The organism is Methylobacterium sp. (assembly GCF_019745455.1).
In the GTDB taxonomy this organism is placed as follows: domain Bacteria; phylum Pseudomonadota; class Alphaproteobacteria; order Rhizobiales; family Beijerinckiaceae; genus Methylobacterium.
Genome location: NZ_JAIETD010000024.1, coordinates 1 through 54,836, shown reverse-complemented (window position 1 = coordinate 54,836; position 54,836 = coordinate 1). Strand labels below are relative to the sequence as shown.

Genomic DNA, 54,836 nt, shown 5'->3' with positions numbered 1-54,836 from the left:
CGCATTCGCCCGACGATCACGGCGCACCCCACCGAGGGCAAGCGCGTGACGGTGCTGGAGAAATTCCGGCGCATCTATCTCGTGCTACGCGAGCTCGAACTGCCGCGCTGGACCGAGCGCGAGCGCAACGGACTGATGAGCGAGCTGCGCGATCAGATCGAGCTCGTCTGGATGACCGGCGAGCTGCACCTGGAGAAGGCCACCGTCGAGCGCGAGGTCGCCTGGGGGCTGCACTTCTTCGACGAAACCTTGTTCGAGATGCTCCCCGAGGTGCTGTACTCGCTCGAGGAGTCGCTCGCCGAGTATTATCCCGACGAGAAGTTCGAGGTGCCGGCCTTCTTCCAGTTCGGGTCCTGGATCGGAGGCGACCGCGACGGCAATCCCTACGTCACCGCCTCCGTCACCCGCACGACCCTTCAGCGCAATGCGCTCGCCTCGCTGCGGCGCTACCGCGACGGCGTCACCGCCCTCGGCCGGACCCTGTCGCTCACGGAGCGTTCGCTGCCGGTGCCGGCCACGTTCAAGAGCGAGCTGGCGCATATGCTGGCGGAGAGCGGCGACGGCAAGGCCATCGCCAACCGCAATCCGGGCGAAGCCTATCGCCAGTACCTCACCTGCATCCTGCGCAAGCTCGAAGCGACGATCGCGCGCAACAAGGGCCTGCGCTCGACGGGTCCCGACTACCCGAGCGCCGACGGCCTGATCAACGATCTGCGCGTTCTCGAACAGGGGCTCATCGACGCGAAATGCCCCTCGCTCGCCCGCGACTTGGTAAGGCCGGTGCGGCGGATGGTGGAGATCTTCCGATTCTCGACCGTGCGACTGGATCTGCGCGAGAACACCACCCGCACGACGAAGACGCTCCACGCCCTCTGGCACCAGGCGCACGGCCAGAACCGGACGCCGCCTGAACTCGACTCGCCCGAGTGGAAAAAGTGGCTGCTCGCCGAGCTCGCCAAGCCGAGGACGGGCGAGCGCTCCTTCGAGGACCTGCCCGACGACGCCCGCGAGACGCTGGAGACCTTCGCGCTGGTGGGCGAGATGCGCGAGCAGCTCGACCGCGAGGCCTTCGGCTCGTTCATCCTGTCGATGACGCGCTCGGTTCCCGATATCCTCGGCGCGTACCTGCTCGCCAAGGAGGCCGGCAACTTCCTCGACGCCGCCGGCACCGAGATCTGCTGCCTGCCGATCGTGCCGCTCTTCGAGACCATTGACGACCTGCGCGCCGCACCGACGATCATGAAGGAGCTGTTCTCGATCCCGGTCGTGCGCCGTTCCACCCGCTGGCAGGGCGGCGTGCAGGAAGTGATGATCGGCTACTCGGATTCGAACAAGGATGGCGGCTTCGTCGCCTCCAACTGGGAGCTGTACAAGGCGCAGGACAAGCTGACCCAGCTCGGCAAGGCTTCGGGCGTGCCGATCGCGTTCTTTCACGGCCGCGGCGGCTCGGTGAGCCGGGGCGGGGCGCCGACCGCGAGGGCCATCGCAGCGCAGCCGCCGGGCTCGATCAACGGGCGCTTCCGCACCACCGAGCAGGGTGAGGTGGTCTCGTTCAAATACGCGAACCGGGGCACGGCCGCCTACCAGATGGAGCTTCTGGCCTCCAGCGTCTTCGCCCATGCCCTGAAGTCGGAGCGCGAGGCGGCCAAGCTCCCGCGCAACGAGTTCGACGACGCACTGGAGGCGCTCTCGGGCGCCTCGCGAGCGGCCTATGTCAACTTGATCCAGCACCCCGATCTCGTGACCTATTTCCAGGCGGCGAGCCCCCTTGACGAGATCGCGCTCCTCAATATCGGCTCGCGCCCGGCCCGGCGCTTCGGTGCGCGTTCCTTGAGCGATCTGCGCGCGATTCCGTGGGTCTTCGCCTGGTCGCAGAACCGCCACGTGATCACCGGCTGGTACGGCGTCGGCTCGGGCCTCAAGAGCTTCATCGACGTGCGCGGCGAGCAGGGCGAGGCGCTGCTGAAGCGGCTTTTTGCAGAGTCCCGCCTGTTCCGCCTCGTCCTCGACGAGGTCGAGAAGACCCTGCTCATGGTCGACCTCGATATCGCACGGGACTACGCGAGCCTCGTTTCCGACGAGAATGCGCGGAACACGATCTTCCCGCTCATCGAAGCGGAATACGCCCTGACCCGTGAGATGGCCCTTCGCGTGAGTGGCGGTACCGAGCTTGCCGAGCGTTTCCCGCTCTTCCGCGATCGCCTCAACGGGCGCCTGCCGACGATCAATCAGGTCAGCCGCGAGCAGGTCGAGTTGCTTCGCCGCTTCCGCAGCGAGGAGGACGAGGACAAGCGCGAGGCCGTCAAATCCGCTTTGCTCCTGTCGATCAATTGCATCGCCGTCGGCTTCGGTGCGACGGGCTGAACCCAGATTCCGGGGGCGGACAGCTCCCGGCCGAGTGCGGCGGGTGATGCGGCCAGTGTCGCGAACGCCCTCCGCGCGCTACACGATCGAGCACGGTCGAACTTTGAGAAGGACATTGCCATGAGCTTCACCCTGATCCAGCAGGCGACGCCCCGCCTTCACCGCTCGGAACTCGCCGTTCCCGGCTCGAACCCGACCTTCATGGAGAAGTCGGCGGCATCGAAGGCGGATGTCATCTTCCTAGACCTCGAGGACGCCGTCGCTCCCGACGACAAGGAGCAGGCCCGCAAGAACATCATCCAGGCGCTCAACGAGATCGACTGGGGCAACAAGACCATGATGATCCGCATCAACGGTCTCGACACCCACTACATGTACCGCGACGTCGTCGACATCGTCGAGGCCTGTCCGCGCCTCGACATGATCCTGATCCCGAAGGTCGGCGTGCCGGCCGACGTCTACGCCATCGACGTGATGGTCACGCAGATCGAGCAGGCCAAGAAGCGCGAGAAGAAGATCGGCTTCGAGGTGCTGATCGAGACCGCGCTCGGCATGGCCAATGTCGAGGCGATCGCGACCTCCTCGAAGCGTCTCGAAGCCATGTCCTTCGGCGTCGCCGACTACGCTGCCTCGACACGCGCACGCTCCACCGTCATCGGCGGCGTCAACCAGGATTACAGCGTCCTCACCGACAAGGACGAGGCCGGCAACCGGCAAACCCATTGGCAGGACCCGTGGCTGTTCGCCCAGGCCCGTATGATGGTCGCCTGCCGCGCCTACGGCCTGCGCCCCATCGACGGCCCCTTCGGCGACTTCTCCGATCCGGACGGCTACACCTCCGCCGCCCGCCGCTGCGCCGCCCTCGGCTTCGAGGGCAAGTGGGCGATTCATCCGAGCCAGATCGAGCTTGCCAACGAGGTGTTCACACCTTCGGAGGCCGAAGTCGGCAAGGCCCGCCGCATCCTGGCGGCGATGGAAGACGCCGCCAAGGCCGGAAAGGGCGCCGTATCGCTCGACGGCCGCCTCATCGACATCGCCTCGATCCGGATGGCAGAGGCGCTCATCGAGAAGGCCAACGCGATGGCGGCAAGCTGAGCCCATTCCGGCTCTTTGATAGTTGAGAACAGGGTGGCCGCTCCGGGAACGGGGCGGCTGCTTTCCTGCCGAAGGGACTGCCAGGTGCCGTGAGGCACCTGGTTCGGTATCCTGCAATCAACAGCTGAGCGCAAGCACCGAGGGCGCTTCGCCGGAGAGGAAAACACGACCATGCACGTCACCATCGAAGACGCTCACAAGGCCATCGAAGCCGCCCGCGCCAAGTCCGTGGAACTCGGCACGCAGATGTGCATCGCGGTCGTCGATTCCGGCGGCAACCTGAAGGCGTTCTACCGGATGGACGACGCCTGGGTCGGCTCCATCGACATCTCGCAGAAGAAGGCGAAGACGGCGGTGTTCTTCGGCATGATGACCGGACAGATCGGCCAGCTCTCGCAACCGGGCGGCCCGCTCTACGGCATCGAGCATTCGAATGACGGGCTCATCACCTTCCCGGGCGGCATTCCGATCGTCGACAAGGACGGCGTGATGTCGGGCGCCATCGGCGTCAGCGGGTCGACGGTGGAGAACGATCACGCGGTGGCGCTCGCCGGCGCGAGCGTGATCGGCGCGACGGAGCTTCCGGCCCATCCCTGGCGCACCTGAGCTTTCCATCGCGACCGACGACAATAAGAAGGCCCTGCTCCGTGAGGAGCAGGGCCTTTCTCGTGACGCCACGGGGTCGATTTAAGGATCAAAGGCCGCCGAATTTATAGTTGAAGCCGGCTCGGATGATGCTGCCCTCGGTGCTGAAGCGCGAGGTGTAGGAACCGGTCGCGGCGGTGAGGCCGGTCGCAGCGACCACGACGTTGCGGCTTCCGAGGTCATAGCGGAGATACTCGGCCTTCAGGGTGATGGCGCTGGCGCCGAGGAAGCTGCCGATGAAGTTGAAGCGGTTCAGGAAGCTGTCCGTCGGGATCGCGTACTCGATGCCGCCGCCATAGACGTAGCCGGTTTCGATGCCGTTGTAGCGGCCCGTATAGGCCGGAACGTTGGTGCCGCTGGCGAAAAAGGCGCCGTAGTCGACGTTGCCATAGGCGAAGCCGCCGGTGCCGTAGACCAAGAACCGATCGAACGCGTAGCCGAGGCGGCCCTGTACGGTCCCGAGGTAATCGAGGCGCTGGCGGAAAATGCTGGGATCGGGGACGAGGTTCACACCTGGGATCACCGGACCGAAATAGGCATATCTCTTATGGATGTCGGTCCACGTGACGTCGGTCTCGACGCCGACGACGAAGCCCGAGCCCGGCGTGAACTGGTAATTGTAGCCGATGCCGCCACCGATATTGCCGAATCCGTCCTGCTCCGAGCGCAGAGTCGGGGGACGCCGCAACTGCTGAACGTTCAAAACGGTATTGGTGATGCCGCCGGCGCCGTTATTGTTGCCGACCGTGCGGATCGTCTGGTTGTCGCTGAAGGCATAGGAGCTGTGGGTACCGAGATAGAAGCCGGTCCAGGTGAAGACCGGGACGGGCACAAATACCGGCGGCGGGGCCTCGCGACGCGGCAGATCCGCAGCAGAGGCCGCACCGGCCATGAGAATCGCCGTTCCGGCTAAGTAAATGTTTTTTAACATGCGCTTACATCCTCGAAAACGATGCCGCCTTGAGCGAACATTATTCTCTACTTCGCCACTACCCTATGCCTGATTAGCAACACTCCTCGCTCTACGTGCGAACGTCCGCGGGAGATGACCTGCGATAAGAGACCATTTCGCCCTAACCCCGGCGGCGGGTGGCGACGCGACAACACCCGGTTAAGCCTGTTGCCCTATCGAGATGAGCATTCCCCGCCATCCCGACAGGAGCGCCGATGACCCGTGATCAACTCGCCGCCGAGCTGAAGCGCATGGCCAGCGTCCATGTCAGCGACATCGAACGCGCCGTGAAAGACGGTCATAAAACGATTGCTCTCAACGAGCTGGCGGACCTGAACCGCCAGCTCAAGGCCCTCGCTGCGGCGGTGAGGGCAAAGCCCGTGGCGAAGGTTTAGCGGCGGCAAGCCGGACGGTCTTTCCCTCGTCGTTTGGAGGCGGATCGATCGAACATGCCCCGCCTCGCGGGTAGAGCCCTCATGAGCTCCGCAGAGCAGCCGGACTTCGCCGCGGACATTGTTCGAATCCAGAGACAATTCTTTCGGTCGATAGGACACGAACAAGCTGGTCCACACCGACGGCAAAGCAGCAAATGTTAACGGCAAAAGGAGACAGTCGCGACCTGCCCGTCGGAATAGACCATGCGACGGGTTTCATCGCCCTGGCGTTCCCTCGTCCCAAGAGTCGTCATGCTGTTCCTGACTCGCATCGTCGCGCTTCTCGTCGCGGTTACGGCATTTTTCGGATGCCGAGCCACGCACGCTCAGAATGGACCGGTGCGTGTCGCCTCGGGCGTGCAGTACGAGTCGATGGGGCGCTGGGACGTCGACAAGCTGAACCAAATCCTGTCCGTCGACACCCCTGCATTCGCGGGAATCGCGGTCGCCTACACGCCGGCCAGAAATGCCGTGCGGCTCTACAGGGTGACGTATCCTTCGGTGATCCCGGAGCAGGGCAATAGACCGACCGTCGCGAGCGGGCTGTTGGCGGTACCCGACACGACGGGGACCGCCTTTCCGATGGTCTCCTATCAGCACGGCACCGTCTACGGGAAACAGGAGGTGCCTTCCTTCCCGGATCAGTCGCCCGAAACGCAGCTCATGATCGCCCAATTCGCCGGACAGGGCTACCTAGTGATCGGCGCAGACTATTTCGGCCTCGGCTCGTCGCCGGAATCGGAAGGCTACATGGTCAAAGGCAGCCACCAGCAGGCGACCTACGACATGGTGCTCGCCAGCCGAGCCGTGCTCGACGACCTGAAGCTCTCGGCGAGCAAGCTCTTTTTGTCCGGTTGGTCGCAAGGCGGTTTCGTCACCCTCGCCATGCTCGAAAAACTGGAAGGCATCGGCATGCCCGTGACGGCGGCTGCTACCGCGAGCGCGCCGGCCGACGTCTTCGTCGCGCTTAACGGGTTCCTCAACTTCCCGCGCAAGATCGATGCGTCCTGGGTCGGGACGCTCTTCATCCTGTCGGCATTCTCGTTCGAGACGTATTATGGCATCCCGGGTTTGGCGCGATCGGTGCTGAACGACGCCTACTGCGAGACATCGCGAAAGGCCTATGCACGCGAGCCGATCGACCCGGCCAGTATCCCGACCGATCTGCGCAGATTGGTTCGCGCGAATTATTTCGACCCGCACTACTTTGCGAATTCGGCTTATGGCCGGCTGGTCGCAGAGACGCAGGCCTACCGGTGGGTTCTTCGGACGCCCGTGCGCACCTTCTACGGCGAGACCGACGAAGCGATCCGGACCGAACTGGGGCAACTTCCGATGACCTATCAGCTCGCGCTCGGCAACGATCGGGTCAAGGCGGTCTCGACGGGGCCGACCACGCATCGCGGGACGTTCGCGAAGGCCGTGCCGCAGTGGAAGGACTGGTTCGACACCGAGTGAGCGGATGACCTCGGGCTGAAGCGTCGCAACTGCTGTGTCCTCGGTTCAGGCCGATGGACAACCTCGCGACGGCTCATGTCGAGCGGCCTTTCACCGCCTTCTTCTCCTCCACCTGCGGTGCCACCTGACCGAAATTGAGCACCGCCACCAGGGCGGTTCCGCCGAAGACGTTGCCGACGAGCGTCGGGATGAAGAAGCGCCAGACATAATCGCTCATCGACGCTTCGCCGGTGAAGACGAGGTAGAAAGTATCGACCGACCCGGCGACGATGTGGGCAAGACCGCAGATCGAGACGAGGCCGGTCATTAGGATGACGATGAAGGGAGCCGCCGACCCGGTGGCGGGGAGCATCCAGACCATCAGGGCGATGAGCCAGCCCGCGAAGACCGCCTTCACGACCGTCGTGCCGAAGGATGACGCCACGGCGTGGCGGCTGATCTCGGCGAAGGCGCGGTGCACCTCCGGCTCGAAGGCGTCCGAATAGGCCAGAACAGCGGCGATGAGCGCGGTCGCGACGATGTTCCCGACGAGCACGATCCCCCAGAGCCGGCCGACTCGGGCCAGGGTCTTGGCGGTTCGGTCGTGCAGGAGCGGCAGGATCGGCGTCAGCGTGTTCTCGGTGAAGAGCTGCTGGCGGCCGAGCACGACGATGAGGAACCCGGTGGCGTAGCCCATCCCGACGATGAGCTGGACCCATTTCGCTTCCGGCAGATGCGCCTTGAGGACCCCTGGAACGATCAGCGAAAAGCCCATCGTCAGCCCCGCCGCCAGGGCCGAAAGGAACAGGGCGCCGCCGTGGCGCCGCAACTCCTCGTCGCCTTCCTTGCGGATCACCTCGTGAAGAACGAAGGCGTCGGGGCGGACGACCTCGGCCACCGACTCGTCGTGTTCCTGCTTCTTCTCCGGAGTGGGCCCGTCCTCGCTCATCGGCGTTTCCTCACGCCGGATCTATCGAGGCGCCGGCGGTCCCCTTCGCGGTGCTAGGCCGCTTCGGAGAGCAAGCGCGTTACCCTGTCGCGGTTCCGTCCCGCAGCCGCGCCACGAGGGTTCCGATGGCTTCCCGGGCGCTGGCGACGGCTTCTGCGTCCCGTCCGCGCACGACGATGCGGTTGGCAAAGCCGTTCGGCGTCATCGACGGATAGGAGCCGATCGAGACGGCTTCGTGCGCCTTGGCGATGATGCCGAGATCGGAGGCGTAGGTTCCCTCCGGGAGGTTCCCGACCTCGATCGTATCGGAAATGACCTTGGTGCCTGTCTCGAGGGTCGGTCCGATCTCGTCGAGCATCGCCTGCATGATCGCCGGCACGCCGGCCATGACGAAGACGTTGCCGATGCGAAAACCCGGCGCCTTGGAGATCGGGTTGCGCACGAGGTCGGCGCCCTGCGGGATGCGCGCCATGCGCAGGCGCGCCTCGTTGAGATCCTCCGGCTTGTGCCGTTCGAGCAGCATCGCCTTGGCGCGCGGATCGACGTCGATGGGCACGCCGAAGGCGGCGGCGACGCAGTCGGCGGTGATGTCGTCGTGGGTCGGGCCGATGCCGCCGGTGGTGAAGAGGTAGGTGTATCGGGCGCGCAGCGCATTCACCGCCTCGACGATCGCCTCCGCCTCGTCCGGCACGACGCGAACCTCGCGCAGGTCGACCCCGATCGCACCGAGATAGTCGGCGACCGTGCCGATGTTCTTGTCCTTGGTGCGCCCCGACAGGATCTCGTCGCCGATGACGAGGAGGGCGGCGGTGACGATGGGAGCGGTCTGATTGGTCATCGGTAGCCTTGCATTCACAATGATCGACCTAGCGCGCAGGGTGGACGCTGGCTATGGCCTCGCTCATCCCCGATCCTTTGCGGCCCGTTCCCGATGCGCCTGCCTGACACGATGATCGAAGGGCGGCTCGTGCGCCGCTACAAGCGCTTCCTCGTCGACATCATCCTCACGGACGGAAGCGAGGTAACCGCCCATTGCGCCAATCCCGGCGCGATGCTCGGGCTCGTCGCCCCGGGCAGCCGGGTGCTGCTGTCGGCCTCCACCAACCCCGCGCGCAAGCTCGGCTTCTCGTGGGAACTCGTCGAGGCGGATCTGCCGGGCGGGCCGCAATGGGTCGGCATCAACACGATGCGGCCGAACGCCCTGGTGGCGGAAGCGTTTCAGGCCGGGCTCCTCGCGCCTCTCTCGGGCTACGAGCGCTTGAGGCCGGAAGTCCGCTATGCAGCGGCGAGCCGGGTCGACTTCCTGGCGGAAGGCAACGGGCTCGGGCCCTGCCATGTCGAGGTCAAGAACTGTCACCTCATGCGGCGGCCAGGCCTCGCCGAGTTCCCGGATTGCGTCGCCGCCCGCAGTGCCCGCCATATGGACGACCTGGCGCAGGTGGTCGTCGAGGGAGGCCAGGCGGTGGTGATCATCGTCGTGCAGATGCAGGCCGATCGCTTCGACGTGGCCCGCGACCTCGACCCGGCCTTCGATCGGGCGTTCCAACGGGCGCGCGAGGCGGGCGTGGAGGTCCACGCCTATCGCTGCGATGTCTCGCCCGAGTCCATCGTCGTTGCGGAGGAGATCCCGGTCGAGGGATGATGTCCGCTTGTATGGGAACGCGATGGAGCCGATCTTTTCCTGAAACAGGAGGAGAGCGATGAGCGATTCCCGTCCCACCTGCCGCCTCGTGCGGCCTGGCGTTTCCTTCACCGGCAAGCAGGGCCTCGACTACGCCGTGGCGATCTCGGCCGAGACCGTCGGCGCCACGGGACTGCACATGCAACTCGTCACCCTTCCGCCGGGCGTGAAGGCGAAGGCGCACAAGCACGAGGCGCATGAGAGCGCGATCCACGTGCTCAGCGGCGAATCCGGATGCTGGTACGGGACACGTCTCGAACACCACGCGATGGTGAGGGCAGGGGACTTCTTCTACATCCCTGCCGGCGTGCCGCACCTGCCCTACAATCCGAGCGACAGCGTACCCTGCATCGCCGTCATCGCCCGCACCGATCCGAACGAGCAGGAGAGCGTCGTGCTGCTGCCCGAACTCGACGAGGCGATGGAGCGAAAGGCTTGAGCCTGTCGTGGCGACAGGAGCCGGCCGTCACTCGCCACGTTCGAAGATCAGGTTGAGGCGGGTCGTGGCGATACGGCGATAGCCGTGTCCTTCGAGCAGCGCGCTGAGATCGATCTGCCACTGGTCGGTCCCGTTCTCGACCAGGATCAGGACCGGATGGAGGCTCTTGGGCGCCTCGCGCAGGAAGGGTTCGAGGATCAGGTCTTCGGCGCCCTCGACGTCGAGCTTGATCGCATCGATGCGGGTGATGCCTTCGCTCTCCGCCAGGCCGAGCAGCGTCACCGCCGGCACACGGATCTGCGCGCTCTCGTTGGTCCCCACGATCTTGAGGCTCGATTCGCCGCGGTTGCGCGGATCGACGAACAGGGTGAGTTCGCCGGCCTTGTCGGCGATGGCGCAGGCGACCGCCTTGATCGTGCCGAACGGGTTCTGGGCGATGTTGTAGGTGAGGCGGTCGAAGACGTCCGGCTGCGGTTCGACGGCGAGAATGCGGGCCTTCGGCCCGGCGAGCGCGGCGACGAACAGAGCGTAGGCGCCGATATTCGCCCCGACATCGAGGAAGGTGCAGCCCTGGGGCAGCCGCTCCTTGAGCAACTCGCGCTCCTCGGGGTCGAAGAATTGCGGCGTGAACAGCACCTTCTTCTCGCAGTTGTTGTTGTAGGGGTGCAGCCGCATCCTGGCGCCGTAGCGCTCGACATCGGCGGGACGTCCGCGCAGCAGCGTGATGCCGATCCGGCGCAGGAAGAGGGCGAGGCGCCGGCCGCTCCAGCTCTCGCCGGAGATCCTGGCGGTTCTCGCCATCAGGCTGGCGACGAGGCCGGCGGGAGCGTAAGTCCCGAAGGGAGTGTCGTTCTTCATCGCGCCGGGTGATGCCAGCCGCGAAGGCCGCGGGCAAGCGCGGTGACCGGGACGATCTCGCAGGATGAACGCCTAGCCCGAGACGGGGATTGATCCGGACCATGCAGAGTTTCGATTCCGACGGCGTATCCATCGCCTTCGTCGACGTGCCGGCCACGGGCGGAAGCGGCGACCCGATCCTCCTCATCCACGGCTTCGCCTCGAACCACGCGGTCAACTGGGTCAACACGCTCTGGGTGAAGACCCTCACCCAAGCCGGTCATCGGGTCGTCGCCCTCGACAATCGCGGCCATGGCGAGAGCCAGAAGCTCTACGATCCGGATGCCTACGGCTCGGACATCATGGCCGGCGATGCCCGCCGGCTCCTCGACCATCTCAGCATCGAACGGGCCGACGTGATGGGCTACTCGATGGGCGCGCGTATCGCTGCCTATCTTGCCCTCGACGAGTCCAGCCGAGTCCGATCCCTGCTTCTCGGCGGCCTCGGTTTGCACTTGGTCGAGGGCAAGGGGTTGCCGAGCGGCATCTCGGAGGCGCTCGAGGCACCGCCCGGCACGCCGGCTCCCAACCCGACGGCGGCGGCCTTCCGCACCTTCGCCGAGCAGACGCGGAGCGATCTCAGGGCGCTCGCCGCCTGCATGCGCGGCTCGCGCCAGACCCTGTCGCGGGCGGAGGTCTCGCAGATCGAGGTGCCGACCCTGGTGACGGTCGGCAGCCTCGACACCGTCGCCGGCTCGGGCCTGGCCCTCGCCGCGCTGATGCCGAACGCGAAGACGCTCGATCTGCCCAATCGCGACCACAGCACGGCGGTCGGCGACAAGGGCCACCGCCAGGGCGTGCTGGCGTTCCTGGCGGAACGGCCGTGATGGAGCCGATCAGCTCTTCAGCCGATAGCCCGTCTTGAAGATCCAGGTCACAGCGGCGAGGCAGACCACCAGAAACAGGAGCGTCATGCCGAGGCTGACCGCGAGGCTGACGTCGCCCTTGCCGAAGAAGCTCCAGCGGAAGCCGCTGATCAGGTAGACGACCGGGTTGAACAGGCTCACCGTCCGCCAGAACGGCGGCAGCATGTCGATGGCGTAGAAGCTGCCCCCCAGAAAGGTCAGCGGCGTCACCACTAGGAGCGGAATGAGCTGCAGCCGCTCGAATCCGTCGGCCCAGAGGCCGATGACGAAGCCGAATAGGCTGAACGTGACGGCGGTGAGGAGCAGGAACACCACCATCATCACCGGGTGCTCGATATGCAGCGGCACGAACAGAGCGGCGGTGGCCAGGATGATGAGCCCGATCAGGATCGACTTCGAGGCGGCCGCGCCGACATAGCCGAACACGATCTCGACGGGCGAGACCGGCGCCGACAGGATCTCGTAGATCGTACCGGCAAAGCGCGGGAAGTAGATGCCGAAGGAGGCGTTGGCGATGCTCTGGGTCAGGAGCGAGAGCATCATCAGGCCCGGCACGATGAAGGCGCCGTAGGCGACGCCATCGACGGCCGTGACACGGGAGCCGATCGCCGCACCGAAGACGACGAAATAGAGCGAGGTCGCGACCACGGGGGCGACGATGCTCTGGAGAGCGGTGCGCCAGAAGCGCGCCATCTCGAACAGGTAGATCGCCCGGACCGCCGGCCAGTTCATTCCCGCCATCATGCGCTGGTCCTGACGAGGTCGACGAAAATGTCCTCGAGCGAGCTCTGCCGTGTCGAGAGGTCGCCGACCTCGATATCCGCAGCCGCGAAGTCGGCGAGCAGGTTCGCGATGCCCGTTCCTTCGGCCTGTGTATCGTAGGTGTAGGTGAGCTCCCGGCCGGAGGCGGCGAGTTCGAGGTGATGATGGGTGAGCGCCTCGGGCACGGCGGAGAGCGGCGCTTGGAGCTGGAGGATGAGCTGCTTCTTGCCGAGCTTGCGCATCAGCTCGACCTTCTCCTCGACGAGGATGATCCGGCCCTTGGCGATGACGCCGACGCGGTCGGCCATCTCCTCGGCCTCCTCGATGTAGTGGGTCGTGAGAATGACGGTCACGCCCTGGTCCCTGAGGCCGCGCACGAGGCGCCACATGTCCTGGCGCAGCTCGACATCGACGCCAGCGGTGGGCTCGTCGAGGAAGAGGATGCGCGGCTCGTGGCTGAGGGCCTTGGCGATGAGCACCCTGCGCTTCATGCCGCCCGAGAGCGTCATGATCCGGCTGTCCCGCTTGTCCCAGAGGGAGAGGTCGCGGAGCACGCGCTCGATATGGGCGGGGTTCGGTTTGAGCCCGAACAGGCCGCGGGTGAAGCTCGTCGTCGCCCAGACCGTCTCGAAGGCGTCGGTGGTCAGTTCCTGCGGTACGAGGCCGATCGCCTTGCGTGCCGCCCTGTAATCCGTCGCGATGTCGTGGCCGTCCACGAGGATGCGGCCCGAACTCGCCGTCACGATCCCGCAGACGATGTTGATCAGCGTCGTCTTGCCGGCGCCGTTGGGGCCGAGCAGCGCGAAGATCTCGCCGCGGCGGATCTCCAGGTCGACCTCGCTCAAGGCCTGGTGGCCGGTGCCGTAGACTTTGGAAAGTTTGGCGATCGAGATGACCGGCGGCATCGATTCTCCGGGGCGACGTGGCGCGGATCGATCTAGGCGCGTCCCGAGAGCGAGCAACAAAAAAGCCGCCCGAAGGCGGCTTTCACGTGCGCCCGGACACCTCAGGCGCGCAGCTGGTTCCTGACCTCGCCGAGGCTCAGGCGCACGAGATCCTGCGCGGCATCACCCTGCATGCGCTCCTTCAGGATCACCTCGGAGACCTTGACGGCGGTGTCGGCCGCAGCAGCGCGAACCTGCGCCGTGGCCTGGGCCTCTGCCTGGGCGATCTTGGCTTCCGCCGACTTCGTCCGGCGGGCGATGAAGTCGTTCAGGCGCTCATGGCTCTCGGCGGCGATGCGCTCGGCTTCCGCCCGCGCAGTCGCGATGATCGCCTCGGCCTCACGCTCGGCGTCCGAGCTGCGGCGCTTGTAGTCCGCGAGCACGCTGGCCGCTTCCTCGCGAAGACGCCGGGCCTCGTCGAGTTCGGCGCGGACGCGCTTGGCGCGGCTGTCGAGGGCTCCGGTCAGCTGCTTGAAGCCGCCGACCTTCCAGACCACGACCATGAACAGCACGAACGCGGCCGCGACCCAGAATTCCGCTTCCAACAGCATGTTCGTCGTCCCAGTTTACTCGGCATCCACTGACTCGAAGCAGATGCGGCGTGAAGCGATTTTAGTTCGGTCAGTGCGCCGTCGCGGCTTTGTCGAGGGCGCGGTCGAGGGACGCCTGGTCGGGCGTCTGGCCGGTCAGGCGCTCGACGATCGCAGCGGCAGTCTCGCTGGCGATGCCGCGGACGTTCCCCATGGCCTCGGCACTGCGGGAGCGAATGGTCGCCTCGGAATCCGCGATGCGGGCGTTGAGTTCGCCCTCCAGCGCCTTGCGCTTGGCATCCGTCTCCTGGGAGAGGGAATTGCGCGTCTCCTGAGCGATGGCGCGCGCCTTACCCTGCGCGTCGTTCAGGGACTTCTCATAGGCGGCACCCGCGGCCTCGGCCTCGGCCTTCATGCGGTGGGCCTCATCGAGGTCCTTGGAAAGGCGGTTGGCGCGGTCGTTCAGGATGCCCTGGATGCGGGGCAGAGCGACCTTGTCCATGAGGTAGTAGAGCAGCCCGAAGGCCAGGGCCAGCCAGATCAACTGAGCCAGGAACGTGTGGCTCTCGAAGGGCGGAAAGCCACCGCCGTGCTCGGACGGAGGAACCTGGACGATAGCATCGTTGGGGGCGGTATTCTGGGCCGGCTGAGCCATGTCGTCCTTCTCTCACGTCTTCAGCGCAGGGGTCTTGAAGTCGGCGGGCCGATCCATCCCGAAGGTGGACCGGCCCCGCCGGATATCGGCTGGATCGCCTTGATCTAGGATCAGACGGCGAACAGCAGCAGCAGCGCGACGAGCAGCGAGAAGATGCCGAGCGCTTCCGTCAAGGCGAAGCCGAGGAGCAGGTTGCCGCGCTGGCCGTCGGCAGCCGACGGGTTGCGCAGTGCACCGGCATAGAACTGGCCGAAGAGGTTGCCGAGGCCGATGGCGGCACCCGCCATTCCGAGACAGGCCAGGCCGGCGCCGATGTACTTGGCGGCTAAGGGATCCATCAAAGTGCTCCTGAGGTCGGTTCAGTTCGTTGCGTGGACAAAATCCGGCCGCGACGCGGACCGGGGACGGAGAGAAAACCCGGCCTTTAGTGGCCGGGATGGAGGGCGTCGCTCAGGTAGATCGAGGCGAGCGTCGCGAAGACGTAGGCCTGCAGACCGGCGACGAGGAATTCGAGAGCCGTGACCGCGACGCTGAGGGCCAGCGGCAGGGGCGAGATAACCCCCCAGGCGCCTGCGGCCAAGAGCGCCGGCACGAAGCCTGCGAAGATCTTCAAGGCGATGTGGCCGGCCAACACGTTGGCGAACAGACGGACTGCGAGGCTGATCGGGCGCGAGATGAACGAAACGATCTCGATCGCGACGATCATCGGCATCAGCCAGCCCGGCACGCCCGACGGCACGAAAACCTTCAGGAAGCCAGTGCCGTGAGCCATGAAACCATAGACGATCACGGTGGTGATCACGAGGAGCGCCAGCGCGAAGGTGACGATGATGTGGCTCGTCACAGCGAACGCATACGGCACCATGCCGAGCATGTTCAGCACGAGTACGAACATGAACAGCGAGAAGATCAACGGCATGAACCGCTCTGAGCCGTGTCCTGCGGACTGGCGCAGGGTCGAGCCGATGAACTCGTAGAACATCTCGGCCACCGACTGCATCCGGCCCGGCACCACCGATCGGTTCGCTGTGGCGACGATGGTGAGCAGCGCGATGATGCCGACGGCCGCGAACATATAGAGGGCCGACTGGGTGAAGGCGATCTCCTGGCCTCCGATATGACCGAACGAGACCAGCGGCTTAAGCTCGAACTGGTGGATCGGATCCATCTTTACGGCCATTGCCGCTCCCGTCCTTCTACAAACCCGGCGCGTAACGCGCCCGCCATGGTCGAGCCGCCATGCGGCGACGATCCGGTTCCCGTCAAGGATCCCGTTTCTTCGTCTGCGGCTTCGAGAGCGATCCCGAGACGCGCATGACATTGTAGATGCCGGTCGCGAAGCCCAGCATCAGCAAGAAGATCAAACCCCAGGGTTTCGTCCCCAGGTAATGATCGAACATCCAGCCGAGAATGCCTCCCGCCAGGACGCCCGCGATGAACTCCGTGGAGAGCCGCATCGCTTGGCCGAGGGGCGAAGGCCCGTTCGAAGAACCGGGACGCGACGAAAGGGCGGGATCAGCACGAGGCTGCTTCCGCTCGATCTGCGTCTCAAGACGTTTGAGCCTCTTGGCGAGGTCGTCGTCTCTTGCCGTATCCGGAGATGTCCCCCGCCCGTCGCTTGGTTCGTTGCCGCTCACGGCGATAACTCACGTTGACGAGAGCGAGGGGAACCAGCCGGTGCGCCCCCTCAAGCGCGGCGCAACATAGTTTCGCCCATCTTGAGTGTCAAGGCGCCGAACGATCGCCTTAAGCCACTGATCCAGTTCGAAAATATCCGACTTCCGGAGCCGGTAAGAGAAAGCCTTCCCGCTGTGGCCGCCCAACACCTTTGCGCGGCTAGGGCCACAGCCTCGCGACGAGGATCAGGCGCCTAGGATCGGCTTGATGACCTTTTCCATTCCCTCGATCGACATCTCGCCCTTGAAGCGCTCGCCGTTGATGAAGAAGGTCGGAGTCGAATCGATCTTGTAGGTGTCGAGGCCGCGCTGCTTCACTGCGTTCACGGCATTATAGAGCTTCTGGTCCTTGAGGCAGGCCTCGAACTTCTCCTTCGAGAAGCCGGCCTGACGCAGCAACTGCTCGAGCGCGTCGACCGGCGATTGCGGTTTCTGGACGAAAGCCCATGACGCCTGCTGGTCGAAGAGGAGGTCGGTGATCGGATAGTATTTCGCGTCGCCGTCGCATCGGGCAAGCATGAAGGCCGCGGTGGCGAGCGGGTCGAGCGGGAACTCGCGCAGGGTGAAGCGGACCTTGCCGGTGTCGATGTACCGCTCCTTGAGCGCCGGCCAGGTGACGCGGTGGAAAGCGGAGCAGTGCGAGCATGTCATCGATGCATACTCGATGATCGTCACCTTGGCGTCCTTCGGACCGAGCCAGACATCGCCGAGCGGACCTGGATCCATCAGGGTCGAGAGGTCGGCGGCAGGCGCCGATTGCGCCAGGGCCTCGAGGGTCAGGCGCGGAAGGATGGCCGCCGCTCCGACGGCGAGACCGGCATATTTGATGGCGTCGCGACGGGTGATCATGATTTCGACGGGCTCCGCTCGCAGATCCAGTTCATCGGCCTGCGGTAGAATCCCCAGCATGATCTGACAAGGCGTCAGGCGTGACGCCGCTTCGATGCGCCGCGCCGGTCCACGATCGATTTGGGAGTGATTTTGCTCCTCGATATTACCAGCCGAGCATGGCGGTCACTGCGGCGGCGCGGCGGGGATCATCCGGCGGCCGGCACTCGCAGAGATCGACGGAGTCGCCGCAATCGCTGCACCACTCGGCGTAGTCGGAGTCACGAAGCGCTCGAAAAGCAGCTGATTGTCGTGCGCTGTATAAAATATCCGATGCGTGGACGACTTGACCTTGAGACATGAAATCAATTCTTCCTGAGGACCGATTTCATTTCTACAGAACCGAAGAGGGCGAAGCGAATAATCGACTGCATTGAATTTGATGCATTTGGCGGCCAAAGATACATGCCTCCTATTCTCTGCGCGCATATGCGATCGGATCCATGCAGTCATGCGTCCGGCGAAAGTGGGAAAGCTGTAGCAAAACCTACGTATCGTCTCGACGCCGAGCCGTTGGCACCGGAGTGATCCGCATCGGTCTATTGTCATGTCGTCAAGCCGCTGATCAGGTCCTCAACGACGCGCCGTGTGCGGCGTCGCGACGGCCGCGACGCCGAGACGGTCGAGGGCGTCGCGCAAGGCCTCGTCCTCGATAAGTGAGACTGCGGCGCTGACTTGGCCGTGGAGAATGGGATCGACCGAGGCAGGCGCCGGCCGCCGTGCCGCGCGCTCGATTCGGCCTTGCCGCATGACGATCCTGCCGATGCAGGCCCATCCGTAATGGGCGTTCACCCGCTGGATCACCACCGGAACGAGGTGCTGAAGTTCGAGGGCAAAAGCTCCTTCGACACGCACGATCAGAGTCCCGGGCTCGGGCCGTCCCGCCTCGATCGTACGTTTGCCGCGCGGCCACTCGATTTTCAGCGGCTGACAGAAGCGCGCCAAGCGCTCGCCGACGATATCCGGCCAGACGGCGATAATGTCGGTTGATGCGAAGCCCTGCGCGGCGAAGGCCTTGCCGACACAGGCCTCGATCAACTCGGCGAGCGGCTTGACCCGCGCCATGCGCCCCCCTTCCGGCCTCGATCGATGTCGGACCCTATCATGACGAGGCCGGCGTGCCGACGCCTTCCTCTCCGTGTCTTCAGGTGCTGGCCATGACCTCGGCGGTCAGGCGGTCGCGGAGAGCGGCCTGCTTCTCTCGGACCATGCCCGGGATCAGGAAGGCGTCGATCAGCAGCCAGAGGAAGCCGATGAGGATGAAGAAGGACAGTATCTGCAGGATCGCCGAGACGGGGCGTCCGAGATAGAATCGGTGGCCGGACAGGAAGCCGAGAAAGAACCACAGAGCGTAGGCGAGCACGGTGTTCGGCGCCTCGTTCGTGATCCTCGCCTCAATCAGGATGCGATCCTGGGTGGTGATCATTGTGGCGGCCCTTGCTCTCGATCGGCCAAGCTCCGGTAGCACGTCGGTATCGCGGTGGTCGATAAGGTGTCCGAGAATGTCCGCGGCGCGCTTGGACACGTCCCCGGCTCGGCGTATGGACCGACCCGCATGACAGCGCCCGACGCGTCGACATCCCGGCCCCAGGCCCCCGATCTTCTCGCCTGGTACGACCGGCACCGCCGCGTGCTGCCGTGGCGGGCTCTCGCCGGAGAGACGCCCGACCCGTATAGGGTCTGGCTGTCCGAGGTGATGCTTCAGCAGACCACGATTGCTGCGGTGAAGCCCTACTTCGCGCGGTTTCTTGACCGCTTTCCGAACATCGAGGCCTTGGCGGAGGCACCCGAGGAGGCCGTCATGTCGGCCTGGGCCGGCCTCGGCTATTACTCCCGGGCGCGGAACCTTCATGCCTGCGCTAAGGCGGTGGCTGCGGCCGGGGCGTTCCCCGATACCCTCGACGGCTTGCGCAAGCTGCCCGGCATCGGCGCCTACACCGCGGGCGCCATCGCGGCAATCGCGTTCGACAGGCCCGAGGCGGCTGTCGATGGCAACGTCGAGCGGGTCGTCACCCGCCTCTTCGCCATCGAAACGCCGATCCCCGCGGCTCGGCCGGCGATCCGGTCCCTGACGCAGGAGATCGTCCCGGAGAAGCGTCCGGGCGACTTCGCGCAAGCGCTGATGGATCTCGGCTCCACCATCTGCACGCCCAAGCGCCCGGCCTGCGCCCTCTGCCCGTGGATGATTCCGTGCCGTGCCCGCGCCATCGGAATGCAGGAGACGTTTCCACGAAAGCTCAAGAAGGTACCGGGCGTCGCACGCTACGGGGCAGCCTTCGTGGCGATCCGAACCGGCGACGAGGCGATTCTATTACGGACCCGTCCCTCCGAGGGGTTGCTTGGCGCGATGGCCGAGACGCCGACGAGCGCGTGGACGCCTGATTATGATCCGGCCCAGGCGCTCCTCGATGCGCCCCTCGATGCGCGCTGGAAGCGTCTTCCGGGCCGGGTGCGCCACGTCTTCACGCATTTTCCGCTTGAACTGACCGTGTTTACCGCCCGTGTCGGGTTGTCGACGAGCGTCCCGGCCGGCATGCGATTCACGCCGAGGCGCGACCTCGAAAGCGAGCCGTTGCCCGGCGTGATGCTCAAGGTGATCGCCCACGCCTTCGATCCGAAACCCGAACCGATCAAGGCCGCGCGGAGCCGCCCGAGGCGCGAGCCCGGCGAGGCTCCGCTCCTCGTCATTGAGACGGCCGAGGCGGTGAGCCCAGTTCGCTCGGTGCCGAAGCCGAAGCCACGCGAGAGGCTCGCAGTCGCGGTCTCCGACGGCGATGAACCCGACGAGCGCAATGTCGAGTCGCCCTCGTCCATACCGGCCCGCAGGCGATCGAAGGCGAGGGGACGCCGTACCTGAGGCGCCCCGCATATGAAAGAGGCGGCTCAGGCGGCGGATCCCATCGCCGCCCGCATCTTGGACCGGAACACGTCGATCACGACCGGCTTGCCGTCTCGCTTGGCGTGCCAGAAGTCCCAGCCGTTGCAGGCCGGAAGACCTTGGACAAGTGCTCCGATCTTGTGGATCGAGCCGGTTGCCGGACCCGCCATCAAGGTTCCGTCCGGGCGAACCATGGCGCTGTGGCGGCCGCGAGCGTCCGTTAGCATCTCGCCGGGCCGGATATGCCCGGCTTCGAGAACGCTGAGAAAGGCGACGCGCGGCTCGGCGCGCTTGGTCGGCGCCACCAGCAGGGCGGCAGTGGAGAGCGGCTCGACGGCGTCGATCCGGGCGCGGGCGGCGTTCGCGTAGACCGTCTCGCGCTCGATGCCGATGAAGCGGCGACCGAGGCGCTTGGCGACGGCGCCGGTGGTGCCGGTGCCGAAGAACGGGTCGAGGATGACGTCGCCGGGATTGGTCGCCGATAGGATCGTCCGGGCGAGCAAAGCTTCCGGCTTCTGGGTCGGATGGACTTTCTGGCCGTCGTCACCTTTCAGGCGCTCGTCGCCGGTGCAGAGCGGAATGAACCAGTCCGAGCGCATCTGGACGTCGTCGTTGCCGCCCTTCAGCGCCTCGTAATGGAAGGTGTAGCCCTTCGAATCCGCCGAGCGCGAGGCCCAGATCAGGGTCTCGTGGGCATTGGTGAAGCGCTTGCCGCGGAAGTTCGGCATGGGGTTGGCCTTGCGCCAGACGATGTCGTTCAGGATCCAGAACCCGAGGTCCTGCAGTGTGCCGCCGACACGGAAGATGTTGTGGTACGAACCGATCACCCAGAGCGTCGCGTTCGGCTTCATCACACGGCGGGCGGCGGTGAGCCAGGCCCGGCTGAAGGCGTCGTATTGCGCAAAGCTCGAGAACTGGTCCCAGTGGTCGTCGACGGCGTCGACTTGGCTCTGATCGGGACGCAGCAGCGACCCTTCTCCGAGTTGGAGGTTATAGGGCGGGTCGGCGAAGACGCAGTCGACGCTGGCTGCCGGCAGCGCATTCATGGCGGCGATGCAATCGCCGACGAGGATTTCGTCGAGGGGAAGGCGAACGGCGGGTACGAGACCCATCCGTGGCGCCGACACGAGCCGCCCGGTACGCGAGACACTTTTCCGGGCGGCGGTGCCGGCAACCACGGTACGCGGGGAAGCCATGGCAAACACCGGTTACGCGACTGACAAAGCGACCTTGCGGCCGTTAAGGTAAAGGTCGAGTTTCCGGGTTGGGAAAAATATGTCTCGCTTTGGATCGGCAAAATTTGCCTACCGAAGGCTAATGGTCTGTTAATGATCGAGAACGCGCGATCGTGAGCTTTAAAATTGATGGTCGCCGCACTGATTTCAGTCTTTCTAAATCTTCGAAACATTTCAGCGCTTCTATTATGCGCCTCAGTGGCTATGTCGATTGGACCATCGGCGTCGTGAACTGAACCCGATTTTCAACCTGGCAGTTGGCGCTCGCACAAGGCGCCTCACTTCTCCGCCAGCCTCCGACGGTACGAGATGCCTTCGTTCGTATCTGGCCTGTTTGGATGCGCCTGACGTCTCGCCATGCTTGGTCACAGCCCCCCGGTTCCGACCCCCCGGCGCCTCAAGCGACAGGCCGAAGCGAACAGGGGGACCGGCTCGAACCAAAGTTCGGAGGAACAATCGCAAGCTCTGGGCAAGCCCCCCGATGCACGCCGACACCGTGCCGCCGATGACATTGGGCTCCGCTCTGGACGCAGGGCTCGGTTTCGCTCGACGCTGGCTGGGCCTCACGCAGCCTCGGCCCGGACCTACGATCAATACTGATGGCAGCTGTCATCGCCGTATGCGGGCGGCATGTCGTATAGAATAATGATTCCATCAATCTGAAGGAAAACTTATATTATATCCATGCCAGCGGGCGGCCAAGAATGTGTCGATCTGGGTCATAAATATGGCGTCTTATTTTGGCCGTCATCTGCTTCCTTTTGCGCCTTCTCCACAACAACGCAAGGTAATGCGTGTGAACAAGAAAGTTGCTGGCCGGACCACGGCCATGTCCGCGACGATCCTTGCCCTCGCTGCCATCGCGCAGCCTGCTGCAGCCCAGAGCGGCGCTGCCTCCTGGTATGGATCGGGGTCGCGCACCGCGAATGGCGAACGCTTCAATCCGAACGGCATGACGGCCGCGCATCGGACGCTTCCCTTCGGTACGCGAGTTCAGGTCAAGAACATCCGCAACGGACGCACCATCGTCGTTCGCATCAACGATCGTGGGCCGTTCGTGCGCGGTCGCATCATCGATCTCGCCCGCGGCTCCGCTCGTGCGATCGGGATGGGCGGCGTTACGCATGTCGCGCTCAGCGTCGTGAACTGATCCGATTGCGGCCGGCGGGCGTTGTCTCTGCGCCGGCCATCACCATGTCGTGGGCCGTAGCCGGAGTGTGGACCTGCGATGTCGAAACCGCTGATCGTTGAAATCCCGCATGAGCTCGGCTTGGCCGAGGCGCGCAGGCGCATCGCGGAGGGGCTCAGCGGTCTCGACTCGACCCTGAGGAAGGCCGGCATCGCCGTCGAGACGATGACCTGGACCGAGGACAGGCTCGACTTCGCAGTCGCAGCCATGGGGCAGAAGGTCGGCGGGCAGGTCGACGTCATGCCCCAAAGCGTCCGGGTCGAGGTCCGCCTGCCGCTCCTGCTCTCGCTCTTTGCCCAGAAAGTGCAGAAGGCCCTGAGTAATAAGGGGCAGCTCCTTCTGACCAAATCCTGACGTCTTGGAGAGCAGCAGTCTCCGGAACCCAGGTGATCGTTCGTCCGTTTCCGCCGTCCGCTCGTCGGCGGCAGACAAGGACAGCTCAGCGATGTCGAATCCAGGTCCGATCCCAGAGGCTCCGATCCCGGAGACACCGTACGAGCCGCCAGTTACCCCCGAGCCTGGACCTTCTCCAGAGATACCCGGATCCTCGCCGGTCGAGGCACCCGGAGAGCGGCCGGCCGAAATTCCCATCAACGATCCCGGTGTCGGACCTGCCATAACTCCGGATCCGTCGCCGACCGGGCCGGCCAATCCGACGATGTGATCCGACGATGTCAGACGTCGGCGCTGTGATTTGTTCACGGCGTCCGGCACTGCCATAAGCCGGCCCATGGCCGCTCCCCCGCTTCTCACCCTCCAGGACGTCGCGCTCACCTTCGGCGGCACGCCGCTGATCGAAGGAGCCGAACTCGCGATCTCGCCTGGCGAACGAACCTGTCTCGTCGGCCGCAACGGCTCGGGAAAATCGACCCTTCTCAAGATCGCGACTGGCCTACTCGAGCCCGATAAGGGTGTCCGGTTCCTGCAGCCGGGCACGACCATCCGGTACCTCGCCCAGGAGCCGGATTTCTCCAGCTTCGAGACGACTCTCGCGGTCGTCGAGGCGGGGTTGACGCAGGGCGACGACGCCTACCGCGCCCGCTACATGCTCGAGAGCCTCGGCATGACCGGCGCCGAGGACCCGCGCAGTCTCTCGGGAGGGGAGGGGCGCCGTGTCGCCCTCGCCCAGGCCCTGGCGCCCGAACCCGACATTCTGCTCCTCGACGAGCCCACCAACCATCTCGACCTGCCGGCCATCGAGTGGCTGGAGGCCGAGCTCAAGAGCGTGCGCGGCGCTCTTATCCTGATCAGCCATGATCGACGCTTCCTCTCCGCCCTGTCGCGCACGACGGTCTGGCTCGATCGCGGCGTGACCCGGCGGATCGAGAAAGGCTTTTCCGACTTCGAGGCCTGGCGTGACGCCTTCTTTGAAGAGGAGGAGCGCGACCGGCACAAGCTCGACCGCAAGATCGCCGACGAGGAGCATTGGCTGCGCTATGGCGTCACCGCCCGGCGCAAGCGCAATGTCCGCCGGCTCGGTAATCTTCATGCCCTGCGCAAGGAGCGTCGAGAGGACCGCCGTCCCGTCGGCACCGCGACCATGACCTCGACGGAGGCGGAGAGTTCGGGAGCCCTCGTGATCGAGGCGAAGGGTATCTCCAAGGCTTATGGGCCACGCACGATCGTCGACGACCTCTCGATTCGGGTCATGCGCGGCGACCGCCTGGGCATCGTCGGCGCCAACGGCGCGGGCAAGACCACGCTGATCAATTTGCTGACCGGCCAGCTCGCTCCAGATGCCGGAACCGTTCAGCTCGGCACCAACCTGAAGATGAACCTTCTCGACCAGGCCCGAGCGGTCCTCGACCCGTCCATGACCGTCACCGATGTTCTGACTGGCGGCAGCGGCGACACCGTCACGGTCGCGGGCGTCAACCGGCACGTGGTCGGCTACCTCAAGGACTTCCTGTTCGCTCCCGAGCAGGCGCGCACGCCGGTGCGCGTCCTCTCGGGCGGCGAGCGCAACCGGCTCCTCATCGCCCGCGCCCTGGCCCAGCCTGCCAATCTCCTCGTCCTCGACGAGCCGACCAACGATCTCGACCTTGAAACTCTGGATCTGCTGCAGGAGATGCTCGGCGAGTATTCCGGCACGCTGATCCTCGTCAGCCACGATCGCGACTTCCTCGACCGCGTCGTCGGCAGTGTTCTCGTGAGCGAAGGGGAGGGGGTCTGGGCCGAGTATGCGGGCGGTTATTCCGACATGATCGCCCAGCGCGGCCAGGGCGTCGAGGCACGCAAGGCAGCCACCGCTCGGGCCGAACCCAAAGCGAAGGCCGAACGCCCTGCTGAGGCGCCCAAGCCGGGCAAGGCAAAGCTCAACTTCAAGGACCAGCACGAACTCAAGACGCTGCCGGACCGGATCGCCAAGCTCGAATCCGATATCGCCAAATTGCGCGTCGTGCTGGCCGATGCGGAACTCTACGCCAGGGACCCGGCGCGCTTTGCAAAGGCCTCGGCCCTGATGGCGGAGGCCGAAGCGGCCCTCGTGGCAGCGGAGGACCGCTGGCTCGAACTGGAGATGGAGCGGGATGGGACGCCCGCTGCGGGGTCGGCTTGATTTTCCGGCCGAGATTGGCCTTCTAGGCAAATGACCGCGACCCCGGAACCGACAGCCGCCATCCTGCCCTTCGAGGGCCCGGCCATTCGCCACGATTGGACCGTGGCCGAGATCCAGGCGATCCACGATCTGCCGCTCCTCGACCTCGTGCATCGGGCGAGCGTCGTCCACCGGGCGCATAACGACCCGGCCGACATCCAGCGCGCGAGCCTCCTGTCGATCAAGACCGGCGGTTGCCCAGAGGATTGCGCCTATTGCCCGCAATCGGCGCACCACAAGGCGACGGGCCAGCCGCGCGAGCGCCTGATGCCGGTCGACGCCGTCCTGCGCGAGGCCGCCGCGGCCAAGGAGGCGGGCGCCCATCGTTTCTGCATGGGCGCCGCCTGGCGCCAGCCAAAGGACGGGCCGGAATTCGATGCGGTGCTCTCGATGGTGCGCGGCGTGCGCGCCATGGGCATGGAAGCCTGCGTCACCCTCGGCATGCTGACGCCGTCCCAGGCGCAGCGTCTCGCCGAGGCCGGTCTGACCTCGTACAACCACAACCTCGATACCGGCCCGGATTTCTACGGCGACATCATCTCGACGCGGACCTACGCGGATCGGCTCGACACGCTGGAGAACGTCCGTGAAGCCGGCATCGGCGTCTGCTGCGGCGGTATCGTCGGTATGGGCGAGGGCGTCCGCGACAGGGCTGCGATGCTGCAGGTCCTGGCCAACCACGCGCCGCATCCCGAAAGCGTGCCGATCAACGCCCTCGTCGCCGTGCCGGGCACGCCGCTAGAAGGCCGCGCGGCGGTCGATCCACTCGACATCGTCCGCATGTGCGCGACGGCCCGCATCGTGATGCCGCGTGCTCGCGTGCGGCTGAGCGCAGGACGCAAGGAGCTGTCGCGCGAGGCGCAGATCCTGTGTTTCATGGCCGGCGCGAACTCGATCTTCTACGGCGAACGGCTGCTGACCACGGCCAACAACGAGACGGATGCCGACGCCGAGTTGCTCAAGGACATCGGCATCACTGTTGCCGCCCCAGTCCTCGCCGCTGCGGAATAGATCACGAATTCAGGCCGTGTCGCCGTCGGGAACGACGATTCGGAAACAGGCGCCGGAGGTGCCGTCGTCGAGTTCCAGCGTTCCGCCGTTGAGGCTTACGAGCTCGGAAGCGATCGCGAGCCCGAGCCCCGTGCCGCCGGCCCGCATCGAGCCTTGAAACGGCGCGAACAGCGTCGCCCGTGCGTTCTGCGGCAAACCAGGCCCGTTATCGGCGAGCAGGACGACGACTCGACCGCCTTCACCGTCCCTCTTCTGCCGAAAGGCCGTGATCGTCACCAGGGGCTCCACGTCCTGGGCGCCGGCTGCGTCAAGCGCCTGGACAGCGTTGCGGACGATGTTGGTGAGCGCCCGCGAGAACTGCTCGGGATCGACATAAATCGACACATCCGGTTCGGCCCTGACCTCGACGCGCAACCGGGCATCAAGGCTGAGGCCGGCGAGGTCTTCCATCTCGCTGAGCAACGGTTCGACGAGGACGCGTCGGCGCTGCGGGTAGGGTTCCGTCGCCCGCCCATACGCGAGGGTCGCCTCGCAGAATCGGATCGCGCGGTCGAGCGTTGCGATCAGCCGGGGCGCGACGCGCTGAACGATGGGGTCTGCAACGCCCTCGAGGCGGTCGCCGAGAAGCTGAGCCGTCGTAAGCAGGTTTCTGAGCTCATGATTGATCTTGCTGACCGACAATCCGAGGCCGGCCAGTCGCCGCCGCTCGCGCAACTCGCCGGCGAGCGCCCATTGCATCTTCGTGAGAGCCGTCTCCGCCTCGCCGATGGCGTCGCGCCGTCCCGTTGCGAGTTCCAAATGCTCGATGCCTTCAGGATCGTTGGCAAACCGGCCGATATCCCCGGCCAGCTGCCGCATCGGCTGCAGGAAGCTGCGTTGGACGGCGAGCGAGACGAGCCCCGCTACCGCTGCCGCGATGGACAGGAGAGCGACGAGGATCTCCACGGAAAAGGTTTGCAGACTCTCCTGAAGCGGAGCCTCATCGACCAGCAATTCCGCTCGTGTGAACGGCGAGATGTTCGTCGCGATCAGGGCTGTCAGCCTGTGGTCCGTGCTCTCGATCGATAGACGCGTCATCTTAGGCGCAGCGATCCAGACCGGTCGCGACGCATCTGCGAAGAGTAGCGACATTGCCGCCGTAAGCGAGGTCGCGACGTTCTCGGCCGCGATATCGATCCGCTTGAAGTCGGCTGCCTCTCCCGCCGATCCGAGTACCCAGCGGCCGCCTTGACCCTCCAGTGCAATGGCTTTGGCGCCGCTTGCGTCCAGGAAGGCGCGGATACGTTCCTCCTGCGGTCCTGGCCGAACCGATGCCGCATCCATCAGCAGGGATGCCGTTCTCGCGACCGAGGCCCGCTCGAACAGCCATGTCCGCCGATGATTGGCGAGCATCGGGATCGCGACGAGGAGTTCGAGCAGGATGACAGCGGTGAAGACGAGGAGGAACCACCGTCCAGCCTGCGTGAGCCGCGGTCCCACTCCGAGCGACGCGGCAGCGTCCGATCCTTTCGAGAGCGGCTCGCCGACATCTGACACGGTGAGCCCTGAGTTCGAGCCCATCGACATAGTGGCTTGATCTGACTGGATCTGCTGTGTCATCGGCACAGTTCGAAATACCGCTCTATCGAAGGCCCTGACCGTATCAGCCGGAGCATGATCTGGCGCCCGGATTCTTTTCGCACTGCGGCATTATACGGAATCATCGCCATCCGACTTTGATGAGCCATTCTGACTATCGATGAAACCCTGACCTTGGGACGAATAGACTGGAGAACTGGCCCGCACCAGTGGACATAACGTCAGTCCGATCACACGCGTTCTATCGTATTTCGAGACCCGCTCATGCTGCACGCGGACGCCGGCGCCGGACGAACCAGTGGCGAAGGGCCACCGAAGCCAGTGCGAAGACCGCGAGTGCCCCGAGGCCGATCATCGTCCTCGGCGTCAAGAATGCCGTGAGGGCGAGCGCGTTCTCGCAGTCATTGACGGCGGCCTCGATGCAGGCTGCCTTCGCCGCCTGATGCGAAGCTACGACATCCTCGATGGCTGAGCCTGTGGCGGCATAGGCGAAGGCGCCAGGTATCAGTCCGACAAACGTCGCCAGGGCAAAGGTCGGAAGCCTCACCCCGAAGATGGCCGGGGCCAGATTGGTGATCCAGAACGGGAAGATCGGCAGCAGCCGAAGGACGATCACGTAGCCGAAGGCGTCGCGTCTGAAGCCTTCGGCCAGGCCGGCCAATCGCGGCCCGGCCTTACGGAGGAGGATGTCGGCTGCGGCCCAGCGCCCGATCGAGAAGACGATGACGGCGCCTGTCGTGGCCGCGGCGACGGCGACGGCTGCGCCTGCGCCGATGCCGAACAGAAATCCGCAGAGTATCGTCAGGAAAACCGAAGCCGGGATCGAAGCGACGACGCAGGCGACGTAGACGAGCCAAGCCGCCAGCATCGCCTTCGCCGGGTCGGCCTCCACCGCGGCGGCGAGGAAGGTCCGCGAGTCGAGCAGCCGGTCAAGCGTAAGGTATTGATAAGCCCCGGAAGCGACGGCTGCGATCGACAGCGAGACCAGCAGGACGAGAGGAAGCCAGCGAAGCCAATCACGCCGCCGGGCCGGGCCGGGATGGCTCCGCGTCATCGCCGCTCCTCCGACACCCGGCTCTCAGCGCACTTCCCGTCAGCCGCGCTTGCGCATCCGCAAGATCTTGAAGAACCCGCCGGGGAAAGTCGGCGAGACGCCGATGAACTCGACGCCGTTCTTGTGAGCCCAGGCCTCGACGCGGGTCGATTTGAACGCCGACGACCAGCCGATCTTGGTGCAGAGCGGCGCCACGATCTTCTCCACCTTGGCTACAGGCCCTTGTGTCTGCCCGAAATGGTTTGCGAGGACGATTTCTCCACCCGGCCGGACCACCCGCAGGAACTCCGACAACGCACCTTCCGGATCCGGGACCAGAGTGATGAGGAACTGCGCCACAACGGCATCGAAACTGTCATTCGCATAGCCGAGTCGGCACACGTCCATCACCTGCAGGCCGCGGACATGGGTGAGGCCTCGGCGCAGCACCTTTTGGCGGGCGCGCTTCAACATGTCCTCGGACAGATCGACTCCGCAGACGAAGCTGGTCCTTGGATAATAGCCCAGCGACAAGCCGGTGCCGACGCCGGCTTCGAGGATGCGAGGGCCGCAGGCTACGGCTGCCTCGACGGCATCGCGAGCCGCCGGCTCGGTCAGCTTGTCGTAGACCACGTCGTAGACCGGTGCCCATCGCGCATACGCCTTGCGCATCAGCGCCGTGCTCGGACCGGCCTGCGGCTCGCTCAGCATAAAGACCTCTTCGTCGGAGAATGATGGAAGGGATTCAGGCGGCGAATGCGGTTCCTGCCTGCAACGCGTCGATGCGTCGGATAGTGCCGCCGCCGAGCACGCGCGCACGCGGGCCGTCATCTTCGTAGATGACGCAGGCCTGGCCCGGAGAAACGCCGTCTTCCGGCGACGTCAGGACAATATCGGCCTGGCCCGTCACGGCGTTGCAGGAGAGCCTCGCGGGCCGTGGCTCGCGGGTGGAGCGCACGCGGACCGCGACGGCCAAGTCATGGATGGCGGCAAGTGGCGTTGCCCCAAGCCAGTTGACGTCGCCAAGGCGGATGCGGCTGGTTGCGAGGGCCGTTCGCGGCCCGACCACGACGCGCGCTGCTTCGGGTTCGAGCCTGATGACGTAGAGCGGCTCGCCTACCGCCAGACGCAGTCCGCGCCGCTGGCCGACAGTGTAGTGGATGATACCGTCATGGTGTCCGAGAACACGGCCGTCGAGGTCGACGACATCTCCGGGCTTGGCAGCATCCGGGCGAAGGCGCGCGATGACGTCGGCATAGCGTCCCTGCGGCACGAAGCAGATGTCCTGGCTATCGGCCTTGTCGGCGACGGACAGCCCGAACTCGCGCGCCAGGCGCCGGGTCTCGTCCTTGGGCATCTCGCCTAAGGGGAACCGCAGGAAATCGAGCTGCTCCGGCGTGGTCGCGTAGAGAAAGTAACTCTGGTCGCGTGCCGGATCGAGGGCACGGAAGAGCGCGCGGGACGAAGAGCCCGGCGCGACAGGCCGGCTGGCGACGTAGTGGCCGGTCGCCAAGGCATCGGCGTCGAGGTCGCGGGCGAGGCCGAGCAGGTCGCGGAACTTCACCGAGCGATTGCACTCGACGCAGGGGATCGGCGTCTCGCCCGCAAGGTAGCTCTCTGCGAAACGGTCGATGACGGATTCACGAAATCGGTCTTCGTAGTCGAGGACGTAATGGGGAATGCCCAGAGCCTCGGCCACACGGCGGGCGTCGGCGATATCCTGCCCGGCGCAGCATGCGCCCTTGCGATGGGTCGCGGCGCCGTGGTCGTAGAGCTGAAGCGTCACGCCGACGACGTCATAGCCCTGCTGCTTCAACAAGCCCGCCACGACGGACGAATCGACGCCGCCGGACATGGCGACGACGACACGAGTCTCGTGCGGGGCCTTCGGAAGGTCGAGGGAGTTCATCGGGTCTCGGTCGAAGCACGCTGACGAAACGGAGGTTTCGGTCGGTGCAAACCTATATCGATCCTCGCTTCCAAGTTCCAGGCTTGGTTCCGGCGGCGGACATGAGAAGCCAGAGCCACTTGGCTTTTGGATGAAAGGCCTGCGGGCTCGTTCGGCAAATCCTGCCGAGTAGCGGCAGCTTCTCACCTCCCTTGATTGCAGCCTCCCGATACGGCGGCCGATGACATCAATCTTTTCAAGACGTTAGCCGCGACCGTCGATGGCTCGCTCCTTGCTGATGTGATGGGAGATGCAGACCAGGACGACACGGCGATGCGGTTGGGAGAGGTCGAGAACGTCGTGAGCCAGTCGCTCCGCGCTTTGCCAAAAGGCGAGATCGCGATCCGCGCGACAGCTACCGAGCGTCCGCGATTCAGAATCGACGAAGAAGCCAAGGCCGCCCGAGACCGGCTCGACGATGCACGATCGGAGAAGAAGGCCGAGATCGTTCTCGCAGGTCGAAAACGCGAGGACATGATCGTCGAGCGCAAGGCTCAGGCGAGGGCCGTCGAGGCCCATCATAAAACGTCCAGCGTCGATCAGAGCCGTCCGGGCATCCCTTCCGTGACGGGGGCGTCACCATCTGCTGCCGCCGTCCCATCCGCCAAACCGCTCGGTGTGGTGAGGGAAGCTCCGAGTACAGGCGACACGTCGGCCACCGGATCGACGAACGAAGAAGACAAAGCGGGCTCGGAAACGAAGGCTGTCGCTTCGACGGCAGAGGCCGATGCGGCACGAGCCAATGACTACGTCGTGGGCCATTCAGGGCAGACTGTCCCCGGCACCGATCCGGTGGCGATCCCCGAAGCCGCCGGTGATGCCGATCAGGGTCGAAATCGCTCTGGCGATGGGTCTGCCGACTCCGATCACGAGCCAGGCGGCGAGGGCGAGCCGGGCGCACAAAGCGCGCGAGAGAACACGTTGTCGCCATCGGCTCACCCGGGGGCTGCTCCGGCAGCACCCGATCGTGCAGGCCTAATCGGGCCGGTCTCGGCCGGCGATGCCTCGACGGGTGTCGACGGTGTTGGTGGATCGGCGATCGACCGAGCGGCTTCAGTGGGTCGTTCCACGAACCTCAAGGCTGAAGCGATAGAGGACGGTAAGGAAGGGAAAGCCGAAGACTCAGGTGAGGTTGTCGCTTTCCAGAGCGGCGATGCGAAAGCAGCGGACCCGGCTGGAGCCTTGCCGACCGGTTCGAACCCAGCTCCCCAGACTCCGGCCGCCGCACTGTCGCCAGGCTCCGCCCCTGTCCCGCACCAGGGACTGCCTGTTCCCCTCGGCGCCGTACCGATGACAATCGGGCTGCGCTCCCTCTCGGGGTCGAACCATTTCGAGATCAGGCTCGATCCAGTCGATCTCGGGCGGATCGACGTTCGGCTGGAGATCGACAAGGAGCGGGGGACGGTCACGACCAAAGTCGTCGTCGAGCGTCCCGAGACTCTCGCTCTGCTCCGCCGCGACGCAGACAACCTGCAACAGGCACTCTCTCAGGCGGGTCTCGACCCAGGGGCCGGTATCAGCCTGTCCCTCAGCGGCGATGACGCTTCGAGGCAGGGAGCTTCCGGCGACCGGCCCTACGACGGACGCCACACCGACGGCGACGGCCGGCCTGCCGCTCAAACCTCGGCCATCCAGGCCATCGACCTTGCCGCCCCGCGGATGCTGCGCGGGATCGCCGGCATCGACATCAGGATCTGAAGGAGCTTCCCATGACCGCAGGCATCAGTTCCGCCATCGGCACAGCGTCGACGTCATCGACCGGTACGGCGGCCGACAAGCAGGAGATCGCCGGCAACTTTCAGCAGTTCCTCACCCTGCTGACGACGCAGCTGAAGAACCAGAATCCGCTCGATCCTCTCGACACCAATCAGTTTACGCAGCAGCTCGTGCAATATGCCGGCGTCGAGCAGCAGCTCAAATCGAATGACCGGCTCGATTCCATCCTGTCGAACGCGAAGTCGTCGAGCGCCGCCTCGGCCACCGGCTTCATCGGCCAGAACGTCACCGCTGACGGAAGGACGGCTCAGCTGAAGGACGGTTCAGCGACCTGGAGCCTGACGCCGTCGCGTGCCGCCAAACAGGCGACGATCACGATCAGCGACGCGAAGGGCAATGTGGTTGCCACGCAGACCAAGGCGCTCAGTGCCGGCGCACAGACCTTCGCCTGGGACGGACGCTCATCGTCGGGATTCACTTCGGCGAACGGGACCTACTCGATCAAGGTCGACGCTGTCGACGCTACCGGAAGCCGCGTGAGCGTCGACACGAAGCTGACCGGAAAGGTCGATTCCATCGACCTTTCCGGTACCGAACCCGTTCTCCTCGTGGGCAATTCCCGTCTTCCGGTATCGAGCGTGCGGAGCATCGGAACCGGGTTATCCACATGACCCGTTCGGGGATAATTCAGATGCAACCGGTCCGCTTCAAGATATTTTAAGCGGCTGCACTTAGCTTCAAAGCTCGACAGGTCAGTCGAGTTGTAGAGCGTATCATGACCGAACCGCACCGCCCGAGAGTGAAATACGTCATCGGGCCCGATGGAAGCCCCCTGACGATCGCAGATCTTCCGCCGACGACGACCCGTCGCTGGGTCATCCGCCGAAAGGCAGAGGTCGTCGCCGCCGTTCGCGGGGGACTCCTCAGCCTCGAAGAGGCCTGCCAGCGTTACACCTTGACCACCGAGGAGTTCCTGAGCTGGCAGTTTTCCATAGACCAGCATGGTCTTGCCGGCCTCCGGACGACGCGGATCCAGCACTACCGTCACTGACGGATCGACACCTCCAGACATCGTCCCCTTCGGCGGGGCCGGCATCGAAAGCCGCGTTCACGAAAGTGGGCGCGGCTTCTTGGTGTTCGACGCAGGAGGCTTCTGCAGTCTCAGTCCAAGGCCAGACCATGACGCAGCGCCGACCGCGGCCGCGGCGGGCACGTTACGCTGGACGAGGAAGTGGGGTAGTCTCTCCCCCGCGACTACGAGGAAATCCACCGTGCAAACCCGCCGTTCCGCATTCCTCGAAGCTGCGGATCGAACCACGTGACGATGGCGGGGGTCGAGGATCCTTCGGAACGCGGGCGCTCCCGTTGGCGGGCGGTGCTCCGGCGGCTGCCGCTGATCGGCACGTTGATCGGAGTCGTACTCGCGGTCTGGCTCGTCGCCATCAACGATCTGACGGCGATCGGAACCGCCTTCGCTCGCATCGGTCCTTTGGGGCTCATGGCCGTCGTCCTCGTCCGCCTCGTCATCGTCCTTCTCTGCGGCATTGCCTGGGCTCGCATCCTCGACCGTCTGAGCGAGGTTCCGGCATCCCCATTCGTTGTGCTGCGTTTCGTGCGGGAAGGCATCAACACGCTTCTTCCCGTCGCGTCGGTGGGCGGAGACGTAGTCGGCGGCCGCCTCCTGACATTCTGGAGAGTGCCCGGACCCTACGCTGCCGCATCGATCCTCGTGGACCTGCTCATCCAGGCAGTCACCCTCGTGATCTTCGCGCTGCTCGGGGTGGCCCTGCTCATGCAGGTCGAGGGCGAGGCTGCCGCCACGCTCGCGAGCTGGGTGCTCCAGGCGCTCCTCGTCATGGTGCTGGTCCTTGCACTCTTCTTCGGGTTCCAGCGTAGCGGGGTCGTTCGGCGGCTGGCACGAATCGCCAGCGATCTCGGACGCCGCTTCGTGCGCGACGAGGCTCGAGGGGAAGACATCGACGACGGCAAGGCGGCGCAGGGCGACCTGCAGGATGCTATCGACCTGGTCTGGGGCAAAAGCCGTCGCTGGCCCCTTGCCCAGTCGATTCTCATCCACTTCGCGGCATGGCTCCTTGGAGCGATCGAGATCTGGATTGCGCTCTCGTTCATCGGCGTCGAGGGCATCGGGTTGCCGGAAGCGATCGTCATCGAGGCGCTGACGCAGGCGATGAAGACGGCGGCCTTTCCGGTTCCGGGTGGGTTGGGAGTTCAGGAGGGCAGCTTCATCCTCGTGGGCGGCCTGTTCGGCGTCGATCCGGGCACCGCGCTTGCCCTGTCGCTGGTCAAGCGAGTTCCCGATGTGGTGATCGGCATACCCGCCCTGATGCTCTGGCAGAGCCTGGAGGCGCGCCGGGCATCGGTGATGAAACCGGGCTCGCCCTAAGTCTCGCCGATCTCGCTCAAAAGACCCTCGACGAAATCGTTCAGCCCGGTGCGGCGGCTCCGCTTGAGGCGTTCCGCCGTCAGAATGCCCTGAAGCGAACGGAAGGCCTCGTCGAGATCGTCGTTGACGAGGACATAATCATACTCATTCCAGCGCTGGATCTCCATGCGGGCGTTGGCCAGCCGCTTCTCGATCGTGGCGGGGGAGTCCTCGGCCCGGCGCTCCAGGCGACTGCGAAGCTCGGCCATGCTGGGCGGCAAGATGAAGATCGTGACGACGTCGTCGGAGAGCTTCGCCCGCACCTGCCGCGTGCCCTGGTAGTCGATATCGAAGATCATATCGCGGCCGGCGGCCAGCACCCGCTCCACCGGGCGCCGCGGCGTGCCGTAGAAGTTGCCATGGACCTCGGCCCATTCGAGCAGGTCGTCGCGAGAGCGCAGGGTCTCGAAGGCTTCCCGGTCGATGAAGGTGTAGTGCTTCCCGTCGATTTCCGAAGGGCGGCGCTGTCGCGTCGTCACCGAGATCGAGAGATCGAGACCCCAGCTCGGATCGCCGGCGACGGCGCGCGTGAGCGTCGTCTTGCCGGCTCCCGACGGCGAGGACAGGATGAGAATGAACCCGCGTCGCCCGATGGACTGAGCTGCCATTGCCGTTGCGACCCTATTCGACGTTCTGGACCTGCTCGCGGAATTGCTCCACGACGGCCTTCAAGTCGAGTCCGATCCGAGACAGAGCGACGTCACTCGCTTTGGCGCAGAGCGTATTGGCTTCGCGGCCGAATTCCTGCGCCAGGAAATCAAGCTTGCGCCCGATCGCTCCGCCTGTCGCCAGATGCTCACGTGCAGCCACCAAATGGGCGCGAAGGCGATCGAGCTCCTCCCGCACGTCGGCTTTCGCCGCCATCAGCACGGCTTCCTGGTGCAGGCGCTCGGGGTCGAGGCCGCCGGCACCCACCAGAGCGGCGACGTTCGCGGCGAGGCGCTCGCGAACTGCCTCGGGCTGGCGGCCAGGGCAGGTCTCCGCGGCCTCCGTCAAACGCTCTATGGTGGCGAGTTGACCCTCGACGATCTCGCGAAGCTGTCGGCCTTCCGCTCGGCGGGCTTCGATCAGGTCGGCAACCAGCCGGACAACTCCCTCGGAGAGGTCGCGCGCGAGGGCATCGGAATCCGTGATCTGCTCTTCGTCGGATTCGATGACGCCGCGGATCCCCAACAGCCCGTCGAGGCTGGCGGGCGTCACCCCCGCCGGGACAGGAACCTTCGCCACCGCTGCGGCGAGCGAGGCCAGAAGCGCCTCGTTGATCCGCACCCGCGCCGTCGTCTCGGGACGGGTGACGGTGAGGTTCACCTGGCACTGGCCCCGGCTTAGCGTCCGCTGAATGGCCGTGCGAGCCACTTCGCCGATCGCGTCAAAGCCGTTTGGAACCCGAAGCCGGACGTCGAGCCCTCGTCCGTTCACGCTGCGGACCTCCCAGGCCCATTGCACGGAACCCGAAGTGCCGGCGGCGCGGGCGAACCCCGTCATGCTCGACAGGATCATGGCTGCTTGAGAGCCGGCACGGACTTCGCCGAGTTGAGATCGAACGTCTTGTTGCGCAGCGGATCGAGCTTCGTCCCTTCGGACGCGTCGAAGGCCTTCGGCTTCTGTCCCGACGCATCGTTTCCACCGAGGGCGAAGTTCGCGCCGGCCGGCGCATAGGCGGAAGCCTTGTTGCTCACGGCCGATTCAACCGGTGGTTCGACCTTGTCGACTGGTGCGGCATCAGGGTTCGCCGGAGTCTGACGGCTTCGTTCGACCTGACGCCAGCGCGCGACGTTGCGGGCATGCGCTTCCAGCGTCTCGGCGAAGGCATGGCCGCCGGTGCCGTCGGCGACGAAGAACAGGTCCTTGGTCCGAGAAGGATTGGCGACGGCTTCGAGGGCGGCGCGGCCGGGATTTGCGATCGGGCCGGGCGGGAGTCCCTCGATGACATAGGTGTTGTAGGGCGTGGCTCGATCGATCTCGGAGCGCTGGATCCCCCGCCCGAGCGTGCCGCGGCCGCCGACTAGCCCGTACACGATGGTCGGATCGGATTGCAGCTTCATCCGCTTGTTGAGGCGGTTGACGAAGACGCCAGCGACGCGGGGGCGCTCGTCGGCGCGGCCGGTCTCCTTCTCGACGATGGAGGCGAGGGTCACCATCTCGGCCGGCGTCTTGACCGGGACCTCGGCATTGCGACGGGCCCAGATCTGGTTGAGCACCTCGCGCTGCTTGGTTCGCATCAGGTTCACGATCTGCTGCCGGGTCGCGCCACGCTCGAACTTATAGGTATCGGGCAGGAGCGACCCCTCCGGAGGGATCTCGTTGACATCGCCGGCCAGGACGTCGTCGTCGTTGAGGCGGGCGACGATCTGTTCGCTCGTCAAGCCCTCCGGAAAGGTGATCGCGTGCTGTACCTGTCGGCCGGCCGACAGGACGTCGATCACGTCGGACAGGCTCGAATGCGCTTTGAAAGGGTACTCTCCGGCCTTGAGCGCCTTCCCGCTCAGCCGGGCGGCGATCTCGAACATGCCGGTATGGGCGATCACGCCCTCGCGATTCAGGGCCTCGGCAATCTCGCTCGTACCGCTGCGGGAGGGAATGACGACGACCTTGTCGGTCGCTAGTGGCCCCGGCTCGCGCACCTGACGCTGGAACACCGACAGCACGATCATGCTGGCGATCGCGGCGACGACGAACAAAGTGAGAAAGCCGCTGATCGTCCCGACGAGACCGCTGCGGCGGCGCTCGGGGCGTGACGGCGGTGGCGGCGCAGCCGTCGGTTTGATCGCCTCGCTCGGGCTGCGCGGCGAGAGCCGATTAGGAAGGGCCCGCTCATCCGCTTGAGCAGGCGGTGCTGGCGGTTGGCGTCTGCGGAACATGGACATCCTGTGCGGATTTCGAAGGCGCTGCTGCCGCGACTTCGTGAAGTAACCGTACATTCCCGATAGGGTGAAGCACCCAACCCCAGCAAAGTCGACATGCATGGCGCCGGTGCGCCCTATCGGTCAAGCTGTGTCACACCGATAAGACCATGGGAGATTTTTATGGCCAAAAGGCGATGCCGCATGTGGCGGTCCACATGCTCGCGCCGTGTCGGGAGCCGCAACGACCGAACTACGTGATGTGCGGGGTGAGCGATCCGATCGTCGCTTCCGACCTCAAAAGGTCGCCTGTCGACCGCACTGTGACAGCTAAGGAACGTTTCGCCAACAACGACAAATTGGCGTCGCAAGCATCCGGAATGGTGATCCGCTCTCGAGAGCCAGTTCGTTAGGCCTCGACCCTACGCATGACGAGTGATGCGTTCGTCCCGCCAAACCCGAAAGAGTTCGACAGGACGGTGTCGATTCGCTTGCGCTTGGCCTCGTGCGGAACGAGATCGATCTGCGTATCCACTGATGGGTTGTCGAGATTGAGGGTCGGGGGGATCACTCCATCCCGGATGGTCAGGATCGAGAAGATCGCCTCCACTGAACCCGCCGCACCGAGAAGGTGGCCGATGGCCGACTTCGTCGAAGACATCGAGGCGCGTCGCGCCGCGGCTCCGAGCAGGCGCTCCACGGCCTTCAGTTCGAGCTCGTCCCCCATCGGCGTCGAGGTACCGTGGGCATTGATGTAGTCGATCTGCGATGGGTCGATGCCGGCGCGCTTGACTGCGGCGGTCATGCAGCGGAACGCGCCATCGCCATCTGGGGCAGGTGACGTGATGTGAAAGGCATCGCCGGTGAGACCATAACCGATGATCTCGGCGTAGATCTTGGCCCCACGAGCCGTAGCATGCTCGTATTCTTCGAGCACCACCACACCAGCGCCCTCGCCCATGACGAAACCGTCGCGCTCCTTGTCGTAGGGGCGCGATGCACGCCTCGGGTCTTCGTTGAAGCCGGTGGAGAGCGCACGGCACGCGGCGAAGCCCGCAAGAGCCAGACGGTTGACCGGAGATTCGGCACCGCCGGCAACCATCACGTCGGCATCGCCGAATTGGATCAGCCGCGCTGCGTCGCCGATGGCATGCGCACCGGTTGAGCAGGCCGTGACGACCGCATGGTTCGGGCCCTTGAGCCCGTGCGCGATGGATACCTGCCCCGAGGCAAGATTGATGATCCGGCCAGGAATGAAGAAGGGCGAGATCCGACGTGGGCCCTTGTCATGGAGCGTGACGGACGCATCGTAGATGCCGCCGATGCCACCGATGCCCGAGCCGATCATCACGCCGGTGGCGCATTGATCCTCATGGCTTGTGGGATGCCAGTTCGCATCGTTGAGGGCCTCGCCGGCGGCGGCCATGGCGTAGACGATGAACGGATCGACCTTGCGTTGCTCCTTCGGCTCCATCCAGGCATCCGGATCGAAGGTGCCGTCGCTGCCGTTCCCGAGGGGAACGGAGCACGCGATGCGGCAGGCGAGATCCTCGACGTCGAAGGCCGTGACCTTCGATGCTCCGCTATCTCCGGCGATCAACCGGCTCCAGGTGGTCTCGACTCCGCTGCCAAGCGGCGTCACCATCCCCAGACCCGTCACCACCACCCGCCGCATCGCGCTACCCTGAACCATTCCCATCATCGTGTAACGTTGGACGCACGGGGTCGTTCGACCCCGCTCTCGGCGTCTCACGCGTCATCAGGCGGAGTTCTTCTCCAGGAACTTCACGGCATCGCCGACCGTCTGGATCGTCTCGGCGGCGTCGTCGGGGATCTCGACGTTGAACTCTTCCTCGAACGCCATCACGAGCTCGACGGTGTCGAGGCTGTCGGCGCCGAGGTCGTCGATGAAGTTCGCCCCCTCGACCACCTTCTCCGGCTCCACGCCGAGGTGTTCGACAACGATCTTCTTCACGCGCTCAGCGATATCGCTCATCGTTCTTGGTCCTTAGCTATTCGGTCGTGATGATGAAGGCGCCGTGGCCGCTCGTCAGATCCAGAGTTTGTCCGAGGCGGCGTTTGCCCGATCGCGCGTGGTTCTGCAAACCCGCTCTACGCTGATCCGTCAACCCCCAAGCACGGCAGGCGGCGTGGTAGCATAGGGTTCCGGCGCTGGCGAGGGGCCGTTCAGAAGCCATTCAGTGTCGTAGCTTTTGCCGGCTAGTACGGGCCGATGTTCAGGGCGGCGAGTTGTCGGCTGTCGGGTCGCAGACCTAGTACATCGCCATGCCGCCGTTGACGTGGAGGGTCTGGCCGGTGACGTAGCCGGCTTCGTCAGAGGCGAGGTAGACTGTCGCCGACGCTACGTCTCCGCCGCTGCCGAGACGACCCATCGGAACCCGCGAGAGGATGCCTTCGCGCTGCTTGTCGTTGAGCCCGTCGGTCATCGGCGAGGTGATGAAGCCCGGCGCGATGCAGTTGACCGTGAGGTTTCGGGTCGCGACCTCGGCGGCGAGCGCCTTGGTCATGCCGACAAGCCCGGCCTTGGCCGCCGCATAGTTGACTTGGCCAGGATTGCCGGTCGCCCCGACGACGGAGCCGATGTTGATGATGCGGCCGTGGCGCCGCCGCATCATGCCCTTCACCGCCGCACGAGAGAGCCGGAAGGCGGCCGTCAAGTTGACGGCGATGACCGCGTCCCACTCCTCATCCTTCATGCGCAGGAAAAGGTTGTCGCGCGTGATGCCGGCGTTGTTAACGAGGATATCGAGGCCGCCCATGGCGGCTTCCGCAGCCGGTACCAGCGCCTCCACGGCGTCCTTGTCCGAGAGGTTGGTGACCAAGGGATGAACGCGTCCCTCACCCAACTCGGAGGCCAGGGCGTCCAGGGCTTCGGCGCGGGTGCCGGAAATCGACACGATGGCCCCCTGTTCGTGCAGCGCCCTGGCGATGGCACCGCCGAGGCCGCCGGTGGCGCCGGTGACGAGGGCCTTGCGGCCAGTCAGATCGAACATGGGCTGATCTCGCGTTTTGAAGACCGCTCGGAAGGTGCCGGTCAGCGTAGGTCGGGGAAGGCGGCAATGTCCTCGGGCGTGCCGATGGGGCCGGCATCGACTCCGGGGACGATCCGTTTGACGAGGCCGGTCAGCACCTTTCCGGCCCCCAGTTCATGGAAGCTGTCGACACCGGCTGCGGCCATGGCAAGGATGCACTCGCGCCAACGGACCGTGCCGGTCACTTGCGAAACCAGCGCTTCCCGAATCGTTTCCGGATCCGTCACCGGCGCGGCGAGCACGTTGGCGTAGACCGGTACGACAGGCGCCAGGAGCGTTACGGCGGAGAGGGCTTCGCGCATCGCTCCCGCGGCCGGCCCCATCATCGAGCAATGGAACGGCGCAGAGACGTTAAGCATCACCGCCCGCTTGATCCCGCGACCCTGCGCGATCGCCACCGCTCGTTCCACGGCGGCACGGGCGCCCGAGAGCACGACCTGCCCGGCGCCGTTGTCGTTCGCCACCTCGCAGACATCTTCGCCCGCCGCTTCCGCGGCGATGCTGCCCGCACTTTCTGCGTCGGGACCGAGCAGAGCCGCCATCGCGCCCTGTCCCGGCGAGACTGCCCGCTGCATGGCCTCGCCGCGAAGTCTCAGGAGACGCGCGGCATCGGCGATGGAGAACGTGCCTGCTGCCGCAAGGGCGGTGTATTCGCCGAGCGAATGGCCGGCGACGCAGGCGACGTCACGCTTGAGCTCGAGGCCGCGCTCGGCCTCGAGCACGCGCAGCACGGCGATGCTGGCGGCCATCAGTGCGGGCTGGGCATTCTGTGTCAGGGTCAGCTCGTCGCCCGGTCCCTCGAACATCAGACGCGACAGATTCTGTCCCAGTGCCGCATCGACCTCATCGAAGACATGCCGGGCCTGCGGGAAAGCTTCTGCCAAAGTGCGGCCCATGCCGACCGCCTGGCTACCCTGGCCCGGAAAGATGCATGCGCGCGCCATCGGTCCTCGTCGTCGTGCCGGCCCGCTCCTGGCTTGTCTCCTCGATGGCCGTTACTCCGGGGAGGGCGGCGCAGTCGCATCGCGTGCTACATGTGTCAACATGGCACCGCTAAACCGGTTGCGCGGGTACAGAGGTCGTTCGTCAGTTTGAGGTCCTTCTTGTTGCTGGGCGTCAAGCGGTGTATGAGCCCGCCTCAATCCCAGAACACCCGACTTCAGGAAGGAGCCGCCCGGCATGGCTCGCGTCACCGTTGAAGATTGCATCGACAAGGTCGAGAACCGGTTTGAGCTGGTCCTCCTCGCCAGCCACCGGGCCCGGCTCCTCGCCGCAGGCGCTCCGCTGACGATCGATCGCGACCGCGACAAGAACCCGGTCTGCGCGCTCCGCGAGATCGGCGATGCCACCATCACTGCCGACGATCTCAAGGAACAGCTCATCCACTCGATGCAGAAATACGTCGAGGTGGACGAGCCCGAGGCCGAGACCGTGCCGCTGCTGTCGAGCTCGCCGGCCGCCGCATCGGTCGCGCCCCAATCGTCCAGCGACGACAGCGCCGTGCAGTTCGACCGCATGAGCGAGGAAGATCTGCTGCGTGGCCTCGAGAATCTCGCACCACCGACCGAGACGGAGGAAGAGGCCGAATAGGTCTGCTTCCACCGCAATACGCGAACAACCCGGCCCTGGCGCCGGGTTTTTCGTATCCGGCATCGAGAAATCATCCCTCCGCGACGCAATCGTGGCTGGCGTGCCGAGCGCCGATGCGGGACACTTCGGTCGTAGGCGATCCCTAGCAGGGAAGGTGAACGCGGCGGATGATGCGCCAGTATGAGCTTGTCGAGAGGGTCAGGCGCTACAACCCGGCGACTGACGAGGCCCTGCTCAACCGCGCCTACGTCTATGCCATGCGGGCGCACGGGACTCAGAAGCGCGCGTCGGGCGATCCGTTCTTCGCCCATCCCCTCGAAGTCGCCGCGATCCTGACCGACCTCAGGCTCGACGACGCCACCATCGTGGCGGCGGTGCTGCACGACACCGTCGAAGATACCGCGGCCACTCTTGACGAGATCCGCTCCATCTTCAGTCCCGAGATCGGCGCTCTTGTGGACGGATTGACCAAGCTCAAGCGTCTCGATCTCGTCTCGAAGCGAGCGGCTCAGGGCGAGAATTTCCGCAAGCTGCTCCTCGCCGTCGCCGCCGATGTCCGCGTGCTGCTCGTGAAGCTCGCTGACCGTCTGCACAACATGCGCACCCTCCACCACATGCCGGCCGAGAAGCGGGTTCGTATCGCCGAGGAGACGCTCGACATCTACGCGCCGCTCTCCGGCCGGATGGGCATGCAGGAGCTCCGCGACGAACTCGAGGACTTGGCCTTCCGCAACCTCAAGCCGGACATCTACGCCACCATCACCCAGCGCCTTTCTGACCTCTCGGCACGATCGGAGCGCCTCGTCGACAGTATCGAGCGGGACTTAAGTGCGAAGCTCGAAGCGCGCGGCATCCGGGCAGAGGTGACCGGGCGGCAGAAGCGGCCATTCTCGATCTGGTCTAAGATGGAACGCAAGTCGATCGCCTTCGAGCAGCTCTCCGACATCTTCGGCTTCCGCATCGTCGTGGAGCGCCTGGAGGATTGCTACGCGGCCCTTGGTGTCGTCCATACGAGCTGGCCGATGGTCCCCGGACGCTACAAGGACTACGTCTCGACGCCGAAGCAGAACGACTACCGCTCCATTCACACCACGGTGATCGGCCCCAAGAGCCAGCGCGTCGAGCTTCAGATCCGCACCGCCGCCATGGACGAGATCGCCGAGTACGGCATCGCCGCCCACGCCCATTACAAGGAGGCGGGCGGGAAGGACGAGGTCGGCATCCATCCCCGCCTCGCCACGGAGAGCGGCGCCTATCAGTGGCTTCGACGGACGATCGAGCTGCTCGCCGAGGGCGATAGCCCGGAGGAGTTCCTGGAGCACACCAAGCTCGAACTCTTCCAGGACCAAGTCTTCTGCTTCACGCCCAAGGGCCGCCTGATCGCCCTGCCGCGGGGGGCGACGCCAATCGATTTCGCCTACGCGGTCCACACCGATGTCGGCAACTCGGCGGTTGGCGCAAAGATCAACGGTCGGATGGCGCCGTTGCTCTACGAACTCGCCAACGGCGACGAGGTCGAGATTGCGCGCTCCGACGGTCAGTCGCCGCCTGCAGCCTGGGAATCCCTCGTCGTTACCGGCAAGGCCCGCTCGGCGATCCGGCGGGCCACGCGCTCTGCGGTGCGTCGCCAATATGCCGGGCTCGGCCGACAGATCCTCGACCGAGCCTTCGAAAGGGCAGGTAGGAGCTTCACGGAAGACAAGCTGCGCGGCGCGCTGCCTCGCCTGGCACGGATCTCCACCGAGGACGTCTTCGCCGCCGTGGGGCGCGGCGAGATGTTCTCTGGCGACGTCGTCAAGGCGGTCTATCCGGACTTCAAGGAGGAGCGGCGGACGGGTGCGCCGTCGTTGCAGCAGCCCCCTGTCGAGGGCGCTGGGCGTCTCACTCTGGCCAAGGACCAGACGATGCGTCTCACCTTTCCGGACTCGGCGGCCGCGAACGTCACCCATTCCGAAGCGATCCCGATCCGGGGACTCGACAGCGATCTCGCTGTCACGTTCGCTCCGAACGGCGGCGCGGTGCCCGGCGACCGGATCGTCGGCATCCTTACGCCCGGCGTCGGCGTCACGATCTACCCGATCCAATCGGTGGCGCTGGCAGCCTTCGACAACGAGCCCGAGCGCTGGCTCGATGTCCGCTGGGACGTCGAGGCAGGGGGAGGGGAACGCTTTCCAGCCAAGATCGCCCTGCAATCGATCAACGAGCCTGGCGTGCTGGCGCAGATCGCCCAGGTCATCGCCGACCATGACGGCAACATCGACAACGTCTCGATGAAGCGCCGCACCCAGGATTTCACCGATATCATGATCGATTTGTCAGTGTGGGACCTGAAGCACCTCACCGCCATCATCGCCGAGTTGCGCGGTAAACGGGCGGTGAGCAAAGTCGACCGGATCAACGGCTGAGGGCTCTGCCTTGCCTGACGGTGCCCCCGCTGCCAAAAGCGACCGCCTGATGCCGCGGAGCCGCGACCCATGACACCCGAGGACGTTCTCGCCGAGTTCCGTGATGCCGGTGCGCTGCTTGAGGGGCATTTCATCCTCAGTTCCGGACTGCATTCGGGCGTGTTCCTGCAAAAAATGGCGATCTTTTCCGACCCGGTCCGCACCGAGCGTCTCTGCAGTGTTCTGGCCCGCACCATTACGGCAACCTTCGGTCCCGTCGACATCGTCGTCTCGCCGGCCATCGGCGGGATCGTGCCGGGATACGAGACCGCCCGTCATCTCGGAGCCAAGGCAATCTTCGTCGAGCGCGAGCCGGGCGGCCCGTTCGTCCTGAGGCGGGGCTTCAGCATTCCCCTCGGCAAGCGGGCCGTGATCGTCGAAGACATCGTCACCACAGGGCTTTCGGCTCGCGAATGCCTGGCGTCTCTCGCAGGCGAGGCGGGTGATGTGGTAGGAGCCGCCTGCCTCATCGACCGCTCCGGTGGCCGTGGGGATATCGGCCTGCCTTTGGCGAGCCTCGTGACACTCGACATCCCCGCCTATCCCGCCGACGCCCTGCCGCCTGAGCTCGCTGCGCTTCCGGCGGTGAAGCCGGGGAGCCGTACGACGGCGCGACTGTGATTGGCGAAAACCGCCATTCCCCTGCTACGGTAGTTCGATGTGGCGTCGACATGAAGCGACAGGCCGTCGATTAAGAACAACCTAAAGTGAAGAAGAGGATGGGCGGATTCAATACTTGTCTAACCATTGACAATTTCATATCAGCCTGATAGCTTATGCTAAGTCGTAATATTTCGAATTAAATGTTTGCTCAGGCGCAGGCCTCTGACCGGCCGCACGCAACACAGTACGATCCCAAGACCAAAACTGAGCGTTGGGCGCGTGGATATTTATCCAAAGCGTGACGCATTGATGAATGTTATTTCCTAGCAGCTCGAATGTTGCGTGAAAATCCCAGCAAAAGCAGGCCATTAATGTCAGCACAACAGCGTAGCGCGCTTTTTATTGACGGCGCCAATCTTTACGCAGCGTCAAAGACACTCGGTTTTGACATCGACTATAAGCGTCTGCTTAAAGAATTTCAGAGCCGTGATAACCTAATAAGGGCTTTCTACTACACCGCGATGATCGAGGATCAAGAATATTCTTCGATCCGGCCGCTGGTCGACTGGCTCGATTACAACGGCTATCGCGTGGTGACGAAACCTGCAAAGGAATTTACCGACTCGTCTGGTCGCCGCAAGATCAAGGGCAACATGGACATCGAGCTCGCGATCGATGCGCTCGAACTCGCGCCCTACATCGATCACATGGTTCTGTTCTCCGGCGACGGTGATTTCCGGTCCCTGGTCGAAGCCATGCAGCGGCGGGGCGTCAAGGTCACGGTGGTTTCGACCATCCAGACTCAGCCCGCCATGGTTTCCGACGAGTTGCGCCGCCAAGCCGATGAATTCGTCGATCTCGTCCAGCTTATTTCCAAGGTCGGTCGCGACCCCGGAGAACGAGGAATCCGCAACGACAATCGCGCGCGCGACCCGCAGGAGCGCGCGCCGGTGCGTCCTAGCCCGGCCCTCGAGAGCCGCTACGGCATCCGGCAGGGTGACGATCCTGCCGGCGATTGATGCCGTTCAGGCCTGCTCGAGCCAGCCGAGCACCTCGTCGGCGCTGCGATCCGGCGGGAAGACCGGATAGAACACCCTGGTCACGCGACCCTCGTCGATGACCAGGGTCAGCCGTCTGATGAGACGCTGACCCGCAGCCTCGAAGATCGGCAGCCGAATCGCCGTCGCCAGGGCAAGATGCGGGTCCGCCAAGAGCGTGAACGGCAGATGCAGCCGCGTCGCGGCCTCCTGCTGATAGGCGCTTGTCTGAGTGGACAACCCATGCACCTGCGCGACACCCTTGGCGATCAGTTCGGCATGGCGATCGCGGAACGCGCAGGATTGCGGCGTGCAACCGCGGGCACCCGGAATGACATCCCAGTCAGGCACGAGATTCGGCTGACCCGGCTCGCCGGTACGTGGAAAGGCATAGACGACGGTACGGCCCTTGAGTTTGGCGAGGGAGACGCGGCCGCCATCGGTGGAGGCAAGCGACACGTCCGGCAGAACCATGCCTTCGAGGTGGCGGGCTGCACCGTCGTCGAGGGGAGCAGGCAGGTCGTCGGGCAGGCTGCCGTAATCGGTTTTCATGGCCGTATCCTGATCGATCTGTGCTCGCGCGAGAATTGAGGAGAGGGCCGGAGTCCCGCTCTATCCCCGCTCGTGCGATATGCTGCCCCGCTGGACGAGTGCAGTCCACCCGAGGTTCTTCAGAATGCGTCGTCTCGTCCTCTCCTGTCTTCTGCTCGCAACTGCGACGGTCCCTGCCGCCGCCGATTTTCCGTGCGACGAGCTCTGGGCCGAGCGGAACGCGACGTACAAGGATGCCGGATACTGCTTCAAGACACAGCGGGCGATCCGCGCTTTCGGGAATGCCGGTTGCCGCTACGACGACATCGCGGACGTTCCGTTATCCGCCAAGCAGAGGTCCGACATCGCCGACATCCAGCGGCAGGAGCGGAGCCACAACTGCCCGAAGTAAAACGTCGGACTTCGGGGATTCCTATCCGCGGTCGCGCAGGATACGGGCGCGATCGCGGTCCCAATCGCGTTGCTTGGAGGTCTCACGCTTGTCGTGGAGCTTCTTACCTCGCCCGAGACCGAGCTCGATCTTTGCCCGGCCCTGGTCGTTGAAATAGATCTTCAACGGTACGACGGTGTAGCCCTCACGCTGCGTCGCGCCGATGAGCTTGTCGATCTGCCGGCGATGCAGCAACAGCCTGCGCGGACGCTTCGGCTCGTGATTGAAGCGGTTGGCTTCGAGATATTCGGGAATGTAGGCGTTGAACAGCATGAGGTCGTCGCCCGACGGCCCGGCATAGGCCTCGCCGATCGTCGCCTTGCCTTTGCGCAGGGATTTCACCTCGGTGCCGGTGAGAGCGATACCCGCCTCCAGCACGTCGGAGATCTCGTAATGGTAGCGCGCCGCGCGGTTGTCCGCGACGATGCGCCGGGAAAGTTCGGGTTTGGGAGTCATCTCGATGCCGGTTGGGCCGGGTGCGCGGTGCCACCGGTCGGTCTAATATGGTTTGCCGATGAAGATTCTGCGAGGCGGCTATGCCTTGGTCAGGCCCGCATGGCGCAGGGCCGCGTCGACGATCCGCTTCGTCGGCTCGCTCACCGTCAGGAGCGGCAACCGCACCTCGTCGCTCATCAGGCCGAGCCGCGACAGGGCGTACTTCACGGGAGACGGGTTCGATTCGGCGAACAGCCCCATGTGCAGCGGCAGCAATACGTCCTGGAGCTGAAGCGCTTTGGCGTAGTCGCCGGAGAGCGTCGCCTCCTGGAACGTCGCCGAGAGGCGCGGAGCCACGTTCGACACCACCGAAATGCAGCCGACGCCGCCGTGCGCATTGAATCCGAGCGCCGTCGCATCTTCGCCAGAAAGCTGGATGAAGTCTTCACCCATCGCCTGACGTTGGAGGCTGACCCGGTCTAGCTTGGCCGTCGCGTCCTTCACTCCGGCGATGTTCTTGAGCTCGTAGAGGCGCGCCATCGTCTCGACGCTCATGTCCACGACGGAACGAGCGGGAATATTGTAGATGATCACCGGAATGCCGATGGCATCGTTGACGGCCTTGAAATGCGCGTAGAGCCCGTCCTGCGTCGGCTTGTTGTAGTAGGGCGTCACGACGAGGACCGCGTCGGCGCCGACGGACTCCGCGTGTCGCGCCCGCGCGACCGCCTCCGCCGTCGAGTTCGAGCCGGCGCCCGCGATCACCGGAACCCGGCCAGCCGCCTCGGCGACGCAGGCCTCGACCACGCGGTCATGCTCGGCATGGCTGAGGGTCGGGCTCTCGCCTGTCGTGCCGGTAGGCACGAGACCGTGGATTCCCTGGTCGATCTGCCAGTTCACGAAGGCCCGGAACGTCGTCTCGTCGAAGGTCCCGTCCTTGAACGGCGTGGCGAGGGCCGTCATGGCGCCCTTCAGGCGTCGGCGTGCGGTGTCGGTCATCCTGGCGTTCCCAGCCGTCGATTGTCGTCGCAACCGGGATTGCGGCTGCGGCACCGCTGTCGCGGCCGGGCAGACATAGGCCGTCGGCCCTGCCTTCGCAAACGCTTCGGCAACGAGGTTGACGCTTCCTTAACGGGCCAGGCGTCAGCTTGTCTCTCGGTCGTTCTCAAGGCCCGTTTCCACAGGGGGTTCGACGCATCATGACGGTCTCGATCACCTCACGGCGCTGTCTTCCCGCCTTGGCCTTGGGCGCGACGCTGATCGCACCCCTCGGCCTGGCGCAAGGCAACGAGGCCGTTCCGGCCAGCGACGCCGCGGCTCCCTCCGCCCAGCTCGCCGATGCCATAGCGGTGACCGACCCCGTCTCGGCCGATGCCGTCAAGGTGGAGGTCGCGACGCCTGAGGTTCTGGCCAAGCCCGTCGCGGCCAAGGCGAACACCGCGACGGCCTACGCATCGGCGGATGCCGACGCCCCGATCGCGTTTCCCCTTCCGGATGCCGCCGTCACGCCAGCCGCACCCGTTCCGGAACTGCCCGACCCGTCACGACTCGCGCGCTCCGGCGACACCGATGTCGAGGCGCTTCGCCAAGCGATCGACGCTTACCGCAAGGGTCGCGTCGGCGACGGTGATCGCCTCAGAGACGGTTTCAGGGATCCTGCGGCGAAGGCTTTGCTCGAATGGGTCGCTATCCGCGCCGGCGCGGGAATCGGCTTCGAGCGCACCGTGGCTTTCACCCGCGCGAATCCCGATTGGCCGGCCGGCCCGCTGCTTCGCCGACGCGCCGAGGAGGCGCTGCTCACCGAGAAGAAGAGCCCAGCGGTGGTGCGTGCCTTCTTCGCCTCGGCAAAGCCGGCGAGCGCGCCCGGCAAGTTCGCGCTCGCCCTCGCCTTTCGAAACGACGCCCTGAACGATGACGCGGCGGCGCTGGTACGCGACCTCTGGCGCTCCGACAGCTTCGGCAAGACTCTTGAGGCCCGTATCCTCGACGCTTTTCCAGGGGTCTTGACCCGGATCGATCACCGTTTCCGGATGGAGCGCTCTCTCCTGAAGGAAGACTGGGAGCAGGCCGCGCGTGCCGCCGGCTATGCGGGATCGTCCTACGTTACGCTGGTGCGCGCACGTCGTGCGGTCGAGGATAAGAGCTCGGGTGCAGGAGGTGCGCTCGCTGCTGTTCCGCCCGCTCTGCGCAGCGATTCCTCATACCTGTTTTCGCGGGCGCAGTTCCTGCGCCGAGCCGACAAGGCGGCGGAGGCCGCGTCCGTGCTCGCTTCCGCTCCAACGAATCCGGACGTTCTGGCCGATGGCGACGAGTGGTGGGTCGAGCGCCGGATCGTCGCGCGCAAGCTCATGGACCTCGGCGATGCGACGACCGCCTATCAGGTCGCGAGCGGCCATAGCGCCCGCACCGTCGAGAAGCGGATCGAGGCCGAGTTCCACGCCGGATGGATCGCCCTGCGCTTCTCGAACGACGCGGCTAATGCTGCCAAACACTTCGCCGCAGCAGCGACGATCGCCGAAACGCCGATCTCACAGGCACGGGCCGCCTATTGGCAGGGTCGTGCGGCCGAAGCCCTTGGGGGTCTCGACGGCGCCAAGCCGTTCTATCAGCGCGCCGCCCTGCAGCCGATCGCCTATTACGGACAGCTCGCCCGTGCAAAGCTCGGCGAGGCGAGCCTGCCGCTTCGCAGCGTCGTGCCCCTCGACAGCGCCGCCCGCGCCGCCTTCGACGATCGCCTGTGCATCAGGGCGCTTCGGCTCCTGGAAGCCGCGTCTCTGAAAGACCTTGCGCTCCCGCTCTATATCGACGCCGCGAGCCGCCTCACCGATCCGGCGGAGCTCACCGCTTTGGGAGATCTCGCCGTCGAGACGCGAGACTCGCGGGCCCTGGTGGCGATCGGCAAGCTCGCGGTTCAGCGCGGCCTTCCGCTCGACGCCCATGCTTACCCGACGATCGGCATCCCGGCCTACGAGGCCTCGGCAGCAGTGCCCCTCGTCGAGAAGGCGATGGTCTTTGCCATCGCCCGGCAGGAAAGCCAGTTCGATCCGCGCGCGCAATCGAGCGTCGGCGCTCGTGGGCTGATGCAGATGATGCCGGCGACCGCTCAGCGGACGGCGAAGCGGGTCAGCGCACCCTACGATCAGGACCGCCTCACCAGCGATCCGGCCTACAACGCCCGCCTCGGACACGCCCATCTCGGCGAACTGATGGAGGATTGGCGCGGCTCCTACATCCTTGCCTTCGCTTCCTACAATGCGGGCGGCGGCAACGTGAAGAAGTGGATCGATGCCTATGGCGATCCGCGCAAGAGCGGCGTTGATCCGATCGACTGGGTCGAGCGCATCCCCTTCACCGAGACTCGAAACTACGTCCAGCGGGTGATGGAGAATCTGCAGGTCTATCGTAATCGTCTGGACGGGCGCAGCGCGCTCCTGATCGAAGGCGACTTCCAGCGCGGTGCCCGCTGAAGCCTCAGGCGCTTCGGTCCGACAGCCGGCGCAGCGAGGCCCCGATCAGACACCCGACGAGATAGCCGTCGAGGCAGATCGCGGCGATCTCGATCCAGAAGCCGGGCCGGCCCGCCACTGGCCCGCCGACGGCGAGCGCCGTGAGCGTAACGGCGAGTCCGACCGGAATGACGGCTGCGACGAGATATCGGCGCTCGGGCAAACCGCTCCAGGCTCCGACAAGGCCGCCGAGGCCTAGCGAGGCGGCAAACGCCGGCCAGAAGATGGCGAAGAGCAGGCTCATGGCGACCATCTTCCCATGCGGCGGCGTTCAAGACGCGGCCGCTTCGTACAAGCACTCACGACCCGAGACCCAGGCCGATACCCTGCGCTGTGGATCGGGGTGACCCGGAGGCGGTCACCGCGGTCTCGGAGACGCCTGCCGTGAGGAGATAGTCCACGATCGCTTGAGAGCGCTGGCGAGGCAAGTCAGGCTCGGGCGGAGCGGGCGTCGCCTGAGCCTGAGTCGGCGGATTCTTCGATTTGTCCGCAGGAGCTTTCCCTGTCGCTGCCTTCGCGGGAGGAGCCTTCACGGGAGGAGCCTTCATGGGAGGTGCCTTGGCCGCCGTGGACTTCTCATGGACCTCTTTCTCCTGAGCCGCCTTGTCGGGCGCCGGTGTCGCTGTCTCGGGCCTAGCCGCGCCGGTGTCGGGAGCGGTAGGCTTCGGGTTTGGTGGGTCGCCGTGGCCTGCAACGACGATCCTCAGATCCGGGCAGGTTTTCGCAAGTGCCGCGACGGCATCGAGCACAGGATAGAACTCGCCAGGCAAAGCCGCGCTGCCGGCCGTGAAGCGGAGCGCCCTGTCCTGGACGGTCTGGCCGAACAGGGTTCGGCAGCTCTGCGGATCGGTGAGGACCGGGCCGTCCGGCGCCTGAATCGCAGCTTCCGCCGACCAGCCGACCGGTACCTTTCGCGGCAGATCGCGGGCCAAACGGTTGGCGCTCTCACGGTAGAGGCTCTCGCCCGTGACTTGCAGGCTTCGATCCGTAACGGCGGCCTGGCCTTTGGCCAGAAGGGAGAGTGCGGTCACGCCGGCATCGACTGCAACCGGAAGGTCGGAGGGCGCTCCCTGAGCGAGGCGCAATTTGTCCACGATCCGCTCGCGGAAGAATCGTGGCCGAATGGCTGCGAGGATCCGATCGCGCATGGCGTCGTCCGGCACATGGCCGCTCACCGTCACGCTGTCCGCGTCGCGCCGGACCAGAACGCGGTAGGGACGCAGCGGCCGCGTCGTCAGAGCGACCGGCCCTCCCTCGATCCCGACAGGCCGCTTCGTCCGCATGAGCGTCTCGACCTCGCTGATCGCTTGCCCATCGATGGCAACACCCGCGACCGTCAGACGACCCTCGGCGAAACTCACCGAACCATCCTGCAGCAGGGCGGCAAGGTCGAAGGCGAAGCCCGTCAGCGCGGCCGGATCTATGGCAGCGGTCAGGCCCCGTGCGGTCTGCATCCGATCATCGACCGGCATCCCGTTGGCGACGTCGTTCGCTCGCGCCAACAGGGTCTGCCTCACGGCCTCGGATACGACGTTGCCCGTCAGGGCGATACCGGCGGCACCGCGCTCGACCGAGAAGCGAAAGTCGTCGGTGCGCGGCGGCAGAATGTCGACGGTGCCGAGACTGAAGCCCTCGGGCGGCTTCGCCAGAGCGAGGCGCAATGCGTCGTAGGAGGCGATGCTCGCCGCCTCGCCCCTGAATGACAGCATGGTATCGGTCAGCGTTACGACGCTGCCGGGCGTCAGAGCGCCGAGTTGTTCGACAGCATAGGCGGATGCAGCCGAGAATTCCGGCGGTGCCCCACGAGCAGAGACCGCCTCGTCCTTGAGGGTCGTCTCCGGCGGCAGGTCCGGGGCAAGGCGGGCGGCGAGCGCTAACGGCCCGAGCTCGGCGGGCCTGTTCCCCGAAAGGTCGATCCGGTCGGGCGCGGCGCGCGTGGCTTTCCAGACGAAGGGCGATGCTTCCTCGACGAGGCCCAGCGGGCCGACGACGTGTCGAAGCCCGGGCAGGCGCTGCAGGCGCGCCAAGGCCTCGTCGCGAAGCGCGGGATTCGGCGCTTCGCCCTTGACGACAACGTCGCGTCCCCGCGTCGCCGCCTGGAGCCAGGGCTCGGCCCCATCTTCGGTTGCTGTCGCAACGCGATCGACGTCGCCCCTCAGCCGCCTTTCGAGACTCGGCAGGCCGAACTGGCCAGCCGTGCCAACGATAGCTGCCAGGATGGGAAGTCCAGTAAGCCATCCGAAGCGTCGAAAGGCGGCTAGACGCGACGATGCGGAGGCCAAGCTCTTTCCTCGATAATCGTCAAGAGGCGGTACGGCATGCCGCCGCGAGAGTTCTCAACCGATCGAGACGGCAAGATGAAGGCCTGTCCTCACCAAAAGTTCCGATTAGGCAGCTAAATCGGCGATCGCGCGAGAAAACTGGTCAGTTGGTCGGCTCTCCGGCTGCGACCTTGGCTGTCCAATCGTCAAAGGCCACAACGCGCTGGCGCTGAAGTCCCAGACCCTCGATGCCAAGGCTGACGATATCGCCACTCTTCAGATACCGGGGTGGCTTTCTGGCAAGGCCGACACCCGGCGGGGTGCCAGTGGTGATGACGTCACCCGGCTCCAGTATCATGAAATGCGACAGGTAGGCGACGATCTGTGCGACGTCGAAGATCATCGTGCCGGTCGAGCCCGTCTGCATTCTCTCCCCGTTGACGTCGAGATGCATCGCGAGATCCTTGAGACCCGGCACCTCGTCGAGGGTGACCAGCCAGGGCCCTAGCGGGCCGAAGGTCGGGCACCCCTTGCCCTTCGTCCAGGTACCGCCTCTTTCCATCTGAAATTCGCGTTCCGACACATCGTTACAGACGCAGACGCCTGCCACGTAACCGAGAGCCTCGTTTGCGTGGACGTATGAGGCGGTTGTTCCGATCACGACGGCAAGTTCGACCTCCCAGTCGGTCTTGGCCGAGCCCTTGGGCAGGATGAGGTCGTCCTCCGGCCCACAGATGCAGGATGGCGCCTTGTTGAAGACGATCGGCTCCGGCGGGATCGCCGCCCCGGTTTCTGCCGCGTGATCGGCGAAGTTCAATCCGATCGCGACGAAATTGCGGGTCGCCCCGACACAGGGTCCGAGACGTGTGCCCGCGGGTATCACCGGGAGCGAAGCCGGATCCAGCGCCCGAAGTCGATCGAGGGACGCCTTTGCCAGTGCCGGTCCTGAAATATCGCGCACGATCGCAGACAGGTCGCGAATCGAACCGGCTGAATCGATTAGACCGGGCTTCTCCAGGCCCCTGTCTCCATGACGGACCAGCTTCATCCCGTTGTCCTCCGTTTACGCCCCGATAACCAAATCGTGCGTCGGCAGACGATGGCAAGTCCGGCGCCTGTCTACCGCAACGCAACCTGTTGCATGAAACACACGGCACTCCGACAAGGTGCCAAATAGGGCGGAAATCTGTCGGCAACATGCATCATCGTGCAGAATGTTCAGATGTGAACCAATCTTTAAA

General features: G+C 65.2%; 56 protein-coding genes (1 of these 56 running past the window's edge). 24 read left to right on the top strand and 32 right to left on the bottom strand.

Features of this window, described 5'->3' with window-relative positions:
• From K2Y56_RS04260 to K2Y56_RS04250, 3 genes are all read left to right on the top strand, one after another.
• Positions 1-2,364: the 3' portion of a phosphoenolpyruvate carboxylase gene (locus tag K2Y56_RS04260; RefSeq protein WP_292505472.1), read on the top strand. Its footprint begins 396 nt before the window's first position; only the last 2,364 of its 2,760 coding nucleotides appear in the window; the start codon falls outside the window, past its left edge; its stop codon occupies positions 2,362-2,364.
• A 120-nt stretch (positions 2,365-2,484) separates the two neighbouring features.
• Complete coding sequence (locus K2Y56_RS04255) at positions 2,485-3,459, top strand: CoA ester lyase (protein ID WP_292505470.1); 975 nt, start codon at positions 2,485-2,487, stop codon at positions 3,457-3,459.
• A 171-nt stretch (positions 3,460-3,630) separates the two neighbouring features.
• Positions 3,631-4,065, top strand: a complete 435-nt coding sequence (locus K2Y56_RS04250; protein WP_292505468.1) for a heme-binding protein — start codon at positions 3,631-3,633, stop codon at positions 4,063-4,065.
• An 88-nt stretch (positions 4,066-4,153) separates the two neighbouring features.
• On the opposite strand, the gene K2Y56_RS04245 is transcribed toward K2Y56_RS04250, so the two are convergent.
• Positions 4,154-5,035, bottom strand: a complete 882-nt coding sequence (locus K2Y56_RS04245; RefSeq protein WP_292505466.1) for a porin family protein — start codon at positions 5,033-5,035, stop codon at positions 4,154-4,156.
• A gap of 236 nt (positions 5,036-5,271) precedes the next feature.
• Here K2Y56_RS04245 and K2Y56_RS04240 point away from each other — a divergent pair, with 236 nt between their 5' ends.
• Positions 5,272-5,451 carry a hypothetical protein gene (locus K2Y56_RS04240; protein WP_292505464.1) on the top strand — a complete coding sequence of 60 codons (180 nt, stop codon included), beginning with the start codon at positions 5,272-5,274 and terminating at the stop codon, positions 5,449-5,451.
• Between the two features lie 291 nt (positions 5,452-5,742).
• The gene (locus K2Y56_RS04235) at positions 5,743-6,948 is read left to right on the top strand and encodes a prolyl oligopeptidase family serine peptidase (RefSeq protein ID WP_292505462.1); all 1,206 of its coding nucleotides are present in this window, start codon (positions 5,743-5,745) and stop codon (positions 6,946-6,948) included.
• Positions 6,949-7,021: 73 nt separating this feature from the next.
• Here K2Y56_RS04235 and K2Y56_RS04230 read toward each other — a convergent pair whose 3' ends face one another.
• Together K2Y56_RS04230 and K2Y56_RS04225 are read right to left on the bottom strand one after the other, a co-directional pair.
• Positions 7,022-7,876, bottom strand: coding sequence for a formate/nitrite transporter family protein (locus K2Y56_RS04230; protein ID WP_292505460.1), 855 nt, complete (start codon positions 7,874-7,876; stop codon positions 7,022-7,024).
• Between the two features lie 79 nt (positions 7,877-7,955).
• A complete protein-coding gene (locus K2Y56_RS04225) occupies positions 7,956-8,714 on the bottom strand; it encodes a molybdopterin-binding protein (protein WP_292505457.1) in 759 nt (252 codons plus the stop codon).
• Positions 8,715-8,807: 93 nt separating this feature from the next.
• Between K2Y56_RS04225 and sfsA the strand changes: the two genes are divergently transcribed.
• Together sfsA and K2Y56_RS04215 are read left to right on the top strand one after the other, a co-directional pair.
• A complete protein-coding gene (gene sfsA / locus K2Y56_RS04220) occupies positions 8,808-9,518 on the top strand; it encodes a DNA/RNA nuclease SfsA (RefSeq protein ID WP_292505455.1) in 711 nt (236 codons plus the stop codon).
• A 58-nt stretch (positions 9,519-9,576) separates the two neighbouring features.
• A complete protein-coding gene (locus K2Y56_RS04215) occupies positions 9,577-9,996 on the top strand; it encodes a cupin domain-containing protein (protein ID WP_292505452.1) in 420 nt (139 codons plus the stop codon).
• 27 nt (positions 9,997-10,023) lie between these two features.
• Here K2Y56_RS04215 and K2Y56_RS04210 read toward each other — a convergent pair whose 3' ends face one another.
• Positions 10,024-10,854, bottom strand: a complete 831-nt coding sequence (locus K2Y56_RS04210) for an FkbM family methyltransferase (protein WP_292505449.1) — start codon at positions 10,852-10,854, stop codon at positions 10,024-10,026.
• A 101-nt stretch (positions 10,855-10,955) separates the two neighbouring features.
• Here K2Y56_RS04210 and K2Y56_RS04205 point away from each other — a divergent pair, with 101 nt between their 5' ends.
• A complete protein-coding gene (locus tag K2Y56_RS04205; protein ID WP_292505447.1) occupies positions 10,956-11,720 on the top strand; it encodes an alpha/beta fold hydrolase in 765 nt (254 codons plus the stop codon).
• A gap of 9 nt (positions 11,721-11,729) precedes the next feature.
• On the opposite strand, the gene K2Y56_RS04200 is transcribed toward K2Y56_RS04205, so the two are convergent.
• The 10 genes from K2Y56_RS04200 to K2Y56_RS04155 form a co-directional block, all read right to left on the bottom strand.
• Positions 11,730-12,491, bottom strand: a complete 762-nt coding sequence (locus tag K2Y56_RS04200) for an ABC transporter permease (RefSeq protein WP_292505697.1) — start codon at positions 12,489-12,491, stop codon at positions 11,730-11,732.
• Between the two features lie 8 nt (positions 12,492-12,499).
• Entirely contained in the window at positions 12,500-13,426 is a 927-nt protein-coding gene (locus K2Y56_RS04195) for an ABC transporter ATP-binding protein (RefSeq protein ID WP_292505445.1), read from the bottom strand.
• A gap of 101 nt (positions 13,427-13,527) precedes the next feature.
• The gene (locus K2Y56_RS04190; RefSeq protein WP_292505695.1) at positions 13,528-14,013 is read right to left on the bottom strand and encodes an ATP F0F1 synthase subunit B; all 486 of its coding nucleotides are present in this window, start codon (positions 14,011-14,013) and stop codon (positions 13,528-13,530) included.
• A 73-nt stretch (positions 14,014-14,086) separates the two neighbouring features.
• Complete coding sequence (locus tag K2Y56_RS04185) at positions 14,087-14,650, bottom strand: F0F1 ATP synthase subunit B' (RefSeq protein ID WP_292505440.1); 564 nt, start codon at positions 14,648-14,650, stop codon at positions 14,087-14,089.
• A gap of 110 nt (positions 14,651-14,760) precedes the next feature.
• A complete protein-coding gene (locus K2Y56_RS04180) occupies positions 14,761-14,988 on the bottom strand; it encodes a F0F1 ATP synthase subunit C (RefSeq protein WP_018044493.1) in 228 nt (75 codons plus the stop codon).
• A gap of 86 nt (positions 14,989-15,074) precedes the next feature.
• Positions 15,075-15,830 carry a F0F1 ATP synthase subunit A gene (locus tag K2Y56_RS04175; protein ID WP_292505437.1) on the bottom strand — a complete coding sequence of 252 codons (756 nt, stop codon included), beginning with the start codon at positions 15,828-15,830 and terminating at the stop codon, positions 15,075-15,077.
• A gap of 82 nt (positions 15,831-15,912) precedes the next feature.
• Positions 15,913-16,287, bottom strand: coding sequence for an AtpZ/AtpI family protein (locus K2Y56_RS04170; RefSeq protein ID WP_292505432.1), 375 nt, complete (start codon positions 16,285-16,287; stop codon positions 15,913-15,915).
• 225 nt (positions 16,288-16,512) lie between these two features.
• Complete coding sequence (locus K2Y56_RS04165; protein WP_292505430.1) at positions 16,513-17,175, bottom strand: thioredoxin domain-containing protein; 663 nt, start codon at positions 17,173-17,175, stop codon at positions 16,513-16,515.
• Between the two features lie 612 nt (positions 17,176-17,787).
• The gene (locus K2Y56_RS04160; RefSeq protein ID WP_292505427.1) at positions 17,788-18,279 is read right to left on the bottom strand and encodes a DciA family protein; all 492 of its coding nucleotides are present in this window, start codon (positions 18,277-18,279) and stop codon (positions 17,788-17,790) included.
• Positions 18,280-18,358: 79 nt separating this feature from the next.
• Positions 18,359-18,739 (bottom strand): TM2 domain-containing protein, encoded by a 381-nt coding sequence (locus K2Y56_RS04155; RefSeq protein ID WP_366848225.1) that lies wholly within the window; start codon positions 18,737-18,739, stop codon positions 18,359-18,361.
• A gap of 30 nt (positions 18,740-18,769) precedes the next feature.
• Here K2Y56_RS04155 and mutY point away from each other — a divergent pair, with 30 nt between their 5' ends.
• A complete protein-coding gene (gene mutY / locus K2Y56_RS04150) occupies positions 18,770-20,071 on the top strand; it encodes an A/G-specific adenine glycosylase (protein ID WP_292505425.1) in 1,302 nt (433 codons plus the stop codon).
• Positions 20,072-20,097: 26 nt separating this feature from the next.
• Here mutY and K2Y56_RS04145 read toward each other — a convergent pair whose 3' ends face one another.
• On the bottom strand, positions 20,098-21,288 hold the full coding sequence (locus K2Y56_RS04145; RefSeq protein ID WP_292505423.1) for a site-specific DNA-methyltransferase: 1,191 nt from the start codon (positions 21,286-21,288) through the stop codon (positions 20,098-20,100).
• An 868-nt stretch (positions 21,289-22,156) separates the two neighbouring features.
• On the opposite strand from K2Y56_RS04145, the gene K2Y56_RS04140 reads away from it, so the two are divergent.
• The 5 genes from K2Y56_RS04140 to bioB all read left to right on the top strand — a co-directional run bounded on the left by K2Y56_RS04140 (position 22,157) and on the right by bioB (position 26,123).
• Positions 22,157-22,477, top strand: a complete 321-nt coding sequence (locus K2Y56_RS04140) for a septal ring lytic transglycosylase RlpA family protein (RefSeq protein ID WP_292505421.1) — start codon at positions 22,157-22,159, stop codon at positions 22,475-22,477.
• Between the two features lie 78 nt (positions 22,478-22,555).
• Positions 22,556-22,870 (top strand): polyhydroxyalkanoic acid system family protein, encoded by a 315-nt coding sequence (locus tag K2Y56_RS04135; RefSeq protein WP_292505418.1) that lies wholly within the window; start codon positions 22,556-22,558, stop codon positions 22,868-22,870.
• A gap of 91 nt (positions 22,871-22,961) precedes the next feature.
• The gene (locus tag K2Y56_RS04130; protein ID WP_292505415.1) at positions 22,962-23,180 is read left to right on the top strand and encodes a hypothetical protein; all 219 of its coding nucleotides are present in this window, start codon (positions 22,962-22,964) and stop codon (positions 23,178-23,180) included.
• A gap of 66 nt (positions 23,181-23,246) precedes the next feature.
• On the top strand, positions 23,247-25,073 hold the full coding sequence (locus K2Y56_RS04125; protein WP_292505412.1) for an ATP-binding cassette domain-containing protein: 1,827 nt from the start codon (positions 23,247-23,249) through the stop codon (positions 25,071-25,073).
• A 30-nt stretch (positions 25,074-25,103) separates the two neighbouring features.
• Positions 25,104-26,123, top strand: coding sequence for a biotin synthase BioB (bioB, locus tag K2Y56_RS04120; RefSeq protein ID WP_292505410.1), 1,020 nt, complete (start codon positions 25,104-25,106; stop codon positions 26,121-26,123).
• 9 nt (positions 26,124-26,132) lie between these two features.
• Here bioB and K2Y56_RS04115 read toward each other — a convergent pair whose 3' ends face one another.
• The 4 genes from K2Y56_RS04115 to mnmA all read right to left on the bottom strand — a co-directional run bounded on the left by K2Y56_RS04115 (position 26,133) and on the right by mnmA (position 30,643).
• A complete protein-coding gene (locus tag K2Y56_RS04115) occupies positions 26,133-27,722 on the bottom strand; it encodes a HAMP domain-containing sensor histidine kinase (protein WP_292505408.1) in 1,590 nt (529 codons plus the stop codon).
• Positions 27,723-27,963: 241 nt separating this feature from the next.
• On the bottom strand, positions 27,964-28,755 hold the full coding sequence (locus tag K2Y56_RS04110) for a VTT domain-containing protein (protein WP_292505406.1): 792 nt from the start codon (positions 28,753-28,755) through the stop codon (positions 27,964-27,966).
• A 39-nt stretch (positions 28,756-28,794) separates the two neighbouring features.
• A complete protein-coding gene (locus K2Y56_RS04105; protein WP_292505404.1) occupies positions 28,795-29,445 on the bottom strand; it encodes a class I SAM-dependent methyltransferase in 651 nt (216 codons plus the stop codon).
• A gap of 34 nt (positions 29,446-29,479) precedes the next feature.
• Positions 29,480-30,643 carry a tRNA 2-thiouridine(34) synthase MnmA gene (gene mnmA / locus K2Y56_RS04100; RefSeq protein WP_292505401.1) on the bottom strand — a complete coding sequence of 388 codons (1,164 nt, stop codon included), beginning with the start codon at positions 30,641-30,643 and terminating at the stop codon, positions 29,480-29,482.
• Positions 30,644-30,955: 312 nt separating this feature from the next.
• Between mnmA and K2Y56_RS04095 the strand changes: the two genes are divergently transcribed.
• From K2Y56_RS04095 to K2Y56_RS04080, 4 genes are all read left to right on the top strand, one after another.
• Complete coding sequence (locus tag K2Y56_RS04095) at positions 30,956-32,380, top strand: flagellar hook-length control protein FliK (protein WP_292505399.1); 1,425 nt, start codon at positions 30,956-30,958, stop codon at positions 32,378-32,380.
• 11 nt (positions 32,381-32,391) lie between these two features.
• A complete protein-coding gene (locus K2Y56_RS04090; protein WP_292505396.1) occupies positions 32,392-33,069 on the top strand; it encodes a flagellar hook capping FlgD N-terminal domain-containing protein in 678 nt (225 codons plus the stop codon).
• Between the two features lie 104 nt (positions 33,070-33,173).
• Positions 33,174-33,449: a DUF1153 domain-containing protein gene (locus K2Y56_RS04085; protein ID WP_055885701.1), complete on the top strand. Its 276-nt coding sequence runs from the start codon at positions 33,174-33,176 to the stop codon at positions 33,447-33,449.
• 273 nt (positions 33,450-33,722) lie between these two features.
• A complete protein-coding gene (locus tag K2Y56_RS04080; protein ID WP_292505691.1) occupies positions 33,723-34,802 on the top strand; it encodes a flippase-like domain-containing protein in 1,080 nt (359 codons plus the stop codon).
• Here the strand turns inward: K2Y56_RS04080 and gmk are convergent.
• From gmk to fabD, 7 genes are all read right to left on the bottom strand, one after another.
• The gene (gene gmk / locus K2Y56_RS04075; RefSeq protein ID WP_292505385.1) at positions 34,799-35,449 is read right to left on the bottom strand and encodes a guanylate kinase; all 651 of its coding nucleotides are present in this window, start codon (positions 35,447-35,449) and stop codon (positions 34,799-34,801) included. The genes K2Y56_RS04080 and gmk overlap by 4 nt on opposite strands.
• Before the next feature lie 13 nt (positions 35,450-35,462).
• On the bottom strand, positions 35,463-36,341 hold the full coding sequence (locus K2Y56_RS04070) for a YicC/YloC family endoribonuclease (RefSeq protein WP_292505382.1): 879 nt from the start codon (positions 36,339-36,341) through the stop codon (positions 35,463-35,465).
• Positions 36,338-37,702 carry an endolytic transglycosylase MltG gene (mltG, locus tag K2Y56_RS04065; RefSeq protein WP_292505379.1) on the bottom strand — a complete coding sequence of 455 codons (1,365 nt, stop codon included), beginning with the start codon at positions 37,700-37,702 and terminating at the stop codon, positions 36,338-36,340. The genes K2Y56_RS04070 and mltG overlap by 4 nt, the downstream gene beginning before the upstream one ends.
• A 391-nt stretch (positions 37,703-38,093) precedes the next feature.
• A complete protein-coding gene (gene fabF, locus K2Y56_RS04060; protein WP_292505689.1) occupies positions 38,094-39,359 on the bottom strand; it encodes a beta-ketoacyl-ACP synthase II in 1,266 nt (421 codons plus the stop codon).
• 84 nt (positions 39,360-39,443) lie between these two features.
• On the bottom strand, positions 39,444-39,680 hold the full coding sequence (locus K2Y56_RS04055; protein ID WP_018044468.1) for an acyl carrier protein: 237 nt from the start codon (positions 39,678-39,680) through the stop codon (positions 39,444-39,446).
• Between the two features lie 277 nt (positions 39,681-39,957).
• The gene (gene fabG, locus K2Y56_RS04050) at positions 39,958-40,698 is read right to left on the bottom strand and encodes a 3-oxoacyl-[acyl-carrier-protein] reductase (RefSeq protein ID WP_292505376.1); all 741 of its coding nucleotides are present in this window, start codon (positions 40,696-40,698) and stop codon (positions 39,958-39,960) included.
• 41 nt (positions 40,699-40,739) lie between these two features.
• Positions 40,740-41,681, bottom strand: coding sequence for an ACP S-malonyltransferase (gene fabD, locus K2Y56_RS04045; RefSeq protein WP_292505373.1), 942 nt, complete (start codon positions 41,679-41,681; stop codon positions 40,740-40,742).
• 235 nt (positions 41,682-41,916) lie between these two features.
• Here fabD and rpoZ point away from each other — a divergent pair, with 235 nt between their 5' ends.
• The 4 genes from rpoZ to K2Y56_RS04025 all read left to right on the top strand — a co-directional run bounded on the left by rpoZ (position 41,917) and on the right by K2Y56_RS04025 (position 46,393).
• Entirely contained in the window at positions 41,917-42,327 is a 411-nt protein-coding gene (gene rpoZ, locus K2Y56_RS04040; protein WP_292505370.1) for a DNA-directed RNA polymerase subunit omega, read from the top strand.
• Between the two features lie 167 nt (positions 42,328-42,494).
• On the top strand, positions 42,495-44,732 hold the full coding sequence (locus tag K2Y56_RS04035; RefSeq protein ID WP_292505367.1) for a bifunctional (p)ppGpp synthetase/guanosine-3',5'-bis(diphosphate) 3'-pyrophosphohydrolase: 2,238 nt from the start codon (positions 42,495-42,497) through the stop codon (positions 44,730-44,732).
• Positions 44,733-44,801: 69 nt separating this feature from the next.
• Entirely contained in the window at positions 44,802-45,392 is a 591-nt protein-coding gene (gene pyrE / locus K2Y56_RS04030) for an orotate phosphoribosyltransferase (protein WP_292505365.1), read from the top strand.
• Positions 45,393-45,745: 353 nt separating this feature from the next.
• Positions 45,746-46,393 carry an NYN domain-containing protein gene (locus K2Y56_RS04025; RefSeq protein WP_292505362.1) on the top strand — a complete coding sequence of 216 codons (648 nt, stop codon included), beginning with the start codon at positions 45,746-45,748 and terminating at the stop codon, positions 46,391-46,393.
• Between the two features lie 6 nt (positions 46,394-46,399).
• Here K2Y56_RS04025 and K2Y56_RS04020 read toward each other — a convergent pair whose 3' ends face one another.
• On the bottom strand, positions 46,400-46,963 hold the full coding sequence (locus K2Y56_RS04020; RefSeq protein WP_292505360.1) for a peroxiredoxin: 564 nt from the start codon (positions 46,961-46,963) through the stop codon (positions 46,400-46,402).
• Between the two features lie 124 nt (positions 46,964-47,087).
• Here K2Y56_RS04020 and K2Y56_RS04015 point away from each other — a divergent pair, with 124 nt between their 5' ends.
• Positions 47,088-47,354, top strand: coding sequence for a YARHG domain-containing protein (locus K2Y56_RS04015; protein ID WP_292505356.1), 267 nt, complete (start codon positions 47,088-47,090; stop codon positions 47,352-47,354).
• Between the two features lie 21 nt (positions 47,355-47,375).
• Here K2Y56_RS04015 and smpB read toward each other — a convergent pair whose 3' ends face one another.
• Positions 47,376-47,849, bottom strand: coding sequence for an SsrA-binding protein SmpB (gene smpB, locus K2Y56_RS04010; RefSeq protein WP_292505354.1), 474 nt, complete (start codon positions 47,847-47,849; stop codon positions 47,376-47,378).
• 78 nt (positions 47,850-47,927) lie between these two features.
• Positions 47,928-48,827, bottom strand: a complete 900-nt coding sequence (gene dapA / locus K2Y56_RS04005; protein ID WP_292505351.1) for a 4-hydroxy-tetrahydrodipicolinate synthase — start codon at positions 48,825-48,827, stop codon at positions 47,928-47,930.
• Positions 48,828-49,027: 200 nt separating this feature from the next.
• Between dapA and K2Y56_RS04000 the strand changes: the two genes are divergently transcribed.
• Complete coding sequence (locus tag K2Y56_RS04000; protein WP_292505348.1) at positions 49,028-51,295, top strand: lytic transglycosylase domain-containing protein; 2,268 nt, start codon at positions 49,028-49,030, stop codon at positions 51,293-51,295.
• Positions 51,296-51,299: 4 nt separating this feature from the next.
• On the opposite strand, the gene K2Y56_RS03995 is transcribed toward K2Y56_RS04000, so the two are convergent.
• From K2Y56_RS03995 to K2Y56_RS03985, 3 genes are all read right to left on the bottom strand, one after another.
• Positions 51,300-51,578 (bottom strand): hypothetical protein, encoded by a 279-nt coding sequence (locus K2Y56_RS03995; RefSeq protein WP_292505346.1) that lies wholly within the window; start codon positions 51,576-51,578, stop codon positions 51,300-51,302.
• A gap of 55 nt (positions 51,579-51,633) precedes the next feature.
• On the bottom strand, positions 51,634-53,616 hold the full coding sequence (locus tag K2Y56_RS03990; RefSeq protein WP_292505343.1) for a hypothetical protein: 1,983 nt from the start codon (positions 53,614-53,616) through the stop codon (positions 51,634-51,636).
• Between the two features lie 142 nt (positions 53,617-53,758).
• Positions 53,759-54,643 carry a fumarylacetoacetate hydrolase family protein gene (locus K2Y56_RS03985; protein ID WP_292505341.1) on the bottom strand — a complete coding sequence of 295 codons (885 nt, stop codon included), beginning with the start codon at positions 54,641-54,643 and terminating at the stop codon, positions 53,759-53,761.
• Positions 54,644-54,836: the final 193 nt, after the last annotated feature.

What these genes read in the sequence shown, in the direction of transcription:
- K2Y56_RS04255 (WP_292505470.1), top strand. Translation starts at nt 2,485, where the DNA reads ATGAGCTTCACCCTGATCCAGCAGGCGACGCCCCGCCTTCACCGCTCG.
- K2Y56_RS04250 (WP_292505468.1), top strand. Translation starts at nt 3,631, where the DNA reads ATGCACGTCACCATCGAAGACGCTCACAAGGCCATCGAAGCCGCCCGC.
- K2Y56_RS04245 (WP_292505466.1), bottom strand. Translation starts at nt 5,035, where the DNA reads ATGTTAAAAAACATTTACTTAGCCGGAACGGCGATTCTCATGGCCGGT.
- K2Y56_RS04240 (WP_292505464.1), top strand. Translation starts at nt 5,272, where the DNA reads ATGACCCGTGATCAACTCGCCGCCGAGCTGAAGCGCATGGCCAGCGTC.
- K2Y56_RS04235 (WP_292505462.1), top strand. Translation starts at nt 5,743, where the DNA reads ATGCTGTTCCTGACTCGCATCGTCGCGCTTCTCGTCGCGGTTACGGCA.
- K2Y56_RS04230 (WP_292505460.1), bottom strand. Translation starts at nt 7,876, where the DNA reads ATGAGCGAGGACGGGCCCACTCCGGAGAAGAAGCAGGAACACGACGAG.
- K2Y56_RS04225 (WP_292505457.1), bottom strand. Translation starts at nt 8,714, where the DNA reads ATGACCAATCAGACCGCTCCCATCGTCACCGCCGCCCTCCTCGTCATC.
- sfsA (WP_292505455.1), top strand. Translation starts at nt 8,808, where the DNA reads ATGCGCCTGCCTGACACGATGATCGAAGGGCGGCTCGTGCGCCGCTAC.
- K2Y56_RS04215 (WP_292505452.1), top strand. Translation starts at nt 9,577, where the DNA reads ATGAGCGATTCCCGTCCCACCTGCCGCCTCGTGCGGCCTGGCGTTTCC.
- K2Y56_RS04210 (WP_292505449.1), bottom strand. Translation starts at nt 10,854, where the DNA reads ATGAAGAACGACACTCCCTTCGGGACTTACGCTCCCGCCGGCCTCGTC.
- K2Y56_RS04205 (WP_292505447.1), top strand. Translation starts at nt 10,956, where the DNA reads ATGCAGAGTTTCGATTCCGACGGCGTATCCATCGCCTTCGTCGACGTG.
- K2Y56_RS04200 (WP_292505697.1), bottom strand. Translation starts at nt 12,491, where the DNA reads ATGAACTGGCCGGCGGTCCGGGCGATCTACCTGTTCGAGATGGCGCGC.
- K2Y56_RS04195 (WP_292505445.1), bottom strand. Translation starts at nt 13,426, where the DNA reads ATGCCGCCGGTCATCTCGATCGCCAAACTTTCCAAAGTCTACGGCACC.
- K2Y56_RS04185 (WP_292505440.1), bottom strand. Translation starts at nt 14,650, where the DNA reads ATGGCTCAGCCGGCCCAGAATACCGCCCCCAACGATGCTATCGTCCAG.
- K2Y56_RS04180 (WP_018044493.1), bottom strand. Translation starts at nt 14,988, where the DNA reads ATGGATCCCTTAGCCGCCAAGTACATCGGCGCCGGCCTGGCCTGTCTC.
- K2Y56_RS04175 (WP_292505437.1), bottom strand. Translation starts at nt 15,830, where the DNA reads ATGGCCGTAAAGATGGATCCGATCCACCAGTTCGAGCTTAAGCCGCTG.
- K2Y56_RS04165 (WP_292505430.1), bottom strand. Translation starts at nt 17,175, where the DNA reads ATGATCACCCGTCGCGACGCCATCAAATATGCCGGTCTCGCCGTCGGA.
- K2Y56_RS04160 (WP_292505427.1), bottom strand. Translation starts at nt 18,279, where the DNA reads ATGGCGCGGGTCAAGCCGCTCGCCGAGTTGATCGAGGCCTGTGTCGGC.
- mutY (WP_292505425.1), top strand. Translation starts at nt 18,770, where the DNA reads ATGACAGCGCCCGACGCGTCGACATCCCGGCCCCAGGCCCCCGATCTT.
- K2Y56_RS04145 (WP_292505423.1), bottom strand. Translation starts at nt 21,288, where the DNA reads ATGGCTTCCCCGCGTACCGTGGTTGCCGGCACCGCCGCCCGGAAAAGT.
- K2Y56_RS04140 (WP_292505421.1), top strand. Translation starts at nt 22,157, where the DNA reads ATGTCCGCGACGATCCTTGCCCTCGCTGCCATCGCGCAGCCTGCTGCA.
- K2Y56_RS04135 (WP_292505418.1), top strand. Translation starts at nt 22,556, where the DNA reads ATGTCGAAACCGCTGATCGTTGAAATCCCGCATGAGCTCGGCTTGGCC.
- K2Y56_RS04130 (WP_292505415.1), top strand. Translation starts at nt 22,962, where the DNA reads ATGTCGAATCCAGGTCCGATCCCAGAGGCTCCGATCCCGGAGACACCG.
- K2Y56_RS04125 (WP_292505412.1), top strand. Translation starts at nt 23,247, where the DNA reads ATGGCCGCTCCCCCGCTTCTCACCCTCCAGGACGTCGCGCTCACCTTC.
- bioB (WP_292505410.1), top strand. Translation starts at nt 25,104, where the DNA reads ATGACCGCGACCCCGGAACCGACAGCCGCCATCCTGCCCTTCGAGGGC.
- K2Y56_RS04115 (WP_292505408.1), bottom strand. Translation starts at nt 27,722, where the DNA reads ATGACACAGCAGATCCAGTCAGATCAAGCCACTATGTCGATGGGCTCG.
- K2Y56_RS04110 (WP_292505406.1), bottom strand. Translation starts at nt 28,755, where the DNA reads ATGACGCGGAGCCATCCCGGCCCGGCCCGGCGGCGTGATTGGCTTCGC.
- K2Y56_RS04105 (WP_292505404.1), bottom strand. Translation starts at nt 29,445, where the DNA reads ATGCTGAGCGAGCCGCAGGCCGGTCCGAGCACGGCGCTGATGCGCAAG.
- mnmA (WP_292505401.1), bottom strand. Translation starts at nt 30,643, where the DNA reads ATGAACTCCCTCGACCTTCCGAAGGCCCCGCACGAGACTCGTGTCGTC.
- K2Y56_RS04095 (WP_292505399.1), top strand. Translation starts at nt 30,956, where the DNA reads ATGCGGTTGGGAGAGGTCGAGAACGTCGTGAGCCAGTCGCTCCGCGCT.
- K2Y56_RS04090 (WP_292505396.1), top strand. Translation starts at nt 32,392, where the DNA reads ATGACCGCAGGCATCAGTTCCGCCATCGGCACAGCGTCGACGTCATCG.
- K2Y56_RS04085 (WP_055885701.1), top strand. Translation starts at nt 33,174, where the DNA reads ATGACCGAACCGCACCGCCCGAGAGTGAAATACGTCATCGGGCCCGAT.
- K2Y56_RS04080 (WP_292505691.1), top strand. Translation starts at nt 33,723, where the DNA reads ATGGCGGGGGTCGAGGATCCTTCGGAACGCGGGCGCTCCCGTTGGCGG.
- gmk (WP_292505385.1), bottom strand. Translation starts at nt 35,449, where the DNA reads ATGGCAGCTCAGTCCATCGGGCGACGCGGGTTCATTCTCATCCTGTCC.
- K2Y56_RS04070 (WP_292505382.1), bottom strand. Translation starts at nt 36,341, where the DNA reads ATGATCCTGTCGAGCATGACGGGGTTCGCCCGCGCCGCCGGCACTTCG.
- mltG (WP_292505379.1), bottom strand. Translation starts at nt 37,702, where the DNA reads ATGTTCCGCAGACGCCAACCGCCAGCACCGCCTGCTCAAGCGGATGAG.
- fabF (WP_292505689.1), bottom strand. Translation starts at nt 39,359, where the DNA reads ATGCGGCGGGTGGTGGTGACGGGTCTGGGGATGGTGACGCCGCTTGGC.
- K2Y56_RS04055 (WP_018044468.1), bottom strand. Translation starts at nt 39,680, where the DNA reads ATGAGCGATATCGCTGAGCGCGTGAAGAAGATCGTTGTCGAACACCTC.
- fabG (WP_292505376.1), bottom strand. Translation starts at nt 40,698, where the DNA reads ATGTTCGATCTGACTGGCCGCAAGGCCCTCGTCACCGGCGCCACCGGC.
- fabD (WP_292505373.1), bottom strand. Translation starts at nt 41,681, where the DNA reads ATGGCGCGCGCATGCATCTTTCCGGGCCAGGGTAGCCAGGCGGTCGGC.
- rpoZ (WP_292505370.1), top strand. Translation starts at nt 41,917, where the DNA reads ATGGCTCGCGTCACCGTTGAAGATTGCATCGACAAGGTCGAGAACCGG.
- K2Y56_RS04035 (WP_292505367.1), top strand. Translation starts at nt 42,495, where the DNA reads ATGATGCGCCAGTATGAGCTTGTCGAGAGGGTCAGGCGCTACAACCCG.
- pyrE (WP_292505365.1), top strand. Translation starts at nt 44,802, where the DNA reads ATGACACCCGAGGACGTTCTCGCCGAGTTCCGTGATGCCGGTGCGCTG.
- K2Y56_RS04025 (WP_292505362.1), top strand. Translation starts at nt 45,746, where the DNA reads ATGTCAGCACAACAGCGTAGCGCGCTTTTTATTGACGGCGCCAATCTT.
- K2Y56_RS04020 (WP_292505360.1), bottom strand. Translation starts at nt 46,963, where the DNA reads ATGAAAACCGATTACGGCAGCCTGCCCGACGACCTGCCTGCTCCCCTC.
- K2Y56_RS04015 (WP_292505356.1), top strand. Translation starts at nt 47,088, where the DNA reads ATGCGTCGTCTCGTCCTCTCCTGTCTTCTGCTCGCAACTGCGACGGTC.
- smpB (WP_292505354.1), bottom strand. Translation starts at nt 47,849, where the DNA reads ATGACTCCCAAACCCGAACTTTCCCGGCGCATCGTCGCGGACAACCGC.
- dapA (WP_292505351.1), bottom strand. Translation starts at nt 48,827, where the DNA reads ATGACCGACACCGCACGCCGACGCCTGAAGGGCGCCATGACGGCCCTC.
- K2Y56_RS04000 (WP_292505348.1), top strand. Translation starts at nt 49,028, where the DNA reads ATGACGGTCTCGATCACCTCACGGCGCTGTCTTCCCGCCTTGGCCTTG.
- K2Y56_RS03995 (WP_292505346.1), bottom strand. Translation starts at nt 51,578, where the DNA reads ATGAGCCTGCTCTTCGCCATCTTCTGGCCGGCGTTTGCCGCCTCGCTA.
- K2Y56_RS03985 (WP_292505341.1), bottom strand. Translation starts at nt 54,643, where the DNA reads ATGAAGCTGGTCCGTCATGGAGACAGGGGCCTGGAGAAGCCCGGTCTA.